Source organism: Klebsiella sp. GW_Kp181 (genome assembly GCF_040062315.1).
In the GTDB taxonomy this organism is placed as follows: Bacteria; Pseudomonadota; Gammaproteobacteria; order Enterobacterales; family Enterobacteriaceae; genus Klebsiella; species Klebsiella oxytoca.
Window position 1 is genome coordinate 1 of the sequence record NZ_JBEAFR010000067.1, and the last position, 49,169, is coordinate 49,169.

The 49,169-nt window shown below is 56.4% G+C and carries 49 protein-coding genes; 20 read left to right on the forward strand and 29 right to left on the reverse strand.

Features of this window, described 5'->3' with window-relative positions; translation table 11 throughout:
- Window positions 1-150 precede the first annotated feature (150 nt).
- Complete coding sequence (locus ABLV11_RS17330) at window positions 151-1,584, forward strand: aldehyde dehydrogenase (protein WP_016807851.1); 1,434 nt, start codon at window positions 151-153, stop codon at window positions 1,582-1,584.
- A 3-nt stretch (window positions 1,585-1,587) separates the two neighbouring features.
- Here ABLV11_RS17330 and ABLV11_RS17335 read toward each other — a convergent pair whose 3' ends face one another.
- The 3 genes from ABLV11_RS17335 to ABLV11_RS17345 all read right to left on the reverse strand — a co-directional run bounded on the left by ABLV11_RS17335 (window position 1,588) and on the right by ABLV11_RS17345 (window position 3,940).
- A complete protein-coding gene (locus ABLV11_RS17335) occupies window positions 1,588-2,844 on the reverse strand; it encodes a putative acyl-CoA thioester hydrolase (protein WP_126489083.1) in 1,257 nt (418 codons plus the stop codon).
- 80 nt (window positions 2,845-2,924) lie between these two features.
- Window positions 2,925-3,695, reverse strand: a complete 771-nt coding sequence (locus tag ABLV11_RS17340) for an alpha/beta hydrolase (protein WP_004112763.1) — start codon at window positions 3,693-3,695, stop codon at window positions 2,925-2,927.
- 71 nt (window positions 3,696-3,766) lie between these two features.
- A complete protein-coding gene (locus tag ABLV11_RS17345) occupies window positions 3,767-3,940 on the reverse strand; it encodes a GhoT/OrtT family toxin (RefSeq protein WP_004101823.1) in 174 nt (57 codons plus the stop codon).
- A 197-nt stretch (window positions 3,941-4,137) separates the two neighbouring features.
- Here ABLV11_RS17345 and yncL point away from each other — a divergent pair, with 197 nt between their 5' ends.
- Window positions 4,138-4,230 carry a stress response membrane protein YncL gene (yncL, locus tag ABLV11_RS17350; protein WP_004101822.1) on the forward strand — a complete coding sequence of 31 codons (93 nt, stop codon included), beginning with the start codon at window positions 4,138-4,140 and terminating at the stop codon, window positions 4,228-4,230.
- Between the two features lie 52 nt (window positions 4,231-4,282).
- Here yncL and ABLV11_RS17355 read toward each other — a convergent pair whose 3' ends face one another.
- Window positions 4,283-4,567: a hypothetical protein gene (locus tag ABLV11_RS17355; protein ID WP_016807852.1), complete on the reverse strand. Its 285-nt coding sequence runs from the start codon at window positions 4,565-4,567 to the stop codon at window positions 4,283-4,285.
- A 567-nt stretch (window positions 4,568-5,134) separates the two neighbouring features.
- Here ABLV11_RS17355 and ABLV11_RS17360 point away from each other — a divergent pair.
- Window positions 5,135-5,257 (forward strand): small membrane protein, encoded by a 123-nt coding sequence (locus tag ABLV11_RS17360; protein WP_004101819.1) that lies wholly within the window; start codon window positions 5,135-5,137, stop codon window positions 5,255-5,257.
- A 342-nt stretch (window positions 5,258-5,599) separates the two neighbouring features.
- On the opposite strand, the gene patD is transcribed toward ABLV11_RS17360, so the two are convergent.
- The 6 genes from patD to ABLV11_RS17390 all read right to left on the reverse strand — a co-directional run bounded on the left by patD (window position 5,600) and on the right by ABLV11_RS17390 (window position 12,657).
- Entirely contained in the window at window positions 5,600-7,027 is a 1,428-nt protein-coding gene (gene patD, locus ABLV11_RS17365) for an aminobutyraldehyde dehydrogenase (RefSeq protein ID WP_016807853.1), read from the reverse strand.
- Between the two features lie 22 nt (window positions 7,028-7,049).
- Window positions 7,050-7,856, reverse strand: coding sequence for an ABC transporter permease (locus ABLV11_RS17370; protein ID WP_224330658.1), 807 nt, complete (start codon window positions 7,854-7,856; stop codon window positions 7,050-7,052).
- Window positions 7,846-8,775: an ABC transporter permease gene (locus ABLV11_RS17375; protein ID WP_004112757.1), complete on the reverse strand. Its 930-nt coding sequence runs from the start codon at window positions 8,773-8,775 to the stop codon at window positions 7,846-7,848. The genes ABLV11_RS17370 and ABLV11_RS17375 overlap by 11 nt, the downstream gene beginning before the upstream one ends.
- Window position 8,776: 1 nt before the next feature.
- The gene (locus tag ABLV11_RS17380) at window positions 8,777-9,787 is read right to left on the reverse strand and encodes an ABC transporter ATP-binding protein (protein ID WP_224330659.1); all 1,011 of its coding nucleotides are present in this window, start codon (window positions 9,785-9,787) and stop codon (window positions 8,777-8,779) included.
- A gap of 19 nt (window positions 9,788-9,806) precedes the next feature.
- Entirely contained in the window at window positions 9,807-10,952 is a 1,146-nt protein-coding gene (gene ydcS / locus ABLV11_RS17385) for a putative ABC transporter substrate-binding protein YdcS (RefSeq protein WP_004101810.1), read from the reverse strand.
- 292 nt (window positions 10,953-11,244) lie between these two features.
- On the reverse strand, window positions 11,245-12,657 hold the full coding sequence (locus ABLV11_RS17390) for a PLP-dependent aminotransferase family protein (RefSeq protein ID WP_126489081.1): 1,413 nt from the start codon (window positions 12,655-12,657) through the stop codon (window positions 11,245-11,247).
- 327 nt (window positions 12,658-12,984) lie between these two features.
- On the opposite strand from ABLV11_RS17390, the gene ABLV11_RS17395 reads away from it, so the two are divergent.
- From ABLV11_RS17395 to ABLV11_RS17410, 4 genes are all read left to right on the forward strand, one after another.
- Window positions 12,985-14,382 (forward strand): cytochrome ubiquinol oxidase subunit I, encoded by a 1,398-nt coding sequence (locus ABLV11_RS17395; protein ID WP_004101806.1) that lies wholly within the window; start codon window positions 12,985-12,987, stop codon window positions 14,380-14,382.
- Window positions 14,382-15,392, forward strand: coding sequence for a cytochrome d ubiquinol oxidase subunit II (gene cydB / locus ABLV11_RS17400; RefSeq protein ID WP_348855546.1), 1,011 nt, complete (start codon window positions 14,382-14,384; stop codon window positions 15,390-15,392). Before ABLV11_RS17395 ends, cydB begins: the two co-directional genes overlap by 1 nt.
- A complete protein-coding gene (locus tag ABLV11_RS17405) occupies window positions 15,392-15,517 on the forward strand; it encodes a DUF2474 domain-containing protein (RefSeq protein WP_126489080.1) in 126 nt (41 codons plus the stop codon). The genes cydB and ABLV11_RS17405 overlap by 1 nt, the downstream gene beginning before the upstream one ends.
- 168 nt (window positions 15,518-15,685) lie before the next feature.
- Window positions 15,686-15,919, forward strand: a complete 234-nt coding sequence (locus ABLV11_RS17410; protein WP_004101803.1) for a DUF2554 family protein — start codon at window positions 15,686-15,688, stop codon at window positions 15,917-15,919.
- Between the two features lie 13 nt (window positions 15,920-15,932).
- Here ABLV11_RS17410 and ABLV11_RS17415 read toward each other — a convergent pair whose 3' ends face one another.
- Together ABLV11_RS17415 and ABLV11_RS17420 are read right to left on the reverse strand one after the other, a co-directional pair.
- Window positions 15,933-17,897, reverse strand: a complete 1,965-nt coding sequence (locus tag ABLV11_RS17415) for a U32 family peptidase (protein WP_224250504.1) — start codon at window positions 17,895-17,897, stop codon at window positions 15,933-15,935.
- 248 nt (window positions 17,898-18,145) lie between these two features.
- Complete coding sequence (locus ABLV11_RS17420) at window positions 18,146-18,682, reverse strand: XRE family transcriptional regulator (RefSeq protein ID WP_004101801.1); 537 nt, start codon at window positions 18,680-18,682, stop codon at window positions 18,146-18,148.
- Between the two features lie 159 nt (window positions 18,683-18,841).
- On the opposite strand from ABLV11_RS17420, the gene ABLV11_RS17425 reads away from it, so the two are divergent.
- A complete protein-coding gene (locus ABLV11_RS17425) occupies window positions 18,842-20,029 on the forward strand; it encodes a benzoate/H(+) symporter BenE family transporter (RefSeq protein WP_265105073.1) in 1,188 nt (395 codons plus the stop codon).
- Here ABLV11_RS17425 and ABLV11_RS17430 read toward each other — a convergent pair.
- Window positions 20,009-20,875, reverse strand: a complete 867-nt coding sequence (locus tag ABLV11_RS17430) for an AraC family transcriptional regulator (protein WP_049127769.1) — start codon at window positions 20,873-20,875, stop codon at window positions 20,009-20,011. The genes ABLV11_RS17425 and ABLV11_RS17430 overlap by 21 nt on opposite strands.
- A 182-nt stretch (window positions 20,876-21,057) precedes the next feature.
- Here ABLV11_RS17430 and ABLV11_RS17435 point away from each other — a divergent pair, with 182 nt between their 5' ends.
- A complete protein-coding gene (locus ABLV11_RS17435; RefSeq protein WP_004101793.1) occupies window positions 21,058-21,954 on the forward strand; it encodes a DMT family transporter in 897 nt (298 codons plus the stop codon).
- 96 nt (window positions 21,955-22,050) lie between these two features.
- Here the strand turns inward: ABLV11_RS17435 and ABLV11_RS17440 are convergent, their stop codons facing one another.
- Together ABLV11_RS17440 and ABLV11_RS17445 are read right to left on the reverse strand one after the other, a co-directional pair.
- Window positions 22,051-22,719, reverse strand: coding sequence for a DUF3313 domain-containing protein (locus ABLV11_RS17440; protein ID WP_105890303.1), 669 nt, complete (start codon window positions 22,717-22,719; stop codon window positions 22,051-22,053).
- A 139-nt stretch (window positions 22,720-22,858) separates the two neighbouring features.
- On the reverse strand, window positions 22,859-24,451 hold the full coding sequence (locus ABLV11_RS17445) for an ABC transporter substrate-binding protein (protein WP_172598508.1): 1,593 nt from the start codon (window positions 24,449-24,451) through the stop codon (window positions 22,859-22,861).
- A 113-nt stretch (window positions 24,452-24,564) separates the two neighbouring features.
- Here ABLV11_RS17445 and pepT point away from each other — a divergent pair, with 113 nt between their 5' ends.
- Window positions 24,565-25,794 (forward strand): peptidase T, encoded by a 1,230-nt coding sequence (gene pepT, locus ABLV11_RS17450; protein ID WP_004101787.1) that lies wholly within the window; start codon window positions 24,565-24,567, stop codon window positions 25,792-25,794.
- On the opposite strand, the gene tehB is transcribed toward pepT, so the two are convergent.
- On the reverse strand, window positions 25,791-26,387 hold the full coding sequence (gene tehB, locus ABLV11_RS17455) for a tellurite resistance methyltransferase TehB (RefSeq protein WP_004101785.1): 597 nt from the start codon (window positions 26,385-26,387) through the stop codon (window positions 25,791-25,793). The two genes, pepT and tehB, sit on opposite strands and share 4 nt — an antisense overlap.
- 2 nt (window positions 26,388-26,389) lie before the next feature.
- Complete coding sequence (tehA, locus tag ABLV11_RS17460; protein WP_348855549.1) at window positions 26,390-27,388, reverse strand: dicarboxylate transporter/tellurite-resistance protein TehA; 999 nt, start codon at window positions 27,386-27,388, stop codon at window positions 26,390-26,392.
- 110 nt (window positions 27,389-27,498) lie between these two features.
- On the opposite strand from tehA, the gene ydcK reads away from it, so the two are divergent.
- Complete coding sequence (gene ydcK / locus ABLV11_RS17465) at window positions 27,499-28,479, forward strand: YdcK family protein (RefSeq protein WP_126489076.1); 981 nt, start codon at window positions 27,499-27,501, stop codon at window positions 28,477-28,479.
- A 119-nt stretch (window positions 28,480-28,598) separates the two neighbouring features.
- Here ydcK and rimL read toward each other — a convergent pair whose 3' ends face one another.
- From rimL to ABLV11_RS17490, 5 genes are all read right to left on the reverse strand, one after another.
- The gene (gene rimL / locus ABLV11_RS17470) at window positions 28,599-29,183 is read right to left on the reverse strand and encodes a 50S ribosomal protein L7/L12-serine acetyltransferase (protein WP_023329641.1); all 585 of its coding nucleotides are present in this window, start codon (window positions 29,181-29,183) and stop codon (window positions 28,599-28,601) included.
- 75 nt (window positions 29,184-29,258) lie between these two features.
- Window positions 29,259-30,914 carry a glucan biosynthesis protein gene (locus tag ABLV11_RS17475; RefSeq protein ID WP_126489075.1) on the reverse strand — a complete coding sequence of 552 codons (1,656 nt, stop codon included), beginning with the start codon at window positions 30,912-30,914 and terminating at the stop codon, window positions 29,259-29,261.
- 270 nt (window positions 30,915-31,184) lie between these two features.
- Window positions 31,185-31,808 carry an isochorismate family cysteine hydrolase YcaC gene (gene ycaC, locus ABLV11_RS17480; RefSeq protein ID WP_004101775.1) on the reverse strand — a complete coding sequence of 208 codons (624 nt, stop codon included), beginning with the start codon at window positions 31,806-31,808 and terminating at the stop codon, window positions 31,185-31,187.
- 173 nt (window positions 31,809-31,981) lie between these two features.
- On the reverse strand, window positions 31,982-33,490 hold the full coding sequence (locus ABLV11_RS17485; protein WP_126489074.1) for a carboxylesterase/lipase family protein: 1,509 nt from the start codon (window positions 33,488-33,490) through the stop codon (window positions 31,982-31,984).
- Window positions 33,491-33,532: 42 nt separating this feature from the next.
- Complete coding sequence (locus ABLV11_RS17490; protein ID WP_016807866.1) at window positions 33,533-34,876, reverse strand: VOC family protein; 1,344 nt, start codon at window positions 34,874-34,876, stop codon at window positions 33,533-33,535.
- Between the two features lie 238 nt (window positions 34,877-35,114).
- Here ABLV11_RS17490 and pcaH point away from each other — a divergent pair, with 238 nt between their 5' ends.
- The 5 genes from pcaH (at window position 35,115) to ABLV11_RS17515 (ending at window position 40,818) form a co-directional block, all read left to right on the forward strand.
- The gene (gene pcaH, locus ABLV11_RS17495; protein WP_004101761.1) at window positions 35,115-35,855 is read left to right on the forward strand and encodes a protocatechuate 3,4-dioxygenase subunit beta; all 741 of its coding nucleotides are present in this window, start codon (window positions 35,115-35,117) and stop codon (window positions 35,853-35,855) included.
- Window positions 35,852-36,472, forward strand: coding sequence for a protocatechuate 3,4-dioxygenase subunit alpha (gene pcaG / locus ABLV11_RS17500; RefSeq protein ID WP_017145967.1), 621 nt, complete (start codon window positions 35,852-35,854; stop codon window positions 36,470-36,472). Before pcaH ends, pcaG begins: the two co-directional genes overlap by 4 nt.
- 172 nt (window positions 36,473-36,644) lie before the next feature.
- Window positions 36,645-37,568 carry a LysR substrate-binding domain-containing protein gene (locus tag ABLV11_RS17505; protein WP_004101757.1) on the forward strand — a complete coding sequence of 308 codons (924 nt, stop codon included), beginning with the start codon at window positions 36,645-36,647 and terminating at the stop codon, window positions 37,566-37,568.
- 307 nt (window positions 37,569-37,875) lie between these two features.
- The gene (locus ABLV11_RS17510; RefSeq protein ID WP_024274109.1) at window positions 37,876-40,248 is read left to right on the forward strand and encodes a membrane-bound PQQ-dependent dehydrogenase, glucose/quinate/shikimate family; all 2,373 of its coding nucleotides are present in this window, start codon (window positions 37,876-37,878) and stop codon (window positions 40,246-40,248) included.
- 291 nt (window positions 40,249-40,539) lie between these two features.
- Complete coding sequence (locus ABLV11_RS17515; RefSeq protein ID WP_126489073.1) at window positions 40,540-40,818, forward strand: hypothetical protein; 279 nt, start codon at window positions 40,540-40,542, stop codon at window positions 40,816-40,818.
- A gap of 52 nt (window positions 40,819-40,870) precedes the next feature.
- Here ABLV11_RS17515 and ABLV11_RS17520 read toward each other — a convergent pair whose 3' ends face one another.
- From ABLV11_RS17520 to cybB, 4 genes are all read right to left on the reverse strand, one after another.
- Window positions 40,871-41,989 carry an S-(hydroxymethyl)glutathione dehydrogenase/class III alcohol dehydrogenase gene (locus ABLV11_RS17520; protein WP_004101749.1) on the reverse strand — a complete coding sequence of 373 codons (1,119 nt, stop codon included), beginning with the start codon at window positions 41,987-41,989 and terminating at the stop codon, window positions 40,871-40,873.
- A gap of 22 nt (window positions 41,990-42,011) precedes the next feature.
- Entirely contained in the window at window positions 42,012-42,287 is a 276-nt protein-coding gene (locus ABLV11_RS17525; protein WP_004101746.1) for a metal/formaldehyde-sensitive transcriptional repressor, read from the reverse strand.
- A 104-nt stretch (window positions 42,288-42,391) separates the two neighbouring features.
- Window positions 42,392-42,865 (reverse strand): GNAT family N-acetyltransferase, encoded by a 474-nt coding sequence (locus ABLV11_RS17530; RefSeq protein WP_126489072.1) that lies wholly within the window; start codon window positions 42,863-42,865, stop codon window positions 42,392-42,394.
- A gap of 90 nt (window positions 42,866-42,955) precedes the next feature.
- A complete protein-coding gene (gene cybB, locus ABLV11_RS17535) occupies window positions 42,956-43,483 on the reverse strand; it encodes a cytochrome b561 (protein WP_049129168.1) in 528 nt (175 codons plus the stop codon).
- Window positions 43,484-43,698: 215 nt separating this feature from the next.
- Here cybB and ABLV11_RS17540 point away from each other — a divergent pair, with 215 nt between their 5' ends.
- Entirely contained in the window at window positions 43,699-43,941 is a 243-nt protein-coding gene (locus tag ABLV11_RS17540; RefSeq protein ID WP_004101739.1) for a DinI family protein, read from the forward strand.
- Between the two features lie 383 nt (window positions 43,942-44,324).
- Here the strand turns inward: ABLV11_RS17540 and ABLV11_RS17545 are convergent, their stop codons facing one another.
- On the reverse strand, window positions 44,325-44,522 hold the full coding sequence (locus ABLV11_RS17545; RefSeq protein ID WP_004101732.1) for a hypothetical protein: 198 nt from the start codon (window positions 44,520-44,522) through the stop codon (window positions 44,325-44,327).
- Window positions 44,523-44,801: 279 nt separating this feature from the next.
- Between ABLV11_RS17545 and ydfZ the strand changes: the two genes are divergently transcribed.
- Window positions 44,802-45,005 (forward strand): putative selenium delivery protein YdfZ, encoded by a 204-nt coding sequence (gene ydfZ, locus ABLV11_RS17550; protein WP_004101729.1) that lies wholly within the window; start codon window positions 44,802-44,804, stop codon window positions 45,003-45,005.
- A gap of 81 nt (window positions 45,006-45,086) precedes the next feature.
- Here ydfZ and ABLV11_RS17555 read toward each other — a convergent pair whose 3' ends face one another.
- Together ABLV11_RS17555 and ABLV11_RS17560 are read right to left on the reverse strand one after the other, a co-directional pair.
- Window positions 45,087-46,058 carry a sensor domain-containing diguanylate cyclase gene (locus ABLV11_RS17555; protein ID WP_004101728.1) on the reverse strand — a complete coding sequence of 324 codons (972 nt, stop codon included), beginning with the start codon at window positions 46,056-46,058 and terminating at the stop codon, window positions 45,087-45,089.
- A 131-nt stretch (window positions 46,059-46,189) separates the two neighbouring features.
- On the reverse strand, window positions 46,190-47,116 hold the full coding sequence (locus tag ABLV11_RS17560) for a LysR family transcriptional regulator (protein WP_032705087.1): 927 nt from the start codon (window positions 47,114-47,116) through the stop codon (window positions 46,190-46,192).
- An 86-nt stretch (window positions 47,117-47,202) separates the two neighbouring features.
- Here ABLV11_RS17560 and ABLV11_RS17565 point away from each other — a divergent pair, with 86 nt between their 5' ends.
- Together ABLV11_RS17565 and gap are read left to right on the forward strand one after the other, a co-directional pair.
- Window positions 47,203-47,697, forward strand: a complete 495-nt coding sequence (locus tag ABLV11_RS17565) for a GNAT family N-acetyltransferase (protein WP_004101724.1) — start codon at window positions 47,203-47,205, stop codon at window positions 47,695-47,697.
- 258 nt (window positions 47,698-47,955) lie between these two features.
- Window positions 47,956-48,954 carry a type I glyceraldehyde-3-phosphate dehydrogenase gene (gene gap, locus ABLV11_RS17570; RefSeq protein WP_004112702.1) on the forward strand — a complete coding sequence of 333 codons (999 nt, stop codon included), beginning with the start codon at window positions 47,956-47,958 and terminating at the stop codon, window positions 48,952-48,954.
- The last annotated feature ends 215 nt before the right edge of the window (window positions 48,955-49,169 follow it).

Genomic DNA, 49,169 nt, shown 5'->3' on the forward strand with positions numbered 1-49,169 from the left:
CTACTCTCACCCCCCCCCCCCTCGATTTCAGTCATAAATGTGAAGCGTGCGAAAGGTTGCGAAAAAACAGGGCGATAACCGCCCGGGCGGCATCACGCGGCGGCGCAACCCGGTACACTCGGCAAATCGCAACGCCAGGAGAAACCTACAATGACAATAACCTGCACTCTCTACACCAACGGCCAGTGGCACGATGCGGAAGGCCATGCCACTTTTACCCGCCACAACCCGCTGACGCAAGAAAACGCCTCCGTTGCCAGCGCCGCCAGCCTGGCTGACGCTCGCCGCTGCGCCGATACCGCCGGCGCGGCGTATCCGCAATGGCGCGATACGATACCCGCAGAACGGCGACGCCTCCTGCTGGACGCTGCCGAAGAGATGCTGCGCCGTGAGGCGAAGTTTATTGCCGCGATGGCGGCCGAAACGGGAGCCACCGCGCACTGGGCCGGTTTTAACGTGCATCTGGCCGCCGATATCCTGCGCGAAGCCGCCGCATTGACCACGCAAATCGAAGGCCAGGTGATCCCCTCTAACGTGCCGGGAAATCTGGCGTTGGGCATCCGTCAGGGGGCGGGCGTCGTACTCAGCATGGCGCCGTGGAACGCACCATTGATTCTGGCGACTCGCGCTATCGCCACGCCGCTGGCCTGCGGAAATACGGTTATTCTCAAAGGCGCGGAGCTCTCGCCGGCGACTCAGGGGCTAATTATCGATGCCCTGGCGGCGGCGGGCTTCCCCGCCGGCGTGGTGAATTATCTGACCTGCACTCCCGCCGACGCTCCTGCGCTGGTGGAGTCTCTAATAGCGCACCCCGCCGTACGCCGCATCAACTTCACCGGTTCGACGCCGGTAGGACGGATTATCGCCCGCACCTGCGGGGAGCATCTGAAACCGGCGGTGCTTGAACTGGGCGGCAAGGCACCGCTGCTGGTGCTCGACGACGCTGACCTCGAACAGGCGGCTGCGGGCGCCGTTTTTGGCGCATTCGCCAACGCCGGACAAATCTGCATGTCGACCGAGCGCATCATTGTGGATGCGGCCGTCGCGGAAGAGTTTGTGGCGCTACTGGCCAGGCGCGCGGCGGCCCTGCCCGCCAGCCTGCTCGGCCCGGTGGTAGAGATGAAGACCGTCACCCGCTGCAATGCCTTGATAGAGGATGCGCTGGCGAAGGGCGCGCGCCTGCTCACAGGCGGCACATCCAATTCGACGCAAATGCGCGCCACCCTGCTCGATGGCGTCACCCGGGAAATGCGCATCTGGCATGAGGAATCGTTCGGCCCGGTGAAATCGATTATTCGCGTTCAGAACGAAGCCGAAGCGCTGGCCGTCGCGAACGAAAGCGAATATGGCCTCTCGTCGGCGATATACAGTCGGGACAGCGCCCGGGCGTGGAACCTGGCGCAAAATCTGCAAACCGGCATTTGCCACATCAACGGCCCCACCGTGCACGATGAAGCGCAAATGCCGTTTGGCGGCTGTAAATCATCGGGCTATGGCCGCTTTGGCGGACGCGCGGGGATTGCCGAGTTTACCGAGCTGCGCTGGATCACGCTGCAAACGCTCCCGCGCGAGCTGCCGTTTTAAGTTTCACGGCCGCCAATGGTTCTTGAATTCCCACAGGCGATTAAAGGCCACGTCATCCAGCTGTCGTTCTGCGGAAATATTGCCGCGGAACGGTCGGGAGGTGGTGGCCGCAGCGCCCCATGGGGAAAGCCGATCGTAGCTTTGATCGATAGCGCTGTTGGCGATCAGCACCTGTCCGTTGGCGGTCTGCCCCGCTAAATAGCCGGTCTTGCCTGCCCCCTGATCCCAGGCGCGGCCCAGCTTTGCCTTGAAACTGCCCTGATAGCCGCTGTCGCCGGTAAAGCGGCTGTTCTTCACCAGAAAGCCGTATGGATTATCCGGCAACGTGTTCGGCGCCAGCACGTAAGCCTCGGGAGAACGGCGCGTCGAGACGGTGTGGAAATGCACATTGTCAAAGACCGCATTCGCCCGGCCGAAGACATAATCCACGTCCCCTTCGACGTAGCTGTCTTTGACGTATACGCGGCTAATGCGATCCGTCACCGCTTCATTACGCAGGTTGCTGGTATTCAAATAGAGCGTATCCTGGCGTCCCAGCAAACGGACTTTCTCCAGCTGCACGCGATCGCCATCCGTCCGCAGAGCCACCCCCTGGTGGGTACCGCCATCAACGGTATCCAGCAGACTGTTGGCTACGCTAAGATTAACCAGCTGGAAATCAGCGCTTTGCGACCACATCACCGCCGCGCAGTTGGTGCCTATTGTCTTACTGGTACGCCCGGCGCAAAGCGCATACTGGTACCAGGCGGGGTCGCCTTCACGATACTGATGCTGGCCGTTCACCTGCTCGCGATAGCGCTGCGCAGAAAATTGTGAATCCACCGCCAGCTCAATCCTGACCTCTTCGGGCTGCTCTCCGGCACCATAAAGGGTTATCGGCGGCGCCCCTGCGGGGATATAGACCGTTTCCCGATAGATGCCTGGCTCGATACGGATATAGATACGCTCATTCTTTGCCGAATGCTGGGCTATTGCCGCATTAACCGCCTGCTGAATGCGGGAGTACGGCGCTCCCGCAGGCGCCACGCGCCAGGCGCTTTCCGTTTGCGGAAGGCTAACTGGCGATGGCGACCATGGCCCATCCGGGGCACTCAACGCGCCGCCCTGCGCAAAATAGCGCTCCATGGTGAAGCTTGCCGCTTCCGCCGCCGTAAGCTGCGGGCGGGAAGCCGTCCCGCGCGGATGTTGCGTTACGCACCCTTGCAGAAGCAGAGGCGTACAGAGTAAAGCCGAGATACCCAGGATGTTGATTATTCGCATTTCACGCTCGCCACATATGAAAGAAACGGAATATCAAAATAAATGAAATATTGTTTCTTTTCGTATGTAGCGATCACGAATCAGACTTCTGCCTCAATGCTGGCATAAAAATTGTCCAGCGTGCGGGCCAGCGCCGATGGGTTTTCCCACGCCATTGAATGCCCGGCCAGCGGGATCGCTAACAGCGGGATCCCCGCCGCGACAGTATCCGTCGCTTCTTGAGCCGGTAACGAATGCTCTCCGTAAATCAGGGCCTTAGGACAGGATAAATGGATAAAGCGGGTAAACCAGGACGGATTAGCGCCCTTCACCAGGCTGGACGCTCCGCGCCACACCGCCCACGGAGCGCTGTTTTGCAGGCAACCGGCCCAGGGCGAGGTTTCGGCACTGAGCATCTCGGCATAGCCCCGGGCAATAAAGCGCTCTTCGGTTTGTTCCGCGATGCGTCTGCTGTACATACCGCCCCCGGGATAGAGATTGGGTTCGGCCACCAGCAGCCCCAGCACCCGTTCGGCGAGCCGTTCTGCGGCTTCAATCGCCACGCTGCCGCCCATGCTGTGACCATATAAGTAGCAGCGCGTTAGCCCTAAGCAATCCAGAAGCTCAACTATCACTCCGGCCTGATCGCCGATGCGATAGCCGAAAGATGGCGGCTTGTCGCTGTAGCCGTATCCGGGTAAATCGACCAGAATCGTTCGCCGTCCGGCCAGCGCAGGATCGGCGGCCACGCGAGGATAGTCATAGGTTGAGGCGCAGCCCAGTCCGTGGATAAAGATAATTGGTTCACCGCGGCCGGGCAGGTCCAGCCAGCGCACGTTGCCGCCGGCCTGAGAGGAATAGAAACTGTTCATCGAAGATCATCCGTTAGTTGAGCCTGTTTTTTTATACAGTCATCACTAAAAGTTAGCCATCGATTTTTCAATCAGAACAAAGAGACCAGCAGCGCCATGGGAAAGCTGAACGGCCATGTCGCGCCAATCAGCAGCGCCGCCAGCAGGCGGATCCAGCGGCTCTCTTTCGTTAAGAACCAGCTTATTACCGCGCAGATACAGCCCATAACTGCATAAAAAACCAGCATTTTCTGGTACAACGTCATTTTTCTTCTTCCTTCCCTGAGAGGCATTTTCGCGTCAAGCGATGCCTTTTCGTACCCCAGCGTACGTCAGAGTTTATGGCATAATAAAACGAGTCACGGCTTAAATTTTCAGAAATACGCCCGATTCGGCTTAGTCCGATAGCGCAACCTTTGACCTCGTACTATAACTGTAGAGGCTAATTCATTAAGGTGGCGTTATGGATGTTTCCAGCAAAACCGTCCTTCTGATAAATGTCGGCGCAGCGCTTGCGCTAATCGGCCTGTTGTCCGTTCGTTTTGGTTGGTTTTAGCGATTTTACTCAGCAATGAAACCTAAAAAAGCAGCCTTTGAAGGCTGCTTTTTTACGATTTAATAGCGCCTGCCTCAGCTGCAGAGGCGTGTTGTTGCACGGTCATCAGCTTCTGCAATTCAGGATCCCACGCCGGGAGCAGGTCAACTTTTTCACTGTCCCACGCGGCCGCAGCGCAAACCGCTTCTGCTACGCCCTGTTTTTCACAATCAACAATCTGTTTAGCGGGAAAATTCCCGTAAAGCATCGCTGTGGCGCAGGCCACGAAGAGAAAACACGCTATTTTTTTCAAAACTATATCAACGTCAAAGCAACAAATTGCGCCGAATGTTCGCATGAGCGGCTATATAAAGTCAAACCCGCTTCCCTGCCCCACCAGCCGTCATCATCGCGGCTTATTTAACATAAATATTACATATTCGCTAAATTTAAAGGGGAGCACGAAAATATCAATGGCGGTAAATGAATATCTCTTGCCTTTCAGAACTTATTCTCACAACCCGCAGTTAATAACACCTTTATTTATAGGGTTATATATTTGATGGCTTAAGTTTAAATAAGCCTTATTTGCCGCAATCAGTGCTGTGCGCTATTCTCCGAAGCTCACGGGCCTTTCCTGTCGCAGGGCAATTGTTCACTATTCTTTATCCAATCATCAGCATTGAGCCAAGAGGCGATCATCATAATTAGCGGGTTCAATGGCGGCCAGGATGCAATAAAACGGGTTAAAAAGATAAAATACCATTATTTATCAACGGCTTACAAAACCAAAATAGCGATAAAACTTTTCTGTCGATTTTAAATGATAAGAAATATCATTTGCCTTGTTTCGCATAAAATCATACATTCATAATTACAAGTTATGCGAAGCTTGTTTTTTACTCATTGCTTTTTGAGGTGGTACATGTCCGGAATCGCCGTGCTTATTGTGGCGTTAATTTTACTTATTGCTGCAATTTATAATCTTTTTTCTTATGTTCGCGAGCGTCGTCAATCAAGTTTACCGAGCAAAAAAAACAAACGTTAGCCTGTTAATCATTTGCCAAAAAATAAATAACGCCGTACGTATTTAATTTCTGATGACCTGATATCAGGCAAAATCACAGCAACAAGTTAATATCTCCAGCGCAACAAAAAGCCCCTGCATTGCCTGCAGGGGCTGGCGAACTTTTCCGTCAGTTAACGAGAGGACCCGGAAGAGCGCATCCCTCGCCCCGAGGACTAACCGGCCCCACCCGGCGCTTATCTCCGGCACTCATCATGGCTTAGCTCTTGAAGGGGCTTAAGAATATTCTCATAAACGCACGCTTCTGTTTTAACATTTTTTGCTATGGTAACTATTAGCAGGCTAATCTGAATCACTCATCCTCTACCCGTGCTTGATCATCACATGACGGATGGTCGTATAATCCTCCAGGCCATACATCGACATATCCTTGCCGTAGCCGGAGAGCTTCTGCCCGCCATGCGGCATTTCGCTAACCAGCATAAAATGCGTATTGACCCAGGTACAGCCATACTGCAGGCGGGCGCTGAGCCGGTGCGCTCTGCCGACATCGCGAGTCCATACCGACGAGGCAAGACCATATTGGGAATCGTTGGCCCAGCACAGCGCCTGCTCTTCATCGCTAAATGCGGTGATGCTGACAACCGGACCAAAAACCTCCCGCTGCACAATCGCATCGTCCTGCTTCGCCCCTGCCAGCAGCGTGGGCTGGAAGTAGTAACCATTGCCCGGCGCTTTGCTGCCGCCGGTCACCACCTGAATATGCGGCAAGGCACGAGCCGCATCGACGGCGGCGCTGACCCTGTCCAGATGCGCCTGCGAGCTCAGCGGGCCCAGTTCGGTCGTTTCATCGTCCGGCGGTCCAATCTTCAGGCTGGCGACCGCCGCGCCGAGCTTTTCCACCAGTTGGTCATAGATTCCGGCCTGCGCGTAAATGCGGCAGGCGGCGGTACAGTCCTGACCGGCGTTATAAAACCCAAAGGTCCGTACCCCCTCCACCACCGCGTCAATATCCGCATCATCAAAGACGATAACCGGCGCCTTCCCGCCCAGCTCCATATGGGTTCGCTTAATCGACGCCGCGGTATGGCCGATAATATGCGCGCCGGTAGCAATCGAGCCGGTTAGCGACACCATGCGAACCCGGGCATGGGCGGTCAGCGGATCGCCGACGGTTGCTCCGCGCCCGAACAGGACATTAAGAACCCCGGCGGGGAAAATCTCCTGCGCCAGTTCACCTAACTTCAGCGCGGTGAGCGGAGTGATCTCAGAGGGTTTTATTACCACGCAGTTGCCTGCCGCCAGCGCTGGCGCCAGTTTCCAGGCCGCCATCATGAGCGGATAGTTCCACGGCGCGATAGAAGCCACCACGCCGACCGGATCGCGGCGGATCATCGAGGTGTGGCCTTCGAGGTATTCACCTGCCGCCATACCCGGCAGACAGCGCGCTGCACCGGCGAAAAATCGGAAAACATCGGCAACCGCCGGTAGCTCATCGTTGACCACGCAGTGCAGCGGTTTGCCGCAGTTCAACGACTCCAGTTGAGCCAGCTCCTGGGCATGTTCAGTAATCAGGTCCGCCAGCCGCAGCAGGCATTCGGCGCGGGTTTTCGGCGTCGTCTGACTCCAGCCGGCAAAGGCCAGGTCAGCGGCGTCAACCGCGGCATCAACCTGCGTCGCCGAGGCCTCCGCAATCGACAAAATCTCTTCGCCGGTGGCTGGATTAAACACCGGCACAGTCTCGCCTTCGCCAGCCACTAACTTACCGTTTATCAAAAGGTTATTTTGCATAGCATTATCCTGTATCGGTTTTTTATTTTCCGTTTTCCGCGCTGATGTCGCCGTCACGAGTGAGCCACCAGGCCCCCAGAATCGGAAACATCGTCACCAGCATGACCAGCAGCGCGACGACGTTGGTGACCGGGACATCGCGCGGGCGCCCGAGCTGATTAAGCAACCAGAGCGGCAGCGTACGCTCGTGCCCGGCGGTAAACGTGGTCACGATAATTTCATCAAACGACAGAGCAAACGCCAGCATTCCCCCCGCCAGCAGCGCCGATCCCAGATTGGGCAGTACCACGTAACGAAAGGTTTGCCAGCCGGTTGCGCCTAAATCCATCGACGCTTCCACCAGACTCCATGAAGTGCGGCGAAAGCGGGCAATCACGTTGTTAAATACCACGACCACGCAGAAGGTCGCGTGTCCCACGACGATAGTCAGCAGCCCGGGTTCCAGATTGACGGCCTTAAAGGCGGTCAGCAGCGCAAGCCCGGTAATAATGCCGGGCAGCGCAATCGGTAATAGCAGCAGTAGCGACACGGCGTTTTTGCCAAAAAACGTGCTGCGCCACAGCGCACCTGCAGCCAGCGTGCCAAGTACGAGAGCGATGGCGGTCGACAGCGCGGCGATTTTGAGGGACAACGTCACGGAATCGATAATATCGCTACGCCCCGCCGCTTCGCTAAACCAGCGCAGCGTCAGGCCTGCAGGCGGAAAGCTGAAGGCGGCGTCTTCGGCATTGAATGCGTAGAGAGCGATAATCAGCAGCGGGAAATGCAGGAATATCACGCCCCCCCAGGTGGCGACCTTCAGGAACAGCGGTGCGCGATCAGAGTGCATCAAATGCTCCCAGACGTTTCACGAACGCCAGGTAGAGGGCAATCAGTACAATGGGCACCAGGGTAAACGCCGCCGCCATCGGCATGTTGCCAATCGCCCCCTGCTGGGAATAGACCATATTGCCGATAAAGAATCCCGGCGGCCCCACCAGCTGCGGCACGATAAAATCGCCCAGCGTCAGGGAGAAGGTAAAAATGGACCCCGCCGCAATGCCGGGGATCGCTAACGGCAGCACCACATAGCGAAAGGTCTGGCGCGGACGGGCGCCAAGATCGGCGGAGGCCTGCAGCAATGAAGACGGCAGGCGTTCCAGCGCCGCCTGCACCGGCAGGATCATAAACGGCAGCCAGATATAGACGAACACCAGGAAGCGCCCCAGCCCAGAGGTCGACAGCGTATTGCCGCCGACCGCCGGGATCGTCAGTACCATGCTCAGTACGCTTTCCAGACCAAGATGGCGCAGGAACCACTGGGCGACGCCATCTTTAGCCAGCAGCAGCGTCCAGGCATAGGCTTTGACGATATAGCTCGCCCACATCGGCAGCATCACGGCGATATAGAAAAAGGCTTTCATCTTGCCACGGGTATAGCGGGCCATATACCAGGCCATGGGCAGTGCCAGAATCGCGCTGGCGACGGTCACCGATAGCGCCATCACCAGCGTGCGCACAATAATGTCGTAGTTAGCCGGATTAAACAGCGCGCGCAGATTGGCCAGCGTCAGGTCGTTGGTGACCGACATGGTGAAATCATCAAAGGTATAGAAACTTTGCCACAAAAGGGTCAACAACGACCCCAGATAGACAATGCCAAACCACATGAGCGGCCCCAGCAGTAGCAGAAACAGAGCCAGCGAGGGATGACGCCAGAAGGTGCCGGCCAGGCGTCCGCCTCCGGCAGAGGGTATCGCCATCGTCATATCACACTCCGCTCTCCAGGGGGACCATCGCCGCACGCGACCATGAAGCCAGCACCTGTTGCCCTACCGGAGGGGCGTTCAGCGCAGCCTGACCATCGACATTCGCCTGACTCACCAGCAGCTTCTCGCCGTCAGCCAGCTTCAGCTCGACGCGCGTGGCGGCGCCCATATACTGCACCGCCTGCACGATCCCCTGAATCTGCACCTCCCCGCCGGCATTCAGCCGAATATGCTCAGGACGCAGCGACCAGGCGCCCGTCATCGCGCACAGCTTCTGCGCCAGCTCGCTGCTAAACACGTTGGCGGTACCGACAAACCCGGCGACAAACGCCGTTCTTGGCCGCAAATAGAGATCCTGAGGCGCATCAACCTGCTCAATGCGTCCCTGATTAAAGACCGCCACGCGGTCAGACATCGACAGGGCCTCTCCCTGATCGTGGGTCACAAAAATGAAGGTGATGCCCAGCGCCTGCTGCAGTTTTTTCAGCTCCAGCTGCATCTGTTCGCGCAGTTTTAGATCCAGTGCCCCCAGCGGTTCATCCAGCAGCAGGACCCTTGGCTGATTCACCAGCGCCCGGGCGATGGCTACCCGCTGGCGCTGGCCGCCGGAAAGCTGAGAAGGCTTGCGCGCATGCACAAAAGCGAGCGCCACCTTCTCCAGCGCCTCCTGCGCACGGGCGTGGCGCTCCTTTTTGCCAATCCCCTTAACCATCAGCCCGTAGGCGACGTTATCGAGTACCGACATATGAGGAAACAGCGCATAATCCTGGAAAACGGTATTCACATCGCGCTGCCAGGGCGGCAGCGCGCTGGCCGGTTGGCCAAAAATACGTATCGTTCCGCCCGAAAGCTGTTCAAATCCGGCAATCAGGCGCAGGCAGGTGGTTTTGCCGGAGCCAGATGGCCCCAGCATAGAGAAAAACTCGCCGTCGCGAATAGCGATGCTGACGCCATCCACCGCCCGCACGTCGCCGTACAGGCGCGAAACATTATCCAGCTCTACCGCGTGCATGTTCTTCGCCTCCGGCGACTTAACGACCGCCCATAATCGCGATGTAATCCTGCGTCCAGCGGCTGTAGGGGACGAATTTCCCGCCTTCGGCAACCGGCGTTTTCCAGAACGCAATTTTGGCGAATTCGTTGTAACCATTGGTTTCGCAGCCTTTATCCCCGAGCAGCGCGCTGGCTTTGCAACCCGCAGGTACGACCGGCAGCGAACCAAACCAGGCGGCGACATCCCCCTGCACTTTCGGGGTGAGCGACCAGTTCATCCATTTATAAGCGCAAACCGGATGTTTAGCATCGCTGTGCAGCATAGTGGTATCCGCCCAGCCGGTGACGCCCTCTTTCGGAAAAACGGTGGCAATCGGCTGGCCTTCCGCTTTCAGACCGTTGGCCTGATAGGGCCAGGCGCTGGAGGCCACCACACCTTCGTTTTTAAAATCGCTCATCTGCACGGTGGTATCGTGCCAGTAGCGGTGGATCAGCGGGTGCTGTTCGCGCAGGACTTTCAGCACCGCCTGATACTGCGCTTCAGTAAGTTGATAGGGATCATTAATACCCAGCTGCGGCTGAGTGGCTTTAACGAATAGCGCGGCGTCGGCAATATAAATGGGCCCATCATAAGCCTGTACGCGGCCCTGATTGGTTTTTCCGTCCGGCAGATTTTGTTTTACGAACACCACGCTCCAGCTATCCGGCGGCGTCGGGAAGGTTTTGCTGTTGTACATCAGCAGGTTTGGCCCCCACTGGTACGGAGTGCCGTAGACCTGTCCGCCGACGTTAAACCACGCGCCTTTTTCCACGCGCGGGTCGAGGGAGTGCCAGTTAGCAATCAGCGCAGTGTTAATCGGCTGCACGCGCTTACCCATAATCAGGCGCAGCGAAGCGTCGCCGGACGCGGTGACCAGGTCATAGCCTCCTTTTGCCATCAGGCTGACCATCTCATCGGACGTGGCGGCGGTTTTGACATTAACCTGACAGCCGGACTCTTTTTCAAACTGGCTCACCCAGTCGTAGCTTTTATCGGTTTGTCCCCGCTCGATATATCCCGGCCAGGCAATAATATCGAGACGACCTTCGCCTTTATCGAGAGAAGTCGGCGGCTCGGCGGCCTGCGCCGTCAGGAAAACCATCCCCAGCACGCAAAGGCTGCCACGGGCAATTTTTTTGCTCATCGGGTCATACTCCTGTCACAAGAAAATGAGCGGCAGCCGTGCCGTAAAAATATCTTCCTTCATAACAGTAGACGGCGCGCCTGGGGCCCCCGGGGAAATTTATTCAGGTTGTGACAAGGGGCGCATTACGCAAAAAACGGCATACACGGAATAACTTTATGGATTATAGACAAGGAGTTAGCGAGGCAATACGACTATGCGAATTTCCTATGGTTGGCATCAGTAAAATAATAACCCACCTGTTCGCCGGCTTATTTTTCGGCCCGGTATCACTGGCGGGAAATAAATAACGCTAAGCCAGCATTTCGCGAATCAGTTCGCCCAGGCGTTTAACCCCCTGCTCCTCTTTTTCGCCCCAGCCCCACGCGGTATTAAAGCGGAAGAATGAAGTCCAGCTGGCGGTGGTGGAAAACATTTTCCCCGGCGCAATGCTGATGTTATACGCCAGCGCGCGGGCGCTCAGCTCCCCCGCATCGGCTCCGGCGGGAAGCTCAAGCCAGAGAAAATAACCGCTATCGCTATGATGAATTTTTATCTCTGCGGGAAGATGGCGCAGCAGGGCCTGCCAGGCCAGCTGTTTGCGCTCGGCAAGCTGGCGGCGTAAACGGCGCAGGTGGGCATCGTAGCGTTTAGTCGAAAGGTAATCGACCAGCGCCAGCTGCATTGGCGAACTGGTGGAGAGCGTACTCATCAGCTGTAGCTGCTGGATCCGTCGGGCGTGCTTGCCCGCCGCCACCCAGCCGATACGGAACCCGGGAACCAGACATTTGGAGAAGGAGCTGCAGTGCAGCGTCATATCGTCGCGATCCCAGTATTTTGCCGGCAGCGGTTTCTCACGACCAAAGTAGAGCTCGCTGTAAACATCATCTTCAATCAGCATCACGTTATAGCGCGCCAGCAGCGCCACCAGCCGCGCTTTTTTCTCCGCGCTGAGGGTAAAGCCGAGCGGGTTTTGCCCATTGGTCATCAGCCAGCAGGCTTTCACCGGATAGCTCTGTAGCGCCTGCTCCAGCGCGGCGAGATCGATCCCCTCTTTAACATCCGTGGCCACCGATAGCGCTTTCAGGCGCAATCTTTCAAGAGCCTGCAGCGCCCCGTAGAAGCAGGGATTTTCCACCACCACCCAATCGCCCGGTTCGGTGACGGCCTGCAGACTAAGGTTCAGCGCTTCCAGCGCGCCGGCGGTGATCACGATGTCGTCCGGCGAGATATTCATTCCCTGCAGCGCGTAGCGCCGGGCAATCGCATGGCGCAGTTCATCGTTCCCCGGCGGCAGGTTTTCAATCACGCTCATGGCGGTTGCGGTTTTGCTCACCTGCGCCAGCGAGCGGTTGAGCTGCGGTAAAGGGAATAGTCGCGGATCGGGAAAAGCCGAGGCGAAGGGCAACATAGAGGCCTGGCGGCTGGCCTGCAGCACTTCAAAGATATAAGTGTTGATATCAACCGCTTCATCACGCGTTACCTGGGCGGGCGGCGCGGGCTGCCGCGGTTTAGTGGGCTGCGGCGCGACATAATAGCCGGACTGCGGACGGGCGATGATGCGTCCCTGGCTCTCCAGTAACTGATAGGCGTGGCTGACGGTCATAAAACTCATTCCGCTGCTTACCACCTGTTCGCGCAGCGAGGGCAACCTGTCGCCGGGTAACCACACCCCAAGCGCGATCTGTTCAGTAATCTGCTGCGCCAGCCGCTGGTACTTTTTCATCCGTCGATCCGTGTAGCTATTCGTAGGGTCAATTATATATCAGATGAGAAATAATGGCAGTTTATAAAAACTGTTATGGTGTGTAGTGAAATAATACCTTACCGGAGGCGTTGCTGGCGCATCTATCCGGGCTAGCGGACCGCAGACGGCTGGGAGCCCGTAGCCCGGCTAAGCGCAGCGCAGACCGGGAGAGCGCCATTCTGCGTTTTGCCAAAAGGTCATAACAGCCCCCCAACTGTTATAGGGAAAAACAGCGTTTCTGTTCCTGCAACCCGTTATCAACGAAGCCTAGAATTGCGCTGAGTCAATTTTGTTGCGGAGTTCTGCATGTTCGGTCTTGATGCATTCCACCTGGCGCGGATCCAGTTCGCTTTCACCGTGTCATTTCATATTATCTTCCCCGCCATCACCATCGGGTTAGCCAGCTACCTGGCGGTACTGGAAGGCTTATGGTTAAAAACCAAAAACCCGACCTGGCGTTCGCTGTACCACTTCTGGTCAAAAATCTTCGCCGTTAACTTCGGCATGGGGGTCGTCTCCGGCCTGGTGATGGCCTACCAGTTCGGTACCAACTGGAGCGGATTCTCGGAATTCGCCGGGAGCATTACCGGCCCGCTGCTGACCTATGAGGTTCTGACCGCCTTCTTCCTTGAGGCCGGATTCCTCGGCGTGATGCTGTTCGGCTGGAACCGTGTCGGACCTGGACTGCACTTTTTCGCCACCTGTATGGTCGCGCTGGGGACGATTATCTCCACCTTCTGGATCCTTGCATCTAATAGCTGGATGCAAACGCCGCAGGGATTTGAGATCGTCAATGGTCAGGTGGTACCGGTGGACTGGCTGGCGGTGATTTTTAACCCGTCTTTCCCTTACCGCCTGCTGCATATGTCGGTGGCGGCTTTCCTCAGCAGCGCGCTGTTCGTCGGCGCGTCGGCAGCCTGGCACCTGCTGCGAGGGAACAATACCCCCGCCGTCCGCGCGATGTTCTCCATGGCGCTGTGGATGACGCTGATTGTCGCCCCCATTCAGGCGCTGATTGGCGATATGCACGGGCTGAATACGTTGAAACACCAGCCGGCCAAAATCGCCGCCATTGAAGGGCACTGGGAGAACGCGCCCGGAGAGCCCACCCCGCTGCTGCTGTTCGGCTGGCCGGATATGCAGCAGGAGCGTACCCGCTATGGCCTGGAGATCCCGGCTCTCGGCAGCCTGATTCTCACCCACAGCCTGGATAAGCAGGTGCCGGCGCTGAAGGAGTTCGCCCCGGAAGATCGCCCTGACTCCACCATCGTATTCTGGTCCTTCCGCCTGATGGCCGGGCTCGGCATGCTGATGATCCTGCTGGGCGCGCTGGCCTTGTGGCTACGCTATCGCGGCCGCCTCTATCACAGCAGGCCCTTTTTACGCTTTGCGCTATGGATGGGACCTTCGGGACTTATCGCGATTCTGGCGGGCTGGGTGACCACCGAAGTGGGCCGCCAGCCGTGGGTCGTCTATGGCGTTCAGCGCACCGCTGATGCCGTCTCCGCTCACGGCGACCTGCATATGTCGATCAGTCTGCTGACTTTTATCGTTGTCTACGGTTCGGTGTTCGGCGTCGGCTACAGCTATATGCTACGCCTGATTCGCAAAGGTCCGCAGACCGCGCAGCCACCGGCCTCCGGTACGCCAGCGCGTCCACTCTCCGCCGCTACGGGCCATGAACAGCAGAAGGAGTTCCGCTAATGGGTATCGATTTATCGGTTATTTGGTTTGTTATCATTGTCTTCGCCACCCTGATGTATATCGTAATGGATGGCTTTGACCTGGGCATTGGCATTTTATTCACCACTACCCGGGACACGGCGGACCGCGACGTGATGGTAAACAGCGTCGCCCCGGTCTGGGACGGCAATGAAACCTGGCTGGTGCTTGGCGGCGCGGGGCTGTTTGGCGCATTTCCTCTGGCCTACGCGGTCATTATCGATGCGCTGGCGATCCCGCTCACCCTGATGTTGATCGGTCTTATTTTTCGCGGCGTTGCCTTTGAATTTCGCTTTAATGCGACGCCATCGCATCGTCCATTCTGGGATCGCGCTTTTATGGTCGGTTCCCTTCTGGCCACCTTCACCCAGGGCATGGTGGTCGGAGCGGTGATCAACGGTTTCCCGGTCAACGGCCGCAGCTTCAGCGGCGGGATGTTTGACTGGTTTACGCCGTTTACCCTGTTCTGCGGCCTGGGGCTATGCGTTGCCTACGCGATGCTGGGTGCCAGCTGGCTGGTGATGAAAAGCCAAAATGCGCTCCACCGCAATATGCGCATGACCGCGCGCGGCTTGCTGTTGGCGCTGCTGGCGGTCATTGTCGCCATCAGCATCTGGACGCCGCTGGCGCAACCGGCCATCGCCCGGCGCTGGTTTAGCCTGCCTGACCTCTTCTTCCTGCTGCCGGTACCGCTGCTGGTGGCGGCGATCGGCGCCTGGCTCTGGCGAACGCTTCGCAACAGCGCCAGCCACCTGCTGCCTTTTACTCTCACGCTGGGGCTGATCTTCCTCGGCTTTAGCGGGCTGGGGATCAGTATCTGGCCGCATATTATTCCGCCGGACATTACCCTCTGGCAGGCCGCCGCGCCGCCGCAAAGCCAGGGCTTTATGCTGGTTGGCGCGCTGCTTATTCTGCCGGTTATCCTCGGCTACACCTTCTGGAGCTACTACGTTTTTCGCGGCAAAGTTCAACACGGCGAGGGGTATCACTGATGCAACGAGTATGGCTTAAGCGAGCGGTATGGATGATAGTGCTGTGGGGAGGCAGCGTGCTGGCGCTGGCGGCGGTGAGCATGGGGTTTCGGCTGCTGATGACGGCCGCCGGGCTGAAGGGTTGAGCCGCCCGTGACGTCATTTTAGTCGGCCCGACGGCTCCACCGTCGGGCTTTTTTTCGCCATCCGTCAGGGAGCGCTGACAAAGGCTTTTCCCATCTTTGATAAACGCGGAAATAAGCTCAACAAATCCCTGGCATAGTAGCCCCACTCACCGACAGAAGGGAAAAGATATGCTCAGAAGATACGTTTCAGCGCTACTGCTGGTGTGCGCCCTGTTTTCCGGCCACGTGCTGGCCCACCAGCACGGACACGATTTCTTCCCGGTACAGGGCCTCGAGCAGCAGCTACAGCACGAAGCCGATAGCGATGAGCTACGCAGCCAGAGCGAAGAAGCCGCGTCCGATCTGCGCGAACATCACCGCTGGCAAAATGCGCGAAAGCCGAAAATGCACTTCTATCCCTAAGACCTGTCAGTCATCAGGCGCCCTTGCGTTTCGGCAGGGTTTTCATCAGCTCATCCGGGCTGACGGACGCCACGATGCTGCCCGGTAGCGGCATTTTAAGGATATGATTTTTTATCTTACCGACGACGTGCATTTCGCAGGGGCGGCAGTCAAATTTCAGCGTCAACACTTCATCGCCGTGAATCAACTGCATCGGCGTGGCTTTCCAGCTCTTAATCGACCCTTTAGCCTGTTTCGGACACAGATTAAAAGCAAAGCGCAGGCAGTGCTTAGTGATCATGACCGGCACATCGCCCTTCTCCTGATGCGCTTCATAGGCGGCATCGATCAGCTGCACGCCGTAACGCTGGTAAAACTCGCGCGCCTTATGGTTGTAGACGTTCGCCAGAAACGACAGGTGCGTTTCCGGATAGACCGGCGGCGGGACGGAAACCGGCTTGCGGCAGCCGCGCACCATGGCTTTAAGCCGCGCGTCATCCAGCATATCTACGGTTTCCCGACGCAGCTGGTTCAACAGGCTGTTCGGCACGAATAGCGCACCCGGCAGGCTAATTTCCATGTTACGCGAGTAGTAAAGGGTCTGGCCCAGCTTCGCCAGGCCGTCGCGCAGATTCGTCAGCGCTTTCTCCGCCTGGGTCGCTTCGGCAAAATCGCCGTCCAGAGTATGGGTGACGCTGACGCCCTCCTCGCTGGTCATGGTTAAGACCAGCTGTTCCTGCCAACCGCTCAGTTCGATATCCACCGCGATGCGACGCTCGCTGGAGGTTTTTAGCAGCGCCTGCTGCCAGTTATGATCGAGGTTGCGGTTTAGCGGCTGATGCGGGCGCACTTTGTGTAAATCCGCGGGCATCTCGTTCGGCCATACGCGGTAGCGATTTTCGCCCGTTTTTTCAACCGTGTTGGCGCGAAAGCCAACAACGTCACGTTTGATCATCACGTTCAGGCCGTCGCCGTTGGTCAGGGCTTCGCTCACCTCAACGTCGAGAAAATCCTTGCCGACTTTCAGCACTTCACCCACCGGCAGGCCAATAAACTTCGGCGAATCAAACGCGCCGATATCGCCTTTGCGGGCGTTGACAAAATAGTCGGTGCTGCCGCGATGGAAGGTTTTATCCGTGGACGGGATGAAGAAGTGCTCCGTACGTCCCAACGACGAGCGGGCCAGATCGCCGCGATCTTCAATGATGGCGTCAAGCATCTGGCGATAATGCGCGGTAATATTCTTCACATAGCTCATGTCTTTGTAGCGTCCCTCAATCTTAAAGGAACGCACTCCGGCATCGATCAGCGCGGCCAGGTTGGCGGTCTGATCGTTGTCTTTCATCGACAGCAAATGCTTTTCATAGGCCACCACGCGGCCCTGGTCATCTTTCAGGGTATAGGGCAGACGGCAGGCCTGCGAGCAGTCGCCGCGGTTGGCGCTGCGCCCGGTCTGAGCATGGGAAATATTGCACTGACCGGAATAGGCCACGCACAGCGCTCCGTGGATAAAGAATTCGATGGTCGCGTCGGTATTATCGTAAATCGCTTTGATCTGCTGAAGATTCAGCTCGCGGGCGAGGACGATTTGGCTGAAGCCGACATCGGAAAGAAATTTCGCTTTCTCCACGCTGCGAATATCGCACTGGGTGCTGGCATGCAGCTCAATCGGCGGAATATCCAGCTCCAGCACGCCCATATCCTGGACAATCAGCGCGTCCACGCCGGTTTCGTACAGATCTGTTATCAGACGTTGCGCCGGTTCCAGTTCATCATCATGAAGAATGGTGTTCAGGGTCACGAACACCTTCGCGCCGTAGCGGTGGGCAAATGGCACCAGTCCGGCGATGTCGCTCAGGCTATTGCTGGCGTTGTGACGCGCGCCGAAGCCCGGTCCGCCGATATAGACCGCATCCGCGCCGTGTAAAATCGCTTCACGGGCGATCCCGGCATCGCGGGCAGGACTCAATAGTTCAAGATGATGGTTTTGCAGGCGCATACGCTCGTCGTTATCCATTATAGGGGGTCGAAATGGCGGCTATTGTAGTCAGAACTGCGCGCAGACCAAAACATTTTCCACTGCCGCCGCAGGGGGAATTTTCACTTTTCAGCAAAGTATTGAAGGAAAAGATATTTCCCACAAAAAGCGCCTGAGGATACAGTCATCGCGTATTCCGGATTTTCCTCGTCACGTTGTGATTTGTTGTCTCAGTCATTTGCCTGGCCGCGAGTTTGCTCGCGGCTTTTTTATTGTGCTTTTGGGTAGTGGATCAGCGAATGGAAATGAGCGGTCTGCGCGCCGCTATTGCGGTAGGCGTGCGCTAAATCACCGGCGAACCGCCGCCCTTCCCCTGGCTGCAGCGACAGCCACTCGCCCTGCAGGCACAGATCCAGCACGCCGCTAATCACCACCACATGTTCGATAACCCCTTCCTCGTGCGGCGTAGACTCGCTTAGCGCGCCGGGCGCCAGGGTAATGGAGAAGTGGTCGAAACGCAGCACCGGGTCCCAGGGAAAAACAGGCGTCACAACCATCGCCTGCTGCTGCGGGTCGAAGGCGGCTGGTTCAGCGCTATCATCGGCGATAATAAAGGCGGAAAACGGTACGTTCAGGCCGGTGGCAATTTTCCACAGCGTCGCCACGGTCGGACTGGATTCGTTACGTTCAATCTGGCCCAGCATGGCTTTCGATACGCCGGTTTCTTCCGCCAGGCGCGACAGGCTCCAGCCGCGCTGCTGGCGCAGCGTTTTTAGCGTCGCCGACAGATGTTGCGCAATATTCATTCAACCTCCCAATAATCTCTTAGTGAATTATACGCATATTTGCCTGATTCTACAGGGTAACGGCATCATCAGCCCCCTCTTCGCAGCCCTGTACTGGCCCGGCGGTGGTGAAAGGTAGTTGTGCGCTATAACGCACGATGCTACATTACAACGACCGTTATAACGCACAAGGTAATGTTTATGCGCTCTTTTACTCTGCCTTTTCCGACTCTGCTTGCCGGTTTTGTCGCGGTCTTAGTCGGCTACGCCAGTTCTGCCGCGATCATCTGGCAGGCAGCGGCGGCGGCAGGCGCCGATGCTTCGCAAATCGCCGGCTGGATGACCGCCTTAGGTCTGGGAATGGGCGTGAGTACCCTGGCGCTCACCTTATGGCGAAAGGTACCAATCCTGACGGCGTGGTCAACGCCCGGGGCGGCGCTGCTGGTTAGCGGCCTGCACGGCGTCACGCTGGCGCAGGCGATTGGCGTGTTTATCTTTGCTAACGGCTTAATCGTACTGTGCGGCGTAACCGGTCTGTTTGCCCGGCTGATGAAAATCATTCCCCATTCGCTGGCGGCGGCGATGCTGGCCGGTATTTTGCTGCGTTTTGGTATGCAGGCTTTCTCCAGCCTGCAGGGCAATCTGCTGCTATGCGGCAGCATGTTAGCCGCCTGGCTGATATGCAAAGTCTGCCTTCCCCGATTTGCCGTGGTGGCCGCCCTGCTGGCGGGAAGCGCGGTGGCCGCCCTCAGCGGAGATGTGACAGGGTCACAAATCAGCTGGCGCTTTGTCGCCCCCGCTTTTATCGCTCCTGAATTTACGCCCGCGCTGCTGCTTAGCGTCGGCGTACCCTTTTTCCTTGTTACCATGGCTTCGCAGAATGCCCCCGGCTTTGCTACCCTGCAGGCTTCGGGCTATCGGGTTCCGGCTTCATCGCTGATCGTGGCGACCGGCGGTCTGGCGCTGCTGCTGTCGCCGTTTGGCGTCTACTCGATCTGTATCGCCGCGATTACGGCCGCGATTTGCCAAAGCCCGGAAGCCCATCCGGACCCGCAAAAGCGCTGGCTCGCGGCGGCGGCGGCGGGCGTTTTTTATCTGCTGGCGGGAATCTTCGGCGGCTCCATCACTTCGTTGATGTCGGCGCTGCCGGCGGCATGGATCCAGATGCTTGCCGGACTGGCGCTGCTGGGCACCATCGGCGGCAGCCTGTTTCAGGCGCTCAATCATGAGCGTGAACGCGATGCCGCGGTGGTGACTTTTCTGGTCACCGCCAGCGGCGTGGAGCTGGCCGGTATCGGCTCTGCTTTTTGGGGGCTGGTTCTCGGCGGCGTCAGCTACGTTTTACTGTCAGCGCTGCGCCGCGCGTAGCTGCGAGGGCGTCAGGCCAGTGGCGCTTTTTACCCGATTGCTAAAGTGGCTGGCGCTGCTAAAACCGCAGGCCATAGCAATATCGGTTAACGGCAGCAGACTGCGGGTAATGAGCGCCTGCGCTTTAACCATCCGGCGCTGCATCACGTACTGATGCGGCGCCATTTTCATTGACTGGCGGAACATCCGCGCAAAATGGTATTCGCTGAGCGCCGCTTCCTGCGCCAGATCGGCAAGGGTGAGCTGCCGGTCGAGGTTCTCCTCAATCCATGCCAGCAGATTACGCAAGACGTGCGGCGCCAGGCCGCCGGTCACCGTCGGCAAACGCCACTGAACGTTTGAATAATGCTGAATCAAGTGCGTGAGCAGCAGCGTGCTGGCGGAACTCAACGTAAGGTGGTTCGCCTGCTGCTGCCAGTCGTTGTCCAGCAGAAACTGGCGATAGACAGCGGTAATTTTGTCATCGCTGGAAAAGGTTTTTTCCTGCAGCGTGAACGAAGCCGGGCTACGGTCCCAAATCTGCTCGCCTACCCGGCGGAGATGTTCATCGGTGCAGTAAAGGTGGACAAAAGAGAGGTCGCCGCGAATATCCCAGGTGCTCTCGTCGCCTTTCGGCATCAGGCAGAAACGGTCGGGCCCGCCGCCGTTTTTCCAGCCATGTGGCGTCTTCTGGTAGCTTTCGTAGCCATCGGCAATATACAGGCTCAGAGTGTGGTGATCGCTTTGTACCGTTATGGTATCGAGATTGTTATACCACGCCGCCAGCTGAATCCCGGAGTTGAGCTTAACCGTCTCCCGCAGCACGGCATTTTTTTGACGCAATGTTTCGAAAGTCCCGTAAGCCATAGCCTTCACAGTTCAGTTTCCGCAGATCCCTAGTCTAAGAAGAGTCGCTGACGGATACCAGCTTTCGCCCGCCGCCAACGCAAAATAAGCGCAAGAATTTGCAAGTCGGCAACACGTGGATGACAGCGCGGAGCATGGCGAGGCTGCAAAATGACGGGTACAACACTCACAGGAGAGACATTTTGAACGCATTACTCTACGGGTTAGTCGTCGTTATCTGGGGTACGACATGGATTGCTATCTTTTTGCAGCAGGGGCCGGTCGCCGCGCCGGTGTCTATTTTCTGGCGTTTTGCCGTCGCCAGCATCACCATGCTGACCATTCTGCTGGTTACGCGCCGTCTTCGCCCGCTGGCCGCCCGGGACCATCTTTTCTGCCTGCTGCAGGGCTGCTGTGTCTTCTGCTTTAATTTCTGGTGCTTCTATACCGCCGCTGCGTATATCAATACCGGGCTGGAGTCGGTGATCTTCTCCATGGCGGTGCTGTTTAACGCGATTAACAGTTTTCTCTTTTTCCGCCAGCAGCCGCCGGGCCGTTTCTGGCTGGCCGCCGCGCTGGGTCTGGCGGGCATCGTAACGCTCTTCTGGGATGATTTGTGGGCCAACGGCCTCAATGCATCGCTGCTGCTCGGTATTGCGCTCAGCGCATTAGGCACCTACGGATTTTCGCTCGGCAATATGCTCAGCCTTCGCCACCAGCGCCGCGGCCTGGAAACCTTGACCACCAACAGCTGGGCAATGCTTTACGGCACGCTGGTCATGGGCGCTATCGCGCTGGTACGCGGCGATAGTTTTGCCCCGCAGTGGACGCTAAGCTATATGGGCGCGCTGCTGTATCTGGCGGTGTTTGGCTCGGTGATCGCTTTCGGCGCCTATTTCACGCTAGTGGGGCGAATCGGCGCCAGTAAAGCCGCCTACAGTACCCTGTTGTTTCCGCTCGTCGCGCTGACGATTTCCACCTTTTATGAGGGCTACGTCTGGCATAGCAACGCCGTCGCCGGGTTAGCGCTGATTCTGCTCGGCAATCTGGTGATGTTTGCTCGCCCGGAGCAGTGGCTGCTGCGGCGCAGGCTGGCCTGAGTTCGCTCGGATCGCTGCTGATGCTCGCGCTGCCGTCGAGGAGAAATGAAAAAGGCGCTATCAACCACTAGCGCCTTTATTCACGGATACGCCTGATTAACGGTTATTAGGGTCGAATTTCACCGCGTCAATCGCCATATCATCGATCACCTGCTTCAGGGTCTCGACGGTGAGCGGCGTATTTTCGTTGGATAGGTTTTTACCTTCGCCCTTACGGACCACTTTGATAACCGGCTTTTGGGTCGCCGCGTCAATCAGCTCACCTTCAAAGAACAGGTTGGTGTCCATGGTACGGTGACCGGTTGCCGCCTGGGTACCGGCGATAATCATCGCCACCGGAATCACTTCGTAGAACTGCAGACCTTCTTTGCTGGAATCCACGCCGGTGATGGCGCCGCGGAAGATCAGGCTGCGTTTCCCTGCGGTGGTAGCCAGCGGTTTACGCTCGGAAATAGCCTGTTTCATCTCTTTGTTGGTGTAATTCAGGATATCGCTGAGCGCCTTTTCGCCAACCTGGGTTGTCGGTTTAGGGACCGGATAATAGGTGATGGGGTTATAAACGATATTGTCATAGTTGTTCGGATTGTAATCCGCAGAAATCCAGCGCAGCTCCGGTTTACCGGAAGCGGAGGTGGTTTCTTTTAGACCAGAGTAATCTTTTAAAAAACCGGAATATTGTTCAGGTTTAGCCAGTTTTGATGAACAACCGGCCAAGGCTAACAGGCCAGCCAGCGCGGCGACCTTAAAAAATAACTGAGTACGCATATAGGTTGATCCCTGTGAATACCATCTATCGGCAAGTGTTATAGCAAAAGACAGGGGTAAGTTTTGTGGCAAAAGTGGTGGTACGTCAAGTAGCGTAAAAAAATAAACCCGCCGCTGCCGGCGGGCCGTTTTTTCGTATTTATTTTATATCAACCTGATAAAAAATATGCTTGCCGAAGGGGTCGATTTCGTAACCAGAAACGTTTTTACGTACCGGTTCAAAAATAGTCGAGTGGGCAATCATCACCGCCGGCATCTGGTCGTGCATCATCTGCTGCGCCTGCAGATAGAGCGTCTCACGTTTTTGGCGATCGGTTATCGATTTCGCCTCGGCGATGAGGTTATCGAACGGCTGATAGCACCATTTCGCCGAGTTAGAGCCGCCGTTTGCCGACTGGCAGGTAAACAACGGGCCAAAGAAGTTATCCGGGTCGCCGGTCGCGGTGGTCCAGCCCATCAGCGCCGCCTGGTGTTCACCATCCTTAACCCGCTTTAAGTATTCACCCCACTCATAGGTTGTGATCTTAGTTTGCACGCCGATTTTCGCCCAGTCGGCCTGAATCATCTCGGCCATGCGTTTGGCGTTCGGATTATAAGGACGCTGCACCGGCATCGCCCACAGGTCGATGGTTATCGGCCCGGAAACGCCCGACTCCGCCAGCAGCGCTTTCGCTTTCTGCGGGTCATACTCGTAATCTTTAAGCTGGCTATCCGCGCTCCATACCCCCGGCGGCAGCAGGTTTTTCGCCGCCGTACCGGTGCCGTGGAAGACGGCTTCAATGATCGCCGGTTTATTGATCGCCATCGCTAAGGCCTGGCGCACCTTGACGTTGTCCAGCGGCGCTTTTTGCGTATTAAACGCCAGGAAACCGGTGTTGAGGCCCGCTTTGCTCATCAGATTGATCGCGTTGTTCTCTTTCATTCGCGGCAGGTCTGCCGGATTGGGGAACGGCATTACCTGGCACTCGTTTTTCTCCAGCTTGGCGTAACGCACCGAAGCGTCCGGCGTGATGCTGAAAATCAGGCGATCGATATGGGCTTTCCCCTGCCAGTATTCCGGGAAAGCGGTGAAGAGAATGCGGGAATCTTTTTGATACTGTGCGAGTTTGAACGGACCGGTGCCAATCGGGTCCATGTCCACGCGTTCTGGCGTGCCGGCTTTTAACATCGCATCGGCATATTCCGCCGATAAAATAGAGGCAAAATACCAGGCAAGATCGGCGACAAATGGCGCTTCAGGATGCGCTAATGTAAAACGCACCGTATATTCATCAGGCTTATCGATTGCGGTAATTAACTGACCAAACTCCAGGCTTTCAAAATTAGAATAATTGCCGTTGGAGACATTGTGATAAGGATGATGAGGATCTTTTTGCCGCATAAATGAAAAAACAACATCATCGGCATTAAAATCGCGGCTGGGTTTGAAATATTTATTACTCTGGAATTTAACGCCTTTACGTAAATGGAAAGTATAAACTTTGCCATCTTCGCTGACTTCCCAGCTTTCGGCCAGGCTCGGCACTAATTCCGTAGTACCGGCTTTAAAGTCAACCAGCCGGTTATAGACCGGTACCGCGCTGGCATCCACGCTGGTTCCCGAGGTATAGAGTTGAGGGTTAAAGTTTTCCGGCGATCCTTCTGAACAGTAGACCAGCGTTTTTGCGCTAATAGCCGAGCTGGCCGTCAGGGCCGCTACCGCCAGAGCAAGCGTCGTGAATCTGCGTTGCATATGTTTTCCTTTTTAATTTGTCAGCTAATGAATAGCTTGTTGTTTTCCCTTTCATACATAACACTAAAGCCTGATTGCAAACACCTGAAAACTCGAATAAAGAAGGAATCACTATGTCATCAGCCCTGGCCAGTCAATTAACCCAACGCTTCTTTCGCTATCTGGCGATAACCAGCCAAAGCGATCCGCGAGCGTCCACCCTACCCACCACCGCCGGGCAACACGCGATGGCGCAGGCCCTTGCGGATGAGCTACGCCAGCTTGGGCTGGATGACATTGTGATTGACGAACACGCCACCGTGACGGCGGTGAAAAAAGGCAATGTCCCAGGCGCGCCGCGGATTGGCTTTATTACCCACATCGATACCGTTGACGTTGGTTTGTCACCGGAGATTCATCCACAAATTCTGCGCTTCACTGGTGAAGATCTCTGTTTGAACAGCGAGAAAGATATCTGGCTGCGCGTCGTCGAGCATCCGGAAATCCTCGCTTATCCCGATGAAGAGATTATTTTTAGCGACGGTACCAGCGTGCTCGGGGCGGATAACAAATCCGCCGTCACGGTGGTGATGACGGTGCTGGAAAACCTCACGGCGGAGCATCGCCACGGCGATATCGTGGTGGCCTTTGTGCCGGATGAAGAAGTGGGTCTGCGGGGAGCGAAAGCGCTGGACCTCTCACGCTTTGCCGTCGATTTTGCGTGGACCATCGACTGCTGCGAGCTCGGCGAAATCGTCTATGAGAATTTTAACGCCGCCGCCGCGGAGATCCGTTTTACCGGCGTCACGGCCCATCCGATGTCATCAAAGGGCGTACTGGTGAACCCGCTGCTGATGGCCACCGATTACATGAGCCATTTCGATCGCCAGCAAACGCCGGAATATACTGCCGGACGCGAAGGCTACGTGTGGTTTAACGGCATCCAGGGCGATCAAAATAGCACCCTACTGCAGGCCAGCATCCGCGACTTCGATCTCGCCAGCTTTAATCGCCGCAAGCAACAGATCGGCGAAGTGGCGCAAAAAATCGCCGCGCAGTATCCAACCGGTAAGGTGGAATTTCACGTCAGCGATACCTACAGCAACATCAGCAATGCGATTGGCGAAGATCGCCGCGCCATTGATCTGATGTTCGAAGCAATGGAAAGCTTAGGCATTACGCCGAAACCAACGCCGATGCGCGGCGGCACCGACGGCGCGGCCCTGTCGGCAAAAGGGGTGTTAACGCCAAACTTCTTCACCGGCGCGCATAACTTCCACTCGAAGTTTGAATTTCTGCCGCTGCGCGCCTTTGAAGCCTCTTATCAGACCGCGTTCCAGCTCTGCCTGTTAGCCGCGCGTTAGGCCGGTTTGCGCGCCAGCATGGTGGCGAAACGCAGCTTGATGCGATTGCCGTTGGCGTCGGTGCGGTGGAGTTCACCGACGTCTTCGTTGTACTTGAGGAACGCCCAGCCCTGGTAGTAGTGGCTAAGTTCACCCGGTTTAAAGGCGAACGGGAAGCCAACGGTGCACGGATAATCGTCGGTATCCATAGCGGCAACGATCAAATTGTAGCCGCCGGGTTTGGTACAGCGTTGCATATTGGCGATGAGACCCGGGATGGTCTGCGCATCAAGGAACATCATCACCACGGTGGAAAGAATAAAGTCATACTCGCCATCAAAGCTCAGGGCGTTAAGATCCTTAATCGCCGTCCGCAGATTCTCCAGCCCTTCCGCCTGACGAATGCTCTCAAGATTACCGATGCTGGCAGGGTTTTTGTCCCACGCGGTAACATCAAACCCGTTGGCTGCCAGATACAAGCTATTGCGACCGTTGCCGCAGCCCAGATCCAGCGCCCTGCCCGGGGCGATCAGCGTGGCGGCGTGCAGCACCTCCGAATGGGTGCGGGTCATGCCGTATTTATCGGTAAAGTAGTTTTCGTCACGAAGCGTCATGATTAATCCTTATTTTTTAATAATGCATCGCGTTCAACGCGAATAAGCAGTTTACCGCGCACCAGCAGCAAGAAGGTACGAACCAGCAGCAGGCCGACGATCAGATTGGTAAACAGAAACAGCGGGAACGCCAGAGTATGGAAAAAGCCGCCCGGATGCTGATGACCGAGATGCAGCCCGGTCGTCGCCAGCGCGGAGATGCCAAATGAGAAGCTCCAGAAAGAGGCGTTAAACGGCTGGCGTAGATACCATGTCATCAGCCGCAGCATAAACAGCAGCTGGAGCAGACCATAGCCGAACAGCAGCTTAGCGAAGGTATCCGCCTCGCCGCCGTTTACGCTCAGCCAGGCGCTGCACGCCACCAGCGCCGGCGCCAGCTGAATGCCGAGCGAAGTCCGCATCGCCGTCGGCAGTTCGCCATCGCTGCGCAGGCGCTGCAGGATAACCGGCTCCAGGCTTAGCCAGGAGAAGATCCCGGCGCCAAGAAACACCAGTCCGGCGTCGTTAAAGCCCAACGCGCCGCAGGCCATGGCGCTGATAAAGTTATTCGCCACCGTCGGTAGATAGAGACCCGGCGTAGTTGCCTCGCTGGGATGTTTCCCCCGCCATAATCCGGCGCTCTGCCATGCCGAATAGCTCAGCTGCAGCACCACCCCAATCGCGAATAATACCAGCGACAGCGGCCGCAGCCAGGGAACAAAGCCGAGGGCGACCAGCATGGTGGTCGCCGGAAACAGGCTGACAAAACTGCTGGCCACCGGATGTCGCATCTCCTGCAGTACGCTGTGCGGGAAACGGACCGCCCGGGTAATAAATGCCAGCGCCAGCAGTAGCCAGATGAGCGTAGCCGCGATCACCAGGGCGTCACCGACGACCCGGCTCACCGGCCAGATGGTGCTGGCGTAGCGCCAGGCGAAGCCCATGCCGATAATGCCCAGTACCATACCAAAATAGCCCGCCGGAAGATTCAGCACCCGGCTCGCGCGCTGCGTTTTATTCATTTTGTTTAAAATTTAAAATTATATTAAGTTGCATTTTAAAGGAACCTTCAAAAACGCGCTACGGAGTTTTTTGCTATGTTTATGTTAACCATACGTAATGAGATAGTCAGATGCGCAAATATTACCTCAGCGGGAAGGTTCGCCAGTTTCACTATGAGGCCGACGGCAACAAACATAGCGTAAATCTGCGGCAAATTGTCGCCTTACGTGATTTCGCTGACGTAAAAAGCGGTGATGAAGGCGGCTGGCTGGACGATGAAGCAGCCCTTAGCCACGAGGGCGCGTGCTGGATTTATGATCCTAATAGCGCCGTATTTGCCGGGGCAAAAATTGAGGGCAATGCGCGCTTAACCGGCGAGTGCATTATCAGCCATGGGGCCATCGTCAACGGTAACGCTTGTCTGGATAGCGCCGCAGTGAGCCATAATGCGCAAATAGGTGACAACGTCACCGTTTCACACTCGCACATTCGCGGGTGCTGCCACCTGGCCGACCACGCGCGGATCCTCCCCCACTGTTTAATTATCGCCGCTCAAGGTCTGACTGCCGACAACGATAAAATCCTGCGCATTTATCAGCGGGCCACGGTCAGCGCATCGCGCGTCGTTCACCAGGCACAAATTTACGGCGATGCGTTTGTCGAACACGCTTTTGTCGAGCACCGGGCGGAAATTTTCGATCATGCGCGACTCGAAGGTAATGAAGAGAACGACGTCTGGATCTGCGATAACGCCCGCGTTTATGGCCATGCGAGGATTATCGCCGGGCGGGAAGCAGACGCTATCCCGACCCTGCGCTACAGTTCGCAGGTGGCGGAGCACGCGGTGGTCGAAGGCAACTGCCTGCTGAAGCATCGGGTGATGGTAGGCGGCCATGCGCACCTGCGGGGCGGGCCGATTCTGCTGGACGATAGTGTGTTAATTGAAGGCCATACGGTGATTTGCGGCGATGTGGTGATCGAGCATCAGGTCACTATCGGCGATGAAGCACGCATCGAAGCCAGCGAGGGAGACGCCATTTCTATCCGGGGCGCGAAGGTCATTAACGGCGACGAACATTATACCCGCACGCCCATTGTCGGCTTTCTTTAACCTTTGCGCCCGGCTGCGGGGTTTTCAGCCTCCGGCCCCTGCGCTCTGTTCCCGGGGGCGGCGCTCTACGCGCCTTGCCCGGGCTACCTGGCCGTGCGTCCTGTCGCCCGGATAAAGCGTCAGCCGCGACCCGGGAATTGCCCGGTGCTATCATCAATAATGCGTCCGTAGATATTCTGATCATCATACGAACCGTTGAGATACTCAGCCTGCCTGAGGCACCCTTCGAGGCTAAAACCGTTACGCAGGGCCACCTGATTGCTTTTGTGGTTCGCCACCCGACACTTAATCACAAAGCGGCGGACCGTACCGCTGCGGGCAAAATAGTCCATCAGCGCCTGCAGAGCCTGCGAAAGCAGCCCCTGCCCCTGATGGCTTTCATCAATCCAGTAGCCAATGTAAGCGGTCTTGTTGATTGGCTCTATCTGATTGAACGACAGTACGCCGACAATCTCCTCCTGCAGAAAGAGCAAAAACATCTTGGCATAGCCGCGCTGGTGGAGCATCACGTTGCCCTGCACGTGGCGGCGGGTCTCCTCTTCGTGAGTCACCTCAGCGGGCCAGCTCAGCGACTGCTGAAGCCAGCGCTGGTTTTTCATCACCAGCTGATGCAGTTCCGGCACGTGACGCTCGTCAACCGCGCGCAGGGAGAGAGAATCCGTAACGGGGATATGTTCGATAGCAGATCTGTTTTCGGCGGACATGGCGCACTCTGATTAACGATGTGATTAAAAAAATACGCGCCCGCGCGGTTACCCGGCGGGCGCAGTAACGGACACTTACCTCATTACCCGATCGTCGACATAGTTGCGTTTATCCGGCGGCGGCGGGAAGTACTGATAAAGCCAGGTCTCGCTGATAGCCTCCCCCTGGCAGCGCAGGAACATGCGCATCTCAACCGGGTCAGTCGAATCCGAAGTCGGATACCAGTCAAACTGAATGCGGTAGCCATCAAAGGGTTCAACGTAGAGGATTTCTATCTGTTTCGCTTCACCGCTCGACAGGGTAATGACCGGCTCGATGCCTTTAGGCGCAGCGGCCTTCAGGTCGCCGCCGACAAAATCGATAGCAAACCGACGGGTCCATTTATCCGGATAGTGTTCGCCCGGCGCCCAGCCTTCCGGGAAACCGCCCATCCCCGTCCGCGTTGCCATCACCCGCGCCAGCGGCGAGCGTACCGGCGGCTGCGCGCTCCAGTAGAGACGATAGCGGAAGTCCAGTTCATCCCCGGCTTTCACCGGCTTCTCCGGCTGCCAGAAGCAGACGATGTTATCCAGCGTTTCGCCAGTGGTCGGGATCTCCATCAGGTTGACGGCCCCCTTGCCCCACTGGTTACGCGGTTCGACCCACAGACTCGGGCGCTTGTTGTACCAGCCCATAATATCCTGATAGTGGGAGAAGTCGCGATCCAGCTGCAGCAGGCCAAAACCGCGCGGATTCTTATCCTGGAAAGCGTTGAACTGCAGCTTTTGCGGGTTATTCAGCGGGCGACAAACCCACTCGCCGTTGCCCAGCCACATCGACAGACGGTCAGAGTCGTGAATTTGCGGATGGATGGTGTCACACATTCGCCGTTCGTTATTACCGCAGCTGAACATACTGGTCATCGGCGCGATGCCCAGCTGCTTGATGTCTTTGCGCGCATAGATATGGTTTTCCACATCCATGATCACCTGCGTCTCCTGACAGTTAACGATGAACTTATAGGCGCCGGTGACGCTTGGGCTGTCGAGCAGCGCATAGACGGTAAATACCGTGGCTCCCGGTTTAACGGTCTCAAACCAGAAAGAGGTGAAGTCAGGAAACTCTTCTGGCGTATCGGTAAAGGTATCGATCGCCAGGCCGCGGGCGGAAAGACCGTACTGGTAAGTGCTGTCCACCGCGCGGAAGTAGCTGGCGCCAAGGAACGCGACGATGTCGCGACGCGCCAGTTCAGGGGCCTTAAATACGCGAAAACCGGCAAAACCCAGGTCGCTCTGGCCCACCAGCTGTTTGGTGTCGACGCCGGCATCATTGTATTTAAACAGTTCAGGCCGGAAGTGTATTTCACGTGCCTGTTGAGTTTGTGAATCCAGCGAGAACATTCTCACGCGGCGGCGGAACCCCATTCCCACGTGAAAAAACTGGATATCCAGCTTGCGCTCTTCAATGTTGCTCCACAGGGAGTGCGCGGAGTCATACTGAATGCTGTTGTAGGCCTGCGGCGTCAGGGTTGCCAGGGTTGGCGGCAGATCGCGAGGTGCGCCGCCCCATGGCTGACGGGCAAGATCGTGGGCCATCGACTGGAGGACACTATAATCAAAACGGCGCGTTTGCCCATCGGCAATTCCCGAATCTTCGGCGAATGCGGCTTTAGAAAATAGAGAGGCGACTCCTGACGTTCCGCATACGGCGGCAACAGCCATGGAAGATTTGAGAAAACGTCTGCGGTTCATGCCTGAGAGAGCATCCTTCTTCATATGTGAATTGAGACGCGACGTAACAAACCCATGCGTCGTGAATGTCGCTCACTCTAGACAAAAACGATTGATAATCCAATTGTTGAGGGCAGAAATCAGGTGAAAAAAATATGTCCACCGGACCAGACCGAATTGCCGATAGCCAGGGGCGGCGATGATTTCGCCAACCGGCGGCGTTTGCTGCTTAATTCAGCGACAGTGAAGAGAAAGGGGAAGCGGCCAGCCGAGCGCCGGCCGCAGAGAAGCTTATTTTTGATTCAGAAGATTAAAGCTGGTCATCAGGTTGCGATAATCCGGGATATGGTTGGAGAACAGCGTGCCCAGTCCTTCGATATCATTACGCCAGTCGCGATGCAGTTCGCAGGCAACGCCAAACCACGACATCAGCTGCACGCCAGCCTGCGACATCCGATCCCAGGCCGCATCGCGGGTAATCGGGTTAAAGGTGCCGGAAGCGTCGGTCACCACAAATACATCAAACCCCTCTTCAATAGCCGATAGCGCCGGAAAAGCCACGCACACTTCCGTCACCACCCCGGCAATGATCAGCTGCTTCTTGCCCGTCGCTTTCACTGCCTTAACGAAATCTTCGTTATCCCAGGCGTTAATATTACCCGGGCGCGCAATATAGGGGGCATCCGGGAATTGCTCTTTCAGCTCAGGCACCAGCGGACCATTAGGGCCGTTTTCGAAGCTGGTGGTCAGGATGGTCGGCAGACCGAAATACTTCGCCAGGTCGCCAAGGGCAAGGACGTTGTTCTTGAATTTATCAGGATCAATATCGCGCACCAGTGAAAGCAATCCGGTCTGGTGATCGACCAGCAGCACGGCGGCATCATTTTTATCCAGACGAACATACGGTTTGGCCATGATTTCTTCCTCATTTTAACGTCAGATTTTCCGTCAGAACGCCGGTTCTGCGGAGATGGTGTTAATAAGGCTGATCATAGTGTAATCACTGGCTGAGGATTAGCCGCCGAAAGTGGGACGCATTGTCCCATTTGCAGAACGCAACACGGCTAGCGGAGATTTTGTGAATAATGTTAATCCAGCGTCACATGATGCTTCATGACCCGACGAAACAGCGCCAGACGCGCGCGCATAAAGCGGTTCTCCACCTTAAAGCCGGCCCGTTTGTGCAGCCCGATTCGCAGCAGGCGATCCCGTCCGCGCACGCTGGCGGGCCAGCGTACCGGCCCTGAGAGTTCATGACAGTCATTGCCGGCGAAGCGAGCGAAGTTCACCCAATAGTCGGCGACCCGGGCGGCAAAGTCTCTGTCGCGATCGTTGGCATAATTTCGTACCGGCTCGGCAAGGTCGAGATTGTCAAAAACGTATGCCACTTCATTACCGTGCCACGCGCCGTGCGGATAGGTCTGGTGTTCCGCCTCGGCCACGTAGTCAAACCAGTAGCGCCAGCACGGTTGCCCTACTCGCTGCTGAGCCTGCATCACCACATAGCCCAGAGTGGTAAAGGCCATATCCCGGCAAACTTCGCGCCCCAGCGCTTCATCTCCCTTCACGCCGGGATAGAGCAATTTAATTAGACCCAGACCGAAACGGCGTTCACGGCGAAGCTTCTGGATCTGCCCGGCGATATCGACGCCAAACACCGCCATGACGCTCGCCTCATCGCTGTTCGAACCGATCATTACCGGCAGGGGATGCTGACGTCCGCTAAAAAAAGTCTCCAGCATCGGCTGCGGCAGCACGGCATCGCCAACCACAGGCGCCGGGCCGATGGTCAACGGCGCGGTCAACGACCAGAACGCTTGCGCCGGAATCGCCCGCAGCTGTTCGGCGCTGGCCTGCGGCAAAGAAAAGTGTTCCGCAATAAGCTGCCCCTTCGCCAGCGCCTTCTCTCGCGGCAGATCGGGCAAGGTATAGCCGCTCTGGATTATCGCTTTATGGAACAAGCCTCTGGACTTTGGCGAAACCATCAGCGACAGCACGCTGCGCGCGCCGGCGGATTCGCCGAACAGCGTCACGTTAGCCGCATCGCCGCCAAAGGCGTGAATGTTCTCCTGCACCCACTGCAGGGCGGCGATCTGATCGAGTAGCGCGAAGTTATAGATACGCTCGCCGTCTTCCCCTTCCAGCGCCGGATGAGCAAAAAAGCCCAGATGCCCGAGCCGGTAATTGACCGTCACCACTACCACGCCGCGGGAAGCTAAGGCTTTGCCGTCATAGGGCGGCAAACTTCCCGCGCCGATGGTATAGCCCCCGCCGTGCAGCCAGACCATAACCGGCAGCGGCTGCGATCGGGCGGCGGGCGACCAGACATTAAGGTAGAGGCAATCTTCGGAAAAGCTGCCGGGATCGCCGCCGCCGAGCTCGCGGCAGTATTCAATATCCTGCCAGCTGGAGGCCGAGAAGGTCTCTGCCCGGCGCACGCCCTGCCAGCGGGCAGCTGGCTGCGGCGCGCGCCAGCGAAGATCGCCGACGGGCGGCGCGGCATAAGGAATACCGCGCCAGATATGAATGTTCTCTTCAGAGGTGCCGGATAGTATCCCCTGCCGGGTTTTCACCAGCGGGGTGGACGGATTCTGCATGACCTGCTTCCTTTAACGACTCATGCCAGCAGAGTACTGATTTTACAGCAGACCGCAACGTCGTTTGCTGCGCTCTTCCGCCTGCTGATAGAGGGTGAACTCGTCATAAACCGCGCAGCCCAGCGCCTCCTCAAAGGCCTCCCGGCTGGCGTTGCCGTGGCTGCGGGTCTGCACCTCGTTGCCCAGATTCGACTGAAATATCCCGGCGGCGCTTACCGGTAAAAAGTCTTCATAAATAATCGGTTGCGCAATCACCCAGCCGCGTTCGATCAGCGGCTGCGGATCGTCTCCGGGGCGAAACGCCTGACGATGGGCTTCTCCGGCAGGGGTCAGGCGGTAGCGGAAGTATGCCAGTCCCTGCTGACGCAGCAGGAATTCGCTGTCCGGAAACGCGCTAAACACCTCCTGCAGATGACGCTGATGGTTGAGGTTATCCTTACCCACCCCCGCCTCGCCCAGAAGACGATCGTAGAGCGCGCGGCCTTTCGGCGTCAGGGCAATCCCGCGCTGCTCGATTTCACCAAAGCGAGCGGTATGCGTGCCTTTATGCTCTCCGGCAAACATCACCGGCTCCTCGAGAGCCTTAAAGCTGGTCTGGCGCAGTAAAATAGGCACTTCGCGGCGCGGCGGCCCTTCTATCAACGCCTTCGGGGCGATGCCGCATTCAGGCATCAGCGCCTGTACCCGATCGATATCCAGGGTGCGCGGAGTCAGATGATTGATGTGGCAGCCGGGGAAACAGACGACATCGGCAATCAGCCGGTGCTCATCGTGCAGCGCATGATAGGTTTCTTCATCGACGAGGGTCTGTCGATGCCAGCGAAAGGTTTCCAGCGCCTGTTCGACGAACTCCCGGGCCTCTGCGGCGGTGAATTCTCCTTTCTGTTCATAAAGCGCAATCAGTTCACGACAGCGTGGGGTGAAGATATCGCGCCCGGAAAGGATTTGTGCCGCCCGCTTACGCAACGCCTCATTAGCGATAAGCTCAAGGCGCAGAAGCGAAGTAAAAATACGAAACGGGTTGCGCGCCAGCGCGGCGTCATCAACGGGACGAAACGCGGTGGAGTGAACCGGCACGCCAGCCTGCGACAGATCGTAATAACTAACGGGATACATTCCCATAATGGCAAACATGCGACGCAAGGTCGCCAGTTCCTCCGCCGTACCAACGCGGATCGCGCCGTGGCGTTCAACGTTCAGCCGCGCCAGTTCATCGGCGTTAGCCAGTTGTTCATGCAGCTTCGGGTTATTCTCCAGAATAGCCAGGTTAACGTCGGCCACCAGCTCCAGTAGCGTCCCGTACTGCGGAACTTCCTGCTGGTACATCGCCGACATCGCCTGCGAAAAGCACTCCCGAATCTCATCAGCCGTGATGGTGTTCGCCATGATGTCTTACCTCCAGTGAATTCTCCCTGGAGTGTAGAAAAGCTGTCTGAAGACGGTGGGAAGAATTTACAAACTGTGATGCCGGTAGCTGCCCGTTTAATTTCACCTGAACACTTCATAACCAATAGTTATGTTAAACACCCTTTAATTTCACTTTAAATTAACAAAACATTTACACACACTGCTTGTGGCGACATAACAACGATATGCCTCTCTACCGATAAAACGGAGTACCCTGATGAACGACAAATGGTCACCGCGCGAGGTTCTGCATCGCGACTATAGCAGCCATCCTCCGGCTTACGCGCCGGGCTATAAAACCAGCGTTCTGCGCTCGCCGCGCAATGCGCTCATCTCCCTACAGAATTCACTTTCGGAAATCACCGGGCCGGTTTTCAGTAGCGACGATCTCGGCGCGCTCGATAACGACCTGATCCTGAATTACGCCAAAGACGGCCTGCCGATTGGCGAGCGGATTATTGTGCACGGCTACGTACGCGATGGATTCGGTCGGCCGATGAAAAATACGCTGGTCGAAGTCTGGCAGGCCAACGCTGGCGGACGCTACCGACATAAAAAGGATCAATATCTGGCGCCGATCGACCCGAACTTTGGCGGCTGTGGACGCGTGCTGACCGACGAGAACGGCTATTATTGTTTTCGCACCATCAAACCCGGCCCCTACCCGTGGCGCAACCAGGTAAGCGACTGGCGCCCGGCGCATATTCACTTCTCTCTCTCCGGAGACGCCTGGGCACAGCGTTTAATTACGCAGATGTATTTTGAAGGCGATCCGCTGATCAAACAGTGTCCTATCGTCAAAACCATCAATAACGACGATGCCATCAGGACGCTGATCGCCGAGCTGGATCCCCATGCCGCCGTACCGCTGGACTCGCTGGCTTACCGTTTTGATCTCGTGCTGCGCGGCCACCGCGCCACGCTGTTTGAAAACCGCACGCAGGGGGCCGCCCGATGAGAGATTTTTTACCCGAAACCGCTTCACAAACCGCCGGACCTTATGTGCATATCGGCCTGGCGCCGGACGCCGCCGGATTTCATATCTTTGAGAATAACTTTGGCCCAACGCTGACGACCCCTGCGACCGAGGGTGAGCGCATTACCATTGAAGGCAGAGTCATCGATGGCTCCGGAACGCCGGTGCGCGATGTGCTACTGGAAATCTGGCAGGCCAACGCCGCCGGGCGCTACAATCACCCGGACGATCGGCAGCAAAACAAAAAGCTGGATGCGGAGTTTCGCGGCTGGGGGCGCAGCTGCTCGGACTTTACCAGCGGTATCTGGCGCTTCGAAACCATTAAACCCGGCGCCGTGGTGGGCCGTGATGGCCGCGTAATGGCCCCTCACGTCAATTTATGGGTGGTGGCGCGCGGAATAAACATTGGCCTTAATACGCGGATGTACTTCTCCGACGAGCAGGACGCTAATCAGGCCGATCCGGTGCTCAATCTGATTGAGTGGGAAGTTCGCCGTCAGACCCTCATCGCACAGCGCGAAGTGCGCGGCACGGAAATCGTTTATCGCTTCGATATTCACTTACAGGGCGACAACGAAACCGTGTTCTTCGATATCTAAATTTGCCCGTTCCTTCTCCGCCTCTGCCAGCCAGAGGCGGCGCTTTTCCACAATCTCAACAAAATCAACTTGTAAAATAATAATATAAAATGTTAATAATATTTTGCTATGAAGTTAACAAATTTAAACACCCTTACTTGTCACCGGTCAGCCTCAGTTCTTAACATTGATTATGCAAAAAAATGGTCTTTTCAGTCAGCGCATTCGCTTGCGCCATCTACATACCTTCGTGGCCGTCGCTCAACAGGGAACTCTTGGGCGCGCGGCTGAAACCTTAAACCTTAGCCAACCGGCTTTGTCCAAAACCCTGAATGAACTGGAGCAGCTTACCGGTACGCGGCTGTTTGAGCGCGGACGCCTTGGCGCTCAGCTCACGTTGGTCGGGGAACAGTTTCTTACCCATGCGGTGAAAGTGCTGGACGCGCTCAATACCGCCGGGCAAGCGCTGAATCGTAAAGAAGGCCTCAGCAACGACATCGTGCGTATCGGAGCGCTGCCAACCGCTGCGCTGGGGATTCTGCCCTCGGTGATTGGCCAGTTTCACCAGCAGCAAAAGGATATCACCCTGCAGGTCGCGACCATGAATAACACCATGCTGCTGGCGGGCCTGAAATCGGGAGAAATCGATATCGGCATCGGAAGAATGTCCGATCCGGAGTTGATGAGCGGTCTGAACTATGAACTGCTGTTTCTTGAATCGCTGAAGCTGGTGGTTCGTCCGGGGCACCCGCTGCTGCAGGAAACCGTTACCCTAAGCCGGGTGATGGAGTGGCCGGTGGTGGTATCGCCAAAAGGCACACTCCCGCGACAGAATGCGGAAGCCCTGCTGCAAAGCCAGGGCTGTAAAATTCCCACTGGCTGCATCGAAACGCTGTCGGCCTCGCTCTCGCGCCAGCTCACCGTCGATTACGACTACGTGTGGTTCGTCCCCTCCGGCGCGGTGAAGGACGATCTGCGCCGTGGACTGCTCGCCGCACTGCCCATACCCACTCAGGGCGCTGGCGAACCTATCGGTATTCTGACCCGCGTGGATGCCACCCTCACCGCCGGTAGCCAAACGTTGCTGAGCGCCATTCGCAAATCTATGCCGGTCTGACCGGCGTATTCCGCTTTTCTCCCGGCGCCGCCCCTCCAGCCGCCGGGGAAACGCAGCCTCTTTTTCCAGCGATTCGCTAACGTCATTCATCACAATAATCAATTAGTGCGAAATCATTCATTAACAATTGCGCAAATTTATTTAACAGATCTATCATAGCCACGATTTCACCAAATGGTTCACTCGAAATCAATAACAGCAAAAAACCCGCTTTTATGAAGGCCACGGTCACTTCATTCAAAAGAGTTAACTTGAAAAATTGATTCATCTGGTTCACACCTGTTCAGGGGTGGTTAAGGAGACAAAAATGGCAACTGGCAACGTGCCGCGAGGGTTCCCACGGATCCTGCAGTGGCTTCTCGCCGGACTGATGCTGATCATCGGTCTGGCTATCGGTATTCTTGGTGCAAAGCTCGCCTCGGTCGGCGGGACGTTCTATTTTGCGATTATGGGCCTGGTGATGGTGATCGCCTCAGCGCTCATTTTCCGCAACCGTCGCGGCGGCATACTGCTGTATGGGCTGGCGTTTATCGTCTCGATCGTCTGGGCGATTAGCGACGCGGGCTGGACTTACTGGCCGCTGTTCTCGCGCCTGTTCGCGCTCGGCGTGCTGGCCTTCCTGTGCGCGCTGGTGTGGCCGTTCCTTTCCCGCCAGCCTGCGAAAAAAGGGCCCGCGTTTGGCCTGGCAGCGGTGTTGGCAGTGGTCCTGTTGGCAAGTTTCGGCTGGATGTTCAAATCTCAGCCTCTGGTCAGCGCCAGCGAGGCGGTGCCGGTTAAACCGGTCGCCGCCGGCGAGCAGCAGAAGAACTGGGCGCACTGGGGCAACACCACCCACGGCGATCGCTTCGCCGCCCTCGACCAGATTAACAAACAGAACGTGAACCAGCTGCAGGTCGCCTGGATCGCCCATACCGGCGATATCCCACAGAGCAACGGCTCCGGCGCGGAAGACCAGAATACGCCGCTGCAGATTGGCGATACGCTTTACGTCTGTACGCCCTACAGCAAAGTACTGGCGCTGGATGTCGATAGCGGTAAAGAGAAGTGGCGCTATGATTCAAAAGCCACCGCGCCGAACTGGCAGCGCTGCCGTGGTTTAGGCTATTACGAAGACAGCCAGGCCCAGGTGTCCTCTGCCGCCGATGCGCAGCCGGCCGCCTGCTCCCGCCGTCTGTTCCTGCCAACTACCGACGCCCGTCTGATCGCCATTGATGCCGATAACGGTAAACTGTGCGACGCATTCGGCGACCACGGTATCGTTGACCTTAGCGTGGGGATGGGGGAAATCAAAGCAGGTTACTACCAGCAAACCTCTACGCCGCTGGTGGCGGGTAACGTCGTCGTGGTTGGCGGTCGCGTGGCGGATAACTTCTCCACCGGCGAGCCTCCGGGCGTGGTTCGCGCCTATGATGTTCACACCGGCAAGCTGGCGTGGGCATGGGATCCGGGCAACCCGAACCTGACCGGTGAACCGCCTGCAGGGCAAACCTACACCCGCGGTACGCCGAACGTCTGGTCGGCCATGTCCTATGACGCGAAGCTGAATCTGATTTACCTGCCTACCGGTAACGCTACCCCAGACTTCTTTGGCGGCGAACGTACCGCGCTGGACGATAAATACAGCTCTTCCATCGTGGCCGTTGACGCGACGACCGGACAGGTACGCTGGCATTATCAGACCACCCACCACGATCTCTGGGACTTCGACCTGCCTTCGCAGCCGCTGCTGTACGATCTTCCTGACGGTAAAGGCGGCACCACCCCGGTACTGGTGCAAACCAGTAAACAGGGCATGATCTTTATGCTCAATCGCGCCACCGGTGAACCAGTCGCCAAAGTTGAGGAACGCCCTGTCCCTGCGGGCAACGTCAAAGGCGAGCGCTACTCCCCGACCCAGCCCTATTCCGTTGGCATGCCGATGATCGGCAACGAGACGCTGACAGAGTCGGATATGTGGGGCGCGACGCCTGTCGACCTGTTGCTGTGCCGCATTCAGTTTAAAGAGATGCGCCATCAGGGTGTCTTCACCCCTCCGGGCGAAGATCGTTCGCTGCAGTATCCTGGCTCGCTGGGCGGGATGAACTGGGGCAGCGTGTCGGTTGACCCGAATAATAGCCTGATGTTCGTCAACGATATGCGCCTTGGCCTCGCCAACTATATGGTTCCGCGCGCCAACGTGGCGAAAGACGCCAGCGGTATCGAAATGGGGATAGTGCCGATGGAAGGCACCCCGTTCGGCGCCATGCGCGAGCGCTTCCTGTCGCCGCTGGGCATTCCGTGCCAGAAACCGCCGTTCGGCACAATGTCAGCGGTCGATCTGAAAACCGGCAAGCTGGTGTGGCAGGTTCCGGTGGGCACCGTAGAGGACACCGGTCCGCTGGGGATCCGCATGCATATGCCGATCCCTATCGGCATGCCGACGCTGGGCGCTTCGCTTGCCACCCAGTCCGGCCTGCTGTTCTTCGCGGGTACCCAGGACTTCTACCTGCGCGCATTTGATACCGCCAACGGTAAAGAGATCTGGAAGTCGCGTCTGCCGGTCGGCAGCCAGTCCGGCCCGATGACCTATGTCTCGCCGAAAACCGGTAAGCAGTACATCATCATCAATGCGGGCGGCGCTCGCCAGTCCCCGGACCGCGGCGATTATATTATTGCCTACGCGCTCCCGGAGCAGAAGTAATCCTCAGGGCCCCAGCCGGGGCCCTTTTTACTGGCGAAGTACCTTTCCTGGATATTGCCCGGCGGCGTAACGCCTTACTGTGCCTACCAGCGGTGGTTATCCACGGTGTTGCAGGTCGGGTCAGGCGCCAGCCGCTACCCGACATCACGACATCACGACATCACGACATCACGACATCACGACATCACGACAGCGAAATTGTCTTCTCATCTCCCTGAACGCGCCATTTTCATTCAGTCATGTTATTATTGCGAATGGTTATCAATAATAAAAACTGAACAAGGATAATGGATGAAAAGTTCAACCTGCCGCCTGCTCGCAGGCACCGTTTTGGCGTTAGCCGCTGCCTCCGCACAGGCGCTGAAGGCCCCGGAAGTGGACCTGCGCGATCCGACGATCTGGGAAGATAAAACGGCCAACCCGCTCACCGCTAACCAGCCGCCCTGCGAAGTTTTTAGCGGCCCGCACTGCGCGGTCTGGGAAGATGAAAAATCAGATATTCAGCGAGAACGGGAGCGTCGGGAACAGCGGCGGTGGCATAACGGCTATGAAAATTTGCGGCGAGAATAGCGTATATTCAGAAATAACCCGGGCAAGCCCGGGTTATGTTTGGACTGAAAAATCAGTTATCACCGAAATGGATGACGGTACGAATTGATTTCCCTTCATGCATCAGGTCAAAAGCTTCGTTGATCCGATCCAGCGGCATACGGTGGGTAATAAACGGGTCGAGGCGAATTTTGCCCGCCATCGCGTCTTCCACCATGCCCGGCAGCTGAGTGCGTCCCTTGACGCCGCCGAAGGCGGAGCCGCGCCAGACGCGCCCGGTAACCAGCTGGAATGGCCGCGTTTTGATCTCCTGGCCTGCGCCAGCAACGCCAATAATCACGCTTTCGCCCCAGCCTTTATGGCAGCATTCGAGCGCTGCGCGCATCACGTTCACGTTACCGATACACTCGAAGCTAAAGTCGACGCCGCCGTCGGTCAGCTCAACAATCACATCCTGAATCGGCTTATCGTAGTCATTTGGGTTGATAAAGTCGGTGGCGCCCATTTCTTTGGCGAGGGTGAATTTTTCCGGGTTAGTATCCACCGCCAGAATGCGCCCGGCTTTCGCCTGTACCGCGCCCTGAATCACCGCCAGACCAATGCCGCCAAGCCCGAAAACGGCGACGGTATCGCCCTCTTTCACTTTCGCCGTGTTGTGCACCGCGCCGATGCCGGTCGTGACGCCGCAGCCCAGCAGGCAGACTTTGTCCAGTGGTGCCTGCGGGTTTACTTTGGCCAGCGAAATTTCGGCCACTACGGTGTATTCGCTAAAGGTGCTGGTCCCCATGTAGTGATAGATTGGTTCACCGTTATAAGAGAAACGGGTGGTGCCGTCCGGCATCAGGCCTTTACCCTGGGTAGCACGAACCGCCTGACAGAGGTTGGTTTTGCCTGATTTACAGAATTTACATTCGCCGCATTCGGCGGTGTAGAGCGGAATAACGTGGTCGCCCGGCTGCAGGCTGGTTACGCCTTCGCCAACCTCGACGACAATACCGCCGCCTTCATGACCCAGCACCGCCGGGAAGACGCCTTCCGGATCGTCGCCGGAGAGGGTGAAAGCATCGGTATGGCATACGCCGGTATGGGTGATCTTCACCAGCACTTCGCCCTTTTTCGGCGGCGCGACGTCAATCTCAACGATTGAAAGCGGCTGGCCTGGGCCAAACGCGACGGCTGCACGTGATTTCATATCTCTCTTCCTCGTGGTGATTTTATTTTAAATAGGATCGTAGCAGATGCCCGACTTCCGCCATTCTGGCGGCGCGCTGGTCTGGCGTCGTTTCGCCGCTAACCAGTTCGTCCTGCAGATGAATCTCAACCATCTCCCCCATCAGGCCGTTAGCGGCGCCGCGAATAGAGGCAATCTGTTGCAGAATGGTCATACAGGGTTCGCCAGATTCCAGCGCCCGCTCGAGCGCTTCAACCTGGCCACGGATGCGCCTTACCCGGCTGAGGGCACGCTTTTTATCTTCAGGTGAATGTGGCATGGTGTCGCCCTCCATATCATATAGGGGGGTATACTATATTTATTATTGCCATGAGGCAAATGGCTTCGCCGCTTTAACCGTAGCATAGCGGCGAGAATTTGCGCTCAGTCGAGGCTAAGGATCATCGATTCACAGCGTAAGTCGGCGTTCGCCATGTTCGAATGCCAGCGCTTTTCGCCGGTTGAAGTGAATCCCAGGCGCAGATAAAAACCGGCCGCGTTTGGCGTTGCATCGAGGGTAATGTGCCTGAACTTGCGTTGTTTCGCCTCCCCGATAATCGCCGCCATAATTATGCTGGCGCAGCCTTTACCCTCCCAGGTCGGCAAAGTAAATATGGCTTCAACGCTACCCGCTTTGATATCCAGATAGCCGCTGGCGACTGGCTTGCCCTGCCCATCATCAACAACAAAAAATGGATTATCGCGCACCGCATGGCGATAACCTTCAGGCATGTTGTCGGGAGTCCAGGCCTGGAGGACTTCCGCAGCATAGCTTTCACGGCAGCCGTGGCGAATCGCCTGATTACGAACTTCCCAAAGAGCCGGAGCCTCTTCTGCGATGGCAAGTCTGACTTTCATACCCTTCCCCTTTTTTTATTGTTGATAACATTTTTATCACAATTAAAATAAAGAGCGACAAAAAACCCGCCGAAGCGGGTTTAGCGGGGTTTAACGCTTACGCGGCATCATCCGCAGCAGCGTGTTATCTTTCCAGAAATAATGGTGCATCAGCGCCGCCAGCGCGTGCAGGCCGATAATAAAGTAGCCGGTATTGGCCAGCAGCTCATGCCACGCTTTCAGATTATCCACCAGTTCAAAGTCGCTTTCCGCTGCGTGCGGCATGGTCAGACCAAAAGCGAACCACGGGTTGCCGCGATAGTACATCATGACCATGCCGATGATCGGCAGCGCGATAAACAGCAGATAGATCACCAGATGCCCGAGATGCGCGAAGCCGGTCATCATCGGCGATGGCTTGGGGACTATCGGCGGCGCCGGTGATTTCAGGCGCACGATCAGGCGCGCCACCATCAGAACAAAGATAGCAATACCGCACGAGACGTGAATCATATTAATGGCAGGCCGCGCGCTGCGCGGGAAAAAGCCCCGCAGCTCCATCGCCGCGTACGCGCCAATCACTAATAAAAAAACCAGCCAGTGGATGCCTATCTGCAGGCCAGAGTATTTATCGCGCATGGAAAACCCTTAAAAAGATGGTGATGGAGTCAACATAACCACCTTTTATTAAAAATTCATTAACTTTTACGTACTTATAAAAAAACAATTGCCCTACTCCGGCATTTGATGCAAAAGCAGAGATCGCGCCTGCGCGAGGAACTTATTCTGTCGCCTTGACGCTGTATATAATTACAGTACAATACTGGCTGTCATCAAAATAACCGGGATAACGCATGTTTGTAGAACTGATTTATGACAAAAGAAATTTCGAGGGATTGGCCGGCGCTAAAGAGATCATTCTTAATGAACTGACGAAGCGAGTTCACCGCATTTTTCCCGATGCCGACGTCCGCGTAAAACCGATGATGACTTTAGCTTCGATTAATACCGACGCCAGCAAGCACGAGAAGGAGCAGATCAGCCGCGCCGTGCAGGAAATGTTTGAAGAAGCCGATATGTGGATGCAGGAAGATTAACCGGGTTCCGGTAGATTTCGAATCGCGGTCTATGCCTTCTTAACCGCGAAGCCACTTGCGGGAATATTGACGAATAAGGCCTCAGGGAATCATGAACACATTTAGCATCATAGCTATCCCATTCTTTGCCGCAGCTATTGTTCTTCTGGCCTTAGCCGCGAGCCGAAAGAACCGAACCTGTTATATCGTTGGCGGCGTGTTAATGGCTTCATCCGTGGTTAACGCAGTGATTGGCATGGCGCTGTAGAGTCAGGTGGTAAAATGAGTTTTGTCTGGTATATGACGCTGATATGCATTTTTTTAGCCTGGCTAATGATGACTTTGCTCCCGGTGTAATCCCGGGTTTTCTGATACCCGGGCTTCGTTTATCTCTTTATCGGGGTTTATATCCCCTTTCGCACCAGCGTTGCCGCTTTTTTAAAAATCTCGTCCTCGACGCCATCTCCCTTCTGCCTGCCTAACCGCATCAGTTCCTCAACAATACTTTCCCGATTAATTGGCTTCTGGTCAGACACCAGGCCAATGACCGCTGCGCCAATCGCAAGCCCGATCAGCCCCGTTTGCTCGTCTTTGTTGTTCATCGTTCCGCTCCGTTATGCCCGCCAAAAGTTTAGCAGCCGCAACCGCGTCTGCAACCTGAGCATCCGCAACCATAGTGTACAAAGTCAAAGACCTGCGGAAGCATAACGCGCGGACGAACGGTCAGGAAATGGCCTTCGCTGACCGCTAAAAAGTGTGATGTTGATCAAAAACAAAAAAACGCCAGCCTCAGAGGCGTATTTGTATTACGTCCGTTGCCGGGAGTAAGCCTGGTGGTTAAGCGGAGTTTTATTTGCAGATTATTAAGAGGAGAAATAGCCATGATCACTTACGATCGTAACCGCAACCCTATTACTAACGGTAGTCAGGTAATGATTAACGGGACGGGTAAAACCGGTAAAATTGTTGCTATACATGCCAATGGTCTTACTCCTGCCCAGCTGCGTCGTAATAAGACAGTAGAAGTTGAAGGCGCTGAAGGCAAATTCGAGCCCGTTGAATTGATCCGTCTTGGACTCCACTAAGATTGCGTAAGCTGCGGCGATCACTCGCCTGAACCGCAGGGGATGCCGCAGACGCCCGGCAGACGACGCCGGGCGACACGCCTACCGGCGCTCTGCGCCATGGCTCGTTTTAGCCTGATACATCCGCCGGTCGGCCACTGCAACGATGTCATTGAGACTATGGTGCTCATGGGGATCGTATTCAACGCAGCCCCATGAGAACGCCAGCTGCCACGGATTACCCGCTTGCTGATTATACTCGGCAACATTCTGGCTAAGCTGCTCCATCGCCTTGTTCGCGGCCTGCTGGGCGGTATTGGCAAGCAGGATGATAAACTCATCGCCGCCCTGTCTGGCAATTAAATCCGACTCTCTGAAGGTAGACTTCATCACATCGGCGATTGCCGTCAGGGCTTTATCCCCTTGCTCATGGCCCCAGGTATCGTTAATCAGCTTAAAGCGATCGAGGTCGATAAACACCAGGCTCGCCGGTTCACTTCGCCGTCTGGCTGTTAACAGCGCATACTCCGCTAACGACAAAAATCCCCTCCGGTTAAATAACCCCGTCAGTTCGTCGGCGGTCGCCGCGTCCAGCACTTTGAATTCATCTTCTACAATGGCGGCCAGGTCACTCAATATCTGAATTTCATGTCCGGAAAAAGCGCGCGGCTTATGATCCATAAGGCAGAACGAACCTACCGTCGCGCCGTCAGGTAGCTGAACCGGATACCCGGCATAAAAGCGAATAAACGGCGCTTCCGTCACCAGCGGGTTATCGTGAAAGCGCATATCCTGCTGCAGGTCGTTGACGATCAAAGGATCGGTTTGCAGAATGGTGTGCGCGCAGAAGGTGATATCCCTCGGCAGCGTATCTACATCAAGTCCGGCGCAGGATTTAACATGCAGGGTGTTCTCCCCGACGAGGCTAATCGACGCAACCGGCAGATCGTAGAGCGTACGCGCCAGCCTGGTCAGGCGATCGAAGCGCTCTTCTTTTCCGCTATTCAGCAACCCGGATGCCCGCAGCGATTGCAGACGACGCAGTTCATCTGGATGAGGTCCGGCTAATTTCAATTTGTCTCTCTTATCTTTTATGGATGAGCGGCGCAGCGCGTAGAGTCAATGCGCGCCTTGATTGTTAACACAGATTTTACATTTCTGATATCATGAGTTAAGCATATATCGCTGACTCGTCAAACCCGCCATCAGATGCCCTCCGGCGCCGCCCACTCCCGCAGCGTGTCTTTCAGCCACTGGCTTGCGCCGCGCTGACCGCTGCGCTTATGGGAATAGATTTTCACTTCAAATGGCGGCACCTCAAACGGCAGTTCAAAAATCTTCAACCCGGCGGTTGCGAGCATCTTTTCAGCAGCCGAGCGCGGCATCGCCATCAACAGTTCACTTTGCGCAATAATAAACGGTGCGCTCAGCATTGAGGGGGTTTTGATGGTGATATGTCGCGTGAAGCCCATTTTCGCCAGCTGCACATCGAGAACCCCCTGGCTTTCATTCCACGGAGTGACCACCAGATGCTGGGCCGCCAGATAATCCGCCAGCGTGAGTCTGTTCCGCCTTTCGTTACTCATCGCAACATAGTCATCCTGCAGCCAGCGAATCTCATCCAGTTCCGGATGTTCCGCTTCATTGAGCGCGCTGAAACCCAACGCCAGGTCCACCTCTCCGGCCAGCAGTTCCGTCAGCGCCGGACTATGCGGCAGATAACGCAGTTCGAAACGCAAACCCGGCGCCTGGTGGTGAAGTCTGGACATCAGGGTTGGAAAAACGCACTGCGCGGTGAAATCCGTGATCGCGATCTGTAGGCAGTCGGTACTGGCGGAAGCGACAAACTTTGGCTGCGGGGTGAGCTCCTGATTTAAAAACTTTAACGCAGATGATATCGACGGCGCGAGCTGGGTCGCATATACGCTGGGGCACATGCGGTGACCCTCACGATAAAAAAGCGGATCGTTAAGCGCCGCGCGCAGCCTGGATAGCGCGTGGCTTAACGCCGATGTGCTCATTGCTAACTCTTCCGCCGCCAGGCGGACCGAGCGATAGCGGTAGACCGCCTCGAATACCGGCAGCAGGTTTAAATCAAGACGGCGAAGGGCGGGATGCATAATATTCATCATTCAGTGATTTCATTGCACTTAATTCTTCTAACCTTAACGTTTATGCTTTGCGGTATCAAACTCACGACGGCACAACAGGTAATTCAATGAATATGACCATTCGTCAGGCCAGCCCGGCGGACGCAAAAGCAATTTATGACATGATTTATGAGCTCGCAGTGTATGAAAAAGCGCCGGAGCAGGTGGTTACCACGGTCGAGGAGATCCAGGCCACCCTTTTCGCCAGCGACAGCAAAACGGAAGCGCTGATCTGCGAGATAGAAAATAAGGTCGCTGGGTATGCGGTGTTCTTCACCAGCTATTCCACCTGGCTCGGACGCAATGGCATCTATATGGAAGACCTGTACGTCTCGCCCGAGTTTCGCGGCAACGGCGCGGGAAAAGCACTCTTGCGCACCATTGCTCAGCTAGCGGTTAAAAGAGAATGCGGCCGGTTAGAGTGGAGCGTGCTCGACTGGAACCAGCCGGCCATCGATTTTTATCTGAGCATTGGCGCGCTGCCGCAAAGTGAATGGGTGCGCTATCGTCTTGACGGCGCCGCGCTAGCCGCTTTCGCTGAATCAGGCGCTTTGGCCAGATAATCGCCATCGGCGGGTCTTTACGGGTCCGCCCTTTCCTTTTCTCTGCGCAGCCAATATGCCCGTGGCGTATAACGCTGAAACAAAAAATTATTAGCCGTTTCCGTCATACCCTCAACCTCCCGGATTTACACGCTTTTCCCGCTATATTTAGCAGCCACCTTTCTCGCGGCAAAAAATTCGCTGGTTGCCCTATCCTGACTGCTGGACTAAGCCTGGAGAAGTTTTCACATCACGATTCAACTGACCTGGAGATTCTTCATGAGCAAACTCGGGATTAATGGATTTGGGCGTATTGGACGGCTGGTGCTGCGCCGGTTACTGGAGGTTAATAGTTCCTTAGAGGTGGTCGCCATTAACGATCTCACCTCACCGAAAGTGCTGGCCTACCTGCTAAAGCACGACTCTAACTACGGACCTTTCCCCTGGAGCGTTGATTTTACTGAAGATGCGCTGATCGTTGATGGCAAAAAAATCACCGTTTATGCCGAAAAAGAGGCCCAGCATATTCCGTGGAAAGCGACGGGCGCTGAACTTATCGTGGAGTGTACCGGCTTTTACACTTCATCAGAGAAAGCGCAGGCGCATCTGACCGCCGGAGCCAAAAAAGTTCTGATCTCCGCGCCGGCGGGCGATATGAAGACCATCGTCTATCACGTTAACGACGATACGCTGGACGCCAACGATACGATAATTTCTGTAGCATCCTGCACCACCAACTGCCTGGCGCCGATGGCGAAAGTGCTGAATGACGCCTTTGGTATTAAAGTGGGAACCATGACCACGATTCACGCCTATACCGGCACCCAGTCGCTGGTTGATGGCCCTCGCGGCAAAGATTTACGCGCATCCCGCGCGGCGGCGGAAAATATCATTCCGCATACCACCGGAGCGGCGAAAGCTATCGGTCTGGTCATCCCTGAACTTAGCGGCAAGCTGAAAGGCCACGCTCAGCGCGTGCCGACCAAAACCGGTTCGGTGACCGAACTGGTGTCGGTGCTGGAGAAAAAAGTGACCGCCGAGGAGGTTAATCAGGCGATGAGGGAGGCGGCGGCGAACAATGAGTCATTTGGTTATACCGAAGAGGAGATCGTCTCCTCAGACGTAATCGGCAGCCATTTCGGTTCAATTTACGACGCCACCCAGCTGGAGATCGCAGAAGTTGGCGATCTCCAGCTCGTAAAAACCGTCGCCTGGTACGATAACGAATACGGTTTCGTGACCCAGCTGATTCGCGTGCTGGATAAATTCGCCAAATAACTCCCGGGGGCGGCGCAACGCGCCTTGCCCGGGCTACCGGACCGCAGACGGCTGGTAACCTCCAGCCCGGACAGATGCGCAGCATCGCCTCCGGGAATGTCTGCCACGTTCTGCACGTTTCTCCCGGGGGGCGGCGCAACGCGCCTTGCCCGGGCTACGAGACCGCAGACGGCTGGTAACCTCCAGCCCGGACAGATGCGCAGCATCGCCTCCGG

Bases quoted from the DNA above. Each gene is read 5' to 3' on its own strand.
- cydB (WP_348855546.1), top strand. From the start codon at position 14,382: ATGGGTATCGATTTATCGGTTATTTGGTTTGTTATCATTGTCTTCGCC.
- ABLV11_RS17475 (WP_126489075.1), bottom strand. From the start codon at position 30,914: ATGAACCGCAGACGTTTTCTCAAATCTTCCATGGCTGTTGCCGCCGTA.
- ABLV11_RS17340 (WP_004112763.1), bottom strand. From the start codon at position 3,695: ATGAACAGTTTCTATTCCTCTCAGGCCGGCGGCAACGTGCGCTGGCTG.
- ABLV11_RS17415 (WP_224250504.1), bottom strand. From the start codon at position 17,897: ATGCGCCTGCAAAACCATCATCTTGAACTATTGAGTCCTGCCCGCGAT.
- ABLV11_RS17395 (WP_004101806.1), top strand. From the start codon at position 12,985: ATGTTCGGTCTTGATGCATTCCACCTGGCGCGGATCCAGTTCGCTTTC.
- ABLV11_RS17335 (WP_126489083.1), bottom strand. From the start codon at position 2,844: ATGCGAATAATCAACATCCTGGGTATCTCGGCTTTACTCTGTACGCCT.
- pcaG (WP_017145967.1), top strand. From the start codon at position 35,852: ATGAGAGATTTTTTACCCGAAACCGCTTCACAAACCGCCGGACCTTAT.
- ABLV11_RS17330 (WP_016807851.1), top strand. From the start codon at position 151: ATGACAATAACCTGCACTCTCTACACCAACGGCCAGTGGCACGATGCG.
- ABLV11_RS17485 (WP_126489074.1), bottom strand. From the start codon at position 33,490: ATGCAGAATCCGTCCACCCCGCTGGTGAAAACCCGGCAGGGGATACTA.
- ABLV11_RS17430 (WP_049127769.1), bottom strand. From the start codon at position 20,875: ATGGCTTACGGGACTTTCGAAACATTGCGTCAAAAAAATGCCGTGCTG.
- ABLV11_RS17440 (WP_105890303.1), bottom strand. From the start codon at position 22,719: ATGCGTACTCAGTTATTTTTTAAGGTCGCCGCGCTGGCTGGCCTGTTA.
- ABLV11_RS17420 (WP_004101801.1), bottom strand. From the start codon at position 18,682: ATGAATATTGCGCAACATCTGTCGGCGACGCTAAAAACGCTGCGCCAG.
- ydcS (WP_004101810.1), bottom strand. From the start codon at position 10,952: ATGAGCAAAAAAATTGCCCGTGGCAGCCTTTGCGTGCTGGGGATGGTT.
- ycaC (WP_004101775.1), bottom strand. From the start codon at position 31,808: ATGGCCAAACCGTATGTTCGTCTGGATAAAAATGATGCCGCCGTGCTG.
- ABLV11_RS17565 (WP_004101724.1), top strand. From the start codon at position 47,203: ATGAATATGACCATTCGTCAGGCCAGCCCGGCGGACGCAAAAGCAATT.
- ABLV11_RS17380 (WP_224330659.1), bottom strand. From the start codon at position 9,787: ATGCACGCGGTAGAGCTGGATAATGTTTCGCGCCTGTACGGCGACGTG.
- ABLV11_RS17390 (WP_126489081.1), bottom strand. From the start codon at position 12,657: ATGAAAAAGTACCAGCGGCTGGCGCAGCAGATTACTGAACAGATCGCG.
- ABLV11_RS17515 (WP_126489073.1), top strand. From the start codon at position 40,540: ATGAAAAGTTCAACCTGCCGCCTGCTCGCAGGCACCGTTTTGGCGTTA.
- tehB (WP_004101785.1), bottom strand. From the start codon at position 26,387: ATGACGCTTCGTGACGAAAACTACTTTACCGATAAATACGGCATGACC.
- ABLV11_RS17505 (WP_004101757.1), top strand. From the start codon at position 36,645: ATGCAAAAAAATGGTCTTTTCAGTCAGCGCATTCGCTTGCGCCATCTA.
- pepT (WP_004101787.1), top strand. From the start codon at position 24,565: ATGTCATCAGCCCTGGCCAGTCAATTAACCCAACGCTTCTTTCGCTAT.
- ABLV11_RS17520 (WP_004101749.1), bottom strand. From the start codon at position 41,989: ATGAAATCACGTGCAGCCGTCGCGTTTGGCCCAGGCCAGCCGCTTTCA.
- pcaH (WP_004101761.1), top strand. From the start codon at position 35,115: ATGAACGACAAATGGTCACCGCGCGAGGTTCTGCATCGCGACTATAGC.
- gap (WP_004112702.1), top strand. From the start codon at position 47,956: ATGAGCAAACTCGGGATTAATGGATTTGGGCGTATTGGACGGCTGGTG.
- ABLV11_RS17405 (WP_126489080.1), top strand. From the start codon at position 15,392: ATGCAACGAGTATGGCTTAAGCGAGCGGTATGGATGATAGTGCTGTGG.
- ABLV11_RS17510 (WP_024274109.1), top strand. From the start codon at position 37,876: ATGGCAACTGGCAACGTGCCGCGAGGGTTCCCACGGATCCTGCAGTGG.
- ABLV11_RS17530 (WP_126489072.1), bottom strand. From the start codon at position 42,865: ATGAAAGTCAGACTTGCCATCGCAGAAGAGGCTCCGGCTCTTTGGGAA.
- ABLV11_RS17560 (WP_032705087.1), bottom strand. From the start codon at position 47,116: ATGATGAATATTATGCATCCCGCCCTTCGCCGTCTTGATTTAAACCTG.
- rimL (WP_023329641.1), bottom strand. From the start codon at position 29,183: ATGTCCGCCGAAAACAGATCTGCTATCGAACATATCCCCGTTACGGAT.
- ABLV11_RS17525 (WP_004101746.1), bottom strand. From the start codon at position 42,287: ATGCCACATTCACCTGAAGATAAAAAGCGTGCCCTCAGCCGGGTAAGG.
- tehA (WP_348855549.1), bottom strand. From the start codon at position 27,388: ATGAATAAAACGCAGCGCGCGAGCCGGGTGCTGAATCTTCCGGCGGGC.
- ABLV11_RS17545 (WP_004101732.1), bottom strand. From the start codon at position 44,522: ATGAACAACAAAGACGAGCAAACGGGGCTGATCGGGCTTGCGATTGGC.
- ydcK (WP_126489076.1), top strand. From the start codon at position 27,499: ATGCGCAAATATTACCTCAGCGGGAAGGTTCGCCAGTTTCACTATGAG.
- yncL (WP_004101822.1), top strand. From the start codon at position 4,138: ATGGATGTTTCCAGCAAAACCGTCCTTCTGATAAATGTCGGCGCAGCG.
- ABLV11_RS17345 (WP_004101823.1), bottom strand. From the start codon at position 3,940: ATGACGTTGTACCAGAAAATGCTGGTTTTTTATGCAGTTATGGGCTGT.
- ABLV11_RS17410 (WP_004101803.1), top strand. From the start codon at position 15,686: ATGCTCAGAAGATACGTTTCAGCGCTACTGCTGGTGTGCGCCCTGTTT.
- ABLV11_RS17375 (WP_004112757.1), bottom strand. From the start codon at position 8,775: ATGACGATGGCGATACCCTCTGCCGGAGGCGGACGCCTGGCCGGCACC.
- ABLV11_RS17360 (WP_004101819.1), top strand. From the start codon at position 5,135: ATGTCCGGAATCGCCGTGCTTATTGTGGCGTTAATTTTACTTATTGCT.
- ABLV11_RS17445 (WP_172598508.1), bottom strand. From the start codon at position 24,451: ATGCAACGCAGATTCACGACGCTTGCTCTGGCGGTAGCGGCCCTGACG.
- ydfZ (WP_004101729.1), top strand. From the start codon at position 44,802: ATGATCACTTACGATCGTAACCGCAACCCTATTACTAACGGTAGTCAG.
- ABLV11_RS17355 (WP_016807852.1), bottom strand. From the start codon at position 4,567: ATGCGAACATTCGGCGCAATTTGTTGCTTTGACGTTGATATAGTTTTG.
- ABLV11_RS17540 (WP_004101739.1), top strand. From the start codon at position 43,699: ATGTTTGTAGAACTGATTTATGACAAAAGAAATTTCGAGGGATTGGCC.
- ABLV11_RS17490 (WP_016807866.1), bottom strand. From the start codon at position 34,876: ATGGCGAACACCATCACGGCTGATGAGATTCGGGAGTGCTTTTCGCAG.
- patD (WP_016807853.1), bottom strand. From the start codon at position 7,027: ATGCAAAATAACCTTTTGATAAACGGTAAGTTAGTGGCTGGCGAAGGC.
- cybB (WP_049129168.1), bottom strand. From the start codon at position 43,483: ATGCGCGATAAATACTCTGGCCTGCAGATAGGCATCCACTGGCTGGTT.
- ABLV11_RS17370 (WP_224330658.1), bottom strand. From the start codon at position 7,856: ATGCACTCTGATCGCGCACCGCTGTTCCTGAAGGTCGCCACCTGGGGG.